General features: G+C 38.1%; 59 protein-coding genes and 1 pseudogene (1 of these 60 running past the window's edge). 47 read left to right on the top strand and 13 right to left on the bottom strand.

Translation table 11 applies throughout. The features are described 5' to 3' along the window. The 3 genes in view from LQ50_RS14845 to LQ50_RS14835 are tightly spaced (each overlapping or abutting the next) and all read left to right on the top strand, a layout consistent with a single transcriptional unit that may run on beyond the window. Positions 1–306, top strand: partial view of a spore germination protein gene (locus LQ50_RS14845; protein WP_084138841.1) — the final stretch only. The gene continues 1152 nt to the left of window position 1, outside the view; only the last 306 of its 1458 coding nucleotides appear in the window; its start codon lies beyond the left edge, outside the window; it ends in the stop codon at positions 304–306. Next, complete coding sequence (locus LQ50_RS14840) at positions 299–1411, top strand: GerAB/ArcD/ProY family transporter (RefSeq protein ID WP_161784687.1); 1113 nt, start codon at positions 299–301, stop codon at positions 1409–1411. The genes LQ50_RS14845 and LQ50_RS14840 overlap by 8 nt, the downstream gene beginning before the upstream one ends. Then, on the top strand, positions 1392–2516 hold the full coding sequence (locus LQ50_RS14835) for a Ger(x)C family spore germination protein (RefSeq protein ID WP_034630737.1): 1125 nt from the start codon (positions 1392–1394) through the stop codon (positions 2514–2516). The genes LQ50_RS14840 and LQ50_RS14835 overlap by 20 nt, the downstream gene beginning before the upstream one ends. 58 nt (positions 2517–2574) lie before the next feature. Here LQ50_RS14835 and LQ50_RS14830 read toward each other — a convergent pair whose 3' ends face one another. From LQ50_RS14830 to LQ50_RS14820, 3 genes are all read right to left on the bottom strand, one after another. Beyond that, positions 2575–3195, bottom strand: coding sequence for a cupin domain-containing protein (locus LQ50_RS14830; protein WP_034630736.1), 621 nt, complete (start codon positions 3193–3195; stop codon positions 2575–2577). 174 nt (positions 3196–3369) lie between these two features. Then, complete coding sequence (locus LQ50_RS14825) at positions 3370–4320, bottom strand: permease prefix domain 1-containing protein (RefSeq protein ID WP_034630733.1); 951 nt, start codon at positions 4318–4320, stop codon at positions 3370–3372. Then, positions 4321–4650, bottom strand: coding sequence for a PadR family transcriptional regulator (locus LQ50_RS14820; RefSeq protein ID WP_034630822.1), 330 nt, complete (start codon positions 4648–4650; stop codon positions 4321–4323). Between the two features lie 271 nt (positions 4651–4921). Here LQ50_RS14820 and LQ50_RS14815 point away from each other — a divergent pair, with 271 nt between their 5' ends. From LQ50_RS14815 to LQ50_RS14790, 6 genes are all read left to right on the top strand, one after another. Then, positions 4922–5872: an ABC transporter ATP-binding protein gene (locus tag LQ50_RS14815; RefSeq protein WP_034630730.1), complete on the top strand. Its 951-nt coding sequence runs from the start codon at positions 4922–4924 to the stop codon at positions 5870–5872. Continuing rightward, a complete protein-coding gene (locus tag LQ50_RS14810) occupies positions 5869–6603 on the top strand; it encodes an ABC transporter permease (RefSeq protein ID WP_034630728.1) in 735 nt (244 codons plus the stop codon). Before LQ50_RS14815 ends, LQ50_RS14810 begins: the two co-directional genes overlap by 4 nt. Further along, positions 6600–7286 carry an ABC transporter permease gene (locus LQ50_RS14805; RefSeq protein ID WP_034630725.1) on the top strand — a complete coding sequence of 229 codons (687 nt, stop codon included), beginning with the start codon at positions 6600–6602 and terminating at the stop codon, positions 7284–7286. The genes LQ50_RS14810 and LQ50_RS14805 overlap by 4 nt, the downstream gene beginning before the upstream one ends. Before the next feature lie 69 nt (positions 7287–7355). Next, positions 7356–8465, top strand: a complete 1110-nt coding sequence (locus tag LQ50_RS14800; RefSeq protein WP_034630723.1) for a sensor histidine kinase — start codon at positions 7356–7358, stop codon at positions 8463–8465. Positions 8466–8483: 18 nt separating this feature from the next. Then, complete coding sequence (locus LQ50_RS14795; RefSeq protein ID WP_034630720.1) at positions 8484–9110, top strand: response regulator; 627 nt, start codon at positions 8484–8486, stop codon at positions 9108–9110. Positions 9111–9292: 182 nt separating this feature from the next. Beyond that, positions 9293–11338 (top strand): sensor histidine kinase, encoded by a 2046-nt coding sequence (locus tag LQ50_RS14790; protein WP_034630717.1) that lies wholly within the window; start codon positions 9293–9295, stop codon positions 11336–11338. A 77-nt stretch (positions 11339–11415) separates the two neighbouring features. On the opposite strand, the gene LQ50_RS14785 is transcribed toward LQ50_RS14790, so the two are convergent. Continuing rightward, a complete protein-coding gene (locus LQ50_RS14785; RefSeq protein ID WP_052144784.1) occupies positions 11416–11856 on the bottom strand; it encodes a response regulator in 441 nt (146 codons plus the stop codon). A gap of 521 nt (positions 11857–12377) precedes the next feature. Here LQ50_RS14785 and LQ50_RS14780 point away from each other — a divergent pair. The 6 genes from LQ50_RS14780 (at position 12378) to LQ50_RS14755 (ending at position 16433) form a co-directional block, all read left to right on the top strand. Then, positions 12378–13253 carry a serine hydrolase gene (locus LQ50_RS14780; RefSeq protein ID WP_034630714.1) on the top strand — a complete coding sequence of 292 codons (876 nt, stop codon included), beginning with the start codon at positions 12378–12380 and terminating at the stop codon, positions 13251–13253. Between the two features lie 376 nt (positions 13254–13629). Continuing rightward, complete coding sequence (locus LQ50_RS14775; RefSeq protein WP_034630712.1) at positions 13630–13869, top strand: hypothetical protein; 240 nt, start codon at positions 13630–13632, stop codon at positions 13867–13869. A gap of 67 nt (positions 13870–13936) precedes the next feature. After that, positions 13937–14290: a cupin domain-containing protein gene (locus tag LQ50_RS14770; protein ID WP_034630709.1), complete on the top strand. Its 354-nt coding sequence runs from the start codon at positions 13937–13939 to the stop codon at positions 14288–14290. Between the two features lie 207 nt (positions 14291–14497). Next, positions 14498–15007, top strand: coding sequence for a hypothetical protein (locus tag LQ50_RS14765; protein ID WP_034630706.1), 510 nt, complete (start codon positions 14498–14500; stop codon positions 15005–15007). Between the two features lie 492 nt (positions 15008–15499). Continuing rightward, positions 15500–15964, top strand: coding sequence for a GNAT family N-acetyltransferase (locus LQ50_RS14760; protein WP_152608227.1), 465 nt, complete (start codon positions 15500–15502; stop codon positions 15962–15964). A gap of 40 nt (positions 15965–16004) precedes the next feature. Continuing rightward, positions 16005–16433 carry a DUF4181 domain-containing protein gene (locus LQ50_RS14755; protein ID WP_034630700.1) on the top strand — a complete coding sequence of 143 codons (429 nt, stop codon included), beginning with the start codon at positions 16005–16007 and terminating at the stop codon, positions 16431–16433. Between the two features lie 106 nt (positions 16434–16539). On the opposite strand, the gene LQ50_RS14750 is transcribed toward LQ50_RS14755, so the two are convergent. Then, a complete protein-coding gene (locus tag LQ50_RS14750; protein ID WP_052144783.1) occupies positions 16540–17469 on the bottom strand; it encodes a LysR substrate-binding domain-containing protein in 930 nt (309 codons plus the stop codon). Positions 17470–17650: 181 nt separating this feature from the next. On the opposite strand from LQ50_RS14750, the gene dppA reads away from it, so the two are divergent. The 11 genes from dppA (at position 17651) to katX (ending at position 30126) form a co-directional block, all read left to right on the top strand. Further along, positions 17651–18472, top strand: coding sequence for a D-aminopeptidase DppA (gene dppA, locus LQ50_RS14745; protein WP_034630698.1), 822 nt, complete (start codon positions 17651–17653; stop codon positions 18470–18472). Positions 18473–18491: 19 nt separating this feature from the next. Beyond that, positions 18492–19616, top strand: coding sequence for a dipeptide epimerase (locus tag LQ50_RS14740; protein ID WP_034630696.1), 1125 nt, complete (start codon positions 18492–18494; stop codon positions 19614–19616). Then, complete coding sequence (locus LQ50_RS14735) at positions 19594–20574, top strand: C40 family peptidase (protein WP_052144782.1); 981 nt, start codon at positions 19594–19596, stop codon at positions 20572–20574. The genes LQ50_RS14740 and LQ50_RS14735 overlap by 23 nt, the downstream gene beginning before the upstream one ends. Before the next feature lie 16 nt (positions 20575–20590). Then, on the top strand, positions 20591–21694 hold the full coding sequence (locus LQ50_RS14730) for a M42 family metallopeptidase (RefSeq protein ID WP_052144781.1): 1104 nt from the start codon (positions 20591–20593) through the stop codon (positions 21692–21694). Then, positions 21679–22614: an ABC transporter permease gene (locus LQ50_RS14725; protein WP_152608226.1), complete on the top strand. Its 936-nt coding sequence runs from the start codon at positions 21679–21681 to the stop codon at positions 22612–22614. Before LQ50_RS14730 ends, LQ50_RS14725 begins: the two co-directional genes overlap by 16 nt. A gap of 1 nt (position 22615) precedes the next feature. Continuing rightward, positions 22616–23569: an ABC transporter permease gene (locus tag LQ50_RS14720; protein ID WP_034630694.1), complete on the top strand. Its 954-nt coding sequence runs from the start codon at positions 22616–22618 to the stop codon at positions 23567–23569. A 3-nt stretch (positions 23570–23572) separates the two neighbouring features. Then, positions 23573–24610, top strand: a complete 1038-nt coding sequence (locus LQ50_RS14715) for an ABC transporter ATP-binding protein (protein WP_034630692.1) — start codon at positions 23573–23575, stop codon at positions 24608–24610. Between the two features lie 89 nt (positions 24611–24699). Further along, positions 24700–26367 carry a peptide ABC transporter substrate-binding protein gene (locus tag LQ50_RS14710; protein WP_034630689.1) on the top strand — a complete coding sequence of 556 codons (1668 nt, stop codon included), beginning with the start codon at positions 24700–24702 and terminating at the stop codon, positions 26365–26367. Positions 26368–26463: 96 nt separating this feature from the next. Beyond that, positions 26464–27426 (top strand): S66 peptidase family protein, encoded by a 963-nt coding sequence (locus LQ50_RS14705; RefSeq protein WP_237563720.1) that lies wholly within the window; start codon positions 26464–26466, stop codon positions 27424–27426. A 25-nt stretch (positions 27427–27451) separates the two neighbouring features. Next, positions 27452–28408, top strand: a complete 957-nt coding sequence (locus LQ50_RS14700) for an ABC transporter ATP-binding protein (protein WP_034630687.1) — start codon at positions 27452–27454, stop codon at positions 28406–28408. Between the two features lie 86 nt (positions 28409–28494). Further along, positions 28495–30126, top strand: a complete 1632-nt coding sequence (gene katX / locus LQ50_RS14695; RefSeq protein ID WP_373279208.1) for a catalase KatX — start codon at positions 28495–28497, stop codon at positions 30124–30126. A 54-nt stretch (positions 30127–30180) separates the two neighbouring features. Here the strand turns inward: katX and LQ50_RS14690 are convergent, their stop codons facing one another. From LQ50_RS14690 to LQ50_RS14680, 4 genes and pseudogenes are all read right to left on the bottom strand, one after another. Continuing rightward, positions 30181–31350: a tetracycline resistance MFS efflux pump gene (locus LQ50_RS14690; RefSeq protein ID WP_034630682.1), complete on the bottom strand. Its 1170-nt coding sequence runs from the start codon at positions 31348–31350 to the stop codon at positions 30181–30183. 361 nt (positions 31351–31711) lie between these two features. Then, positions 31712–32197, bottom strand: coding sequence for a cyclic pyranopterin monophosphate synthase MoaC (gene moaC / locus LQ50_RS26040; protein WP_034630808.1), 486 nt, complete (start codon positions 32195–32197; stop codon positions 31712–31714). Positions 32198–32311: 114 nt separating this feature from the next. Continuing rightward, positions 32312–32785, bottom strand: a pseudogene (locus LQ50_RS26035) (molybdenum cofactor guanylyltransferase); the annotation flags it as partial. Then, entirely contained in the window at positions 32782–33276 is a 495-nt protein-coding gene (locus tag LQ50_RS14680) for a MogA/MoaB family molybdenum cofactor biosynthesis protein (RefSeq protein ID WP_034630679.1), read from the bottom strand. The pseudogene LQ50_RS26035 and the gene LQ50_RS14680, both read right to left, overlap by 4 nt. Before the next feature lie 126 nt (positions 33277–33402). Here LQ50_RS14680 and moaA point away from each other — a divergent pair, with 126 nt between their 5' ends. From moaA to moaD, 5 genes are all read left to right on the top strand, one after another. Further along, positions 33403–34419: a GTP 3',8-cyclase MoaA gene (gene moaA, locus LQ50_RS14675; protein WP_272913725.1), complete on the top strand. Its 1017-nt coding sequence runs from the start codon at positions 33403–33405 to the stop codon at positions 34417–34419. A 92-nt stretch (positions 34420–34511) separates the two neighbouring features. Beyond that, the gene (locus LQ50_RS14670) at positions 34512–35792 is read left to right on the top strand and encodes a molybdopterin molybdotransferase MoeA (RefSeq protein ID WP_034630675.1); all 1281 of its coding nucleotides are present in this window, start codon (positions 34512–34514) and stop codon (positions 35790–35792) included. Beyond that, positions 35756–36289, top strand: a complete 534-nt coding sequence (gene mobB / locus LQ50_RS14665) for a molybdopterin-guanine dinucleotide biosynthesis protein B (protein ID WP_034630674.1) — start codon at positions 35756–35758, stop codon at positions 36287–36289. Before LQ50_RS14670 ends, mobB begins: the two co-directional genes overlap by 37 nt. After that, positions 36273–36746 carry a molybdenum cofactor biosynthesis protein MoaE gene (locus tag LQ50_RS14660; protein ID WP_034630673.1) on the top strand — a complete coding sequence of 158 codons (474 nt, stop codon included), beginning with the start codon at positions 36273–36275 and terminating at the stop codon, positions 36744–36746. The genes mobB and LQ50_RS14660 overlap by 17 nt, the downstream gene beginning before the upstream one ends. Further along, entirely contained in the window at positions 36739–36972 is a 234-nt protein-coding gene (moaD, locus tag LQ50_RS14655; RefSeq protein ID WP_034630672.1) for a molybdopterin converting factor subunit 1, read from the top strand. Before LQ50_RS14660 ends, moaD begins: the two co-directional genes overlap by 8 nt. A gap of 44 nt (positions 36973–37016) precedes the next feature. On the opposite strand, the gene LQ50_RS14650 is transcribed toward moaD, so the two are convergent. Both LQ50_RS14650 and fdhD read right to left on the bottom strand, forming a co-directional pair. Then, positions 37017–37247 (bottom strand): hypothetical protein, encoded by a 231-nt coding sequence (locus LQ50_RS14650; protein ID WP_034630671.1) that lies wholly within the window; start codon positions 37245–37247, stop codon positions 37017–37019. 16 nt (positions 37248–37263) lie between these two features. Continuing rightward, the gene (gene fdhD, locus LQ50_RS14645; protein WP_034630669.1) at positions 37264–38064 is read right to left on the bottom strand and encodes a formate dehydrogenase accessory sulfurtransferase FdhD; all 801 of its coding nucleotides are present in this window, start codon (positions 38062–38064) and stop codon (positions 37264–37266) included. A 373-nt stretch (positions 38065–38437) separates the two neighbouring features. Here fdhD and LQ50_RS14640 point away from each other — a divergent pair, with 373 nt between their 5' ends. The 3 genes from LQ50_RS14640 (at position 38438) to LQ50_RS14630 (ending at position 42616) form a co-directional block, all read left to right on the top strand. Further along, entirely contained in the window at positions 38438–39685 is a 1248-nt protein-coding gene (locus LQ50_RS14640) for an L-lactate MFS transporter (protein WP_034630805.1), read from the top strand. 66 nt (positions 39686–39751) lie between these two features. Further along, the gene (locus LQ50_RS14635) at positions 39752–40117 is read left to right on the top strand and encodes a Na-translocating system protein MpsC family protein (protein WP_034630668.1); all 366 of its coding nucleotides are present in this window, start codon (positions 39752–39754) and stop codon (positions 40115–40117) included. A 138-nt stretch (positions 40118–40255) separates the two neighbouring features. Beyond that, complete coding sequence (locus LQ50_RS14630; protein WP_034630666.1) at positions 40256–42616, top strand: FdhF/YdeP family oxidoreductase; 2361 nt, start codon at positions 40256–40258, stop codon at positions 42614–42616. Positions 42617–42758: 142 nt separating this feature from the next. On the opposite strand, the gene LQ50_RS24415 is transcribed toward LQ50_RS14630, so the two are convergent. Beyond that, positions 42759–44360, bottom strand: a complete 1602-nt coding sequence (locus LQ50_RS24415; protein WP_052144779.1) for a right-handed parallel beta-helix repeat-containing protein — start codon at positions 44358–44360, stop codon at positions 42759–42761. A 201-nt stretch (positions 44361–44561) separates the two neighbouring features. Here LQ50_RS24415 and LQ50_RS14620 point away from each other — a divergent pair, with 201 nt between their 5' ends. The 9 genes from LQ50_RS14620 to LQ50_RS26285 all read left to right on the top strand — a co-directional run bounded on the left by LQ50_RS14620 (position 44562) and on the right by LQ50_RS26285 (position 53295). After that, complete coding sequence (locus tag LQ50_RS14620) at positions 44562–45608, top strand: YheC/YheD family endospore coat-associated protein (RefSeq protein ID WP_052144778.1); 1047 nt, start codon at positions 44562–44564, stop codon at positions 45606–45608. A gap of 203 nt (positions 45609–45811) precedes the next feature. Continuing rightward, positions 45812–46369, top strand: a complete 558-nt coding sequence (locus tag LQ50_RS14615) for a glycerol-3-phosphate responsive antiterminator (protein ID WP_034630663.1) — start codon at positions 45812–45814, stop codon at positions 46367–46369. A gap of 260 nt (positions 46370–46629) precedes the next feature. Next, positions 46630–47460 (top strand): MIP/aquaporin family protein, encoded by an 831-nt coding sequence (locus LQ50_RS14610; protein ID WP_152608225.1) that lies wholly within the window; start codon positions 46630–46632, stop codon positions 47458–47460. 30 nt (positions 47461–47490) lie between these two features. Then, complete coding sequence (glpK, locus tag LQ50_RS14605) at positions 47491–48984, top strand: glycerol kinase GlpK (protein ID WP_034630661.1); 1494 nt, start codon at positions 47491–47493, stop codon at positions 48982–48984. A gap of 157 nt (positions 48985–49141) precedes the next feature. Then, a complete protein-coding gene (locus tag LQ50_RS14600) occupies positions 49142–50818 on the top strand; it encodes a glycerol-3-phosphate dehydrogenase/oxidase (RefSeq protein ID WP_034630659.1) in 1677 nt (558 codons plus the stop codon). 196 nt (positions 50819–51014) lie between these two features. Further along, positions 51015–51521, top strand: a complete 507-nt coding sequence (locus LQ50_RS14595) for a ferritin (RefSeq protein WP_034630798.1) — start codon at positions 51015–51017, stop codon at positions 51519–51521. 525 nt (positions 51522–52046) lie between these two features. Then, positions 52047–52196: a hypothetical protein gene (locus LQ50_RS25790; protein WP_034630658.1), complete on the top strand. Its 150-nt coding sequence runs from the start codon at positions 52047–52049 to the stop codon at positions 52194–52196. Between the two features lie 163 nt (positions 52197–52359). Continuing rightward, positions 52360–53115 (top strand): AAA family ATPase, encoded by a 756-nt coding sequence (locus LQ50_RS14585; protein WP_034630655.1) that lies wholly within the window; start codon positions 52360–52362, stop codon positions 53113–53115. 48 nt (positions 53116–53163) lie between these two features. Further along, a complete protein-coding gene (locus tag LQ50_RS26285; protein ID WP_272913724.1) occupies positions 53164–53295 on the top strand; it encodes a hypothetical protein in 132 nt (43 codons plus the stop codon). 334 nt (positions 53296–53629) lie between these two features. Here the strand turns inward: LQ50_RS26285 and LQ50_RS14580 are convergent, their stop codons facing one another. Beyond that, positions 53630–54190: a hypothetical protein gene (locus LQ50_RS14580; RefSeq protein WP_237563719.1), complete on the bottom strand. Its 561-nt coding sequence runs from the start codon at positions 54188–54190 to the stop codon at positions 53630–53632. A gap of 662 nt (positions 54191–54852) precedes the next feature. Here LQ50_RS14580 and LQ50_RS14570 point away from each other — a divergent pair. The 4 genes from LQ50_RS14570 (at position 54853) to LQ50_RS14560 (ending at position 56745) form a co-directional block, all read left to right on the top strand. Then, the gene (locus LQ50_RS14570; RefSeq protein WP_034630653.1) at positions 54853–55293 is read left to right on the top strand and encodes a hypothetical protein; all 441 of its coding nucleotides are present in this window, start codon (positions 54853–54855) and stop codon (positions 55291–55293) included. A gap of 199 nt (positions 55294–55492) precedes the next feature. Next, on the top strand, positions 55493–55777 hold the full coding sequence (locus LQ50_RS14565) for a hypothetical protein (RefSeq protein ID WP_152608224.1): 285 nt from the start codon (positions 55493–55495) through the stop codon (positions 55775–55777). A gap of 82 nt (positions 55778–55859) precedes the next feature. After that, entirely contained in the window at positions 55860–56021 is a 162-nt protein-coding gene (locus tag LQ50_RS25460; protein ID WP_161784686.1) for a hypothetical protein, read from the top strand. A gap of 139 nt (positions 56022–56160) precedes the next feature. Further along, the gene (locus tag LQ50_RS14560; RefSeq protein ID WP_034630650.1) at positions 56161–56745 is read left to right on the top strand and encodes a hypothetical protein; all 585 of its coding nucleotides are present in this window, start codon (positions 56161–56163) and stop codon (positions 56743–56745) included. The last annotated feature ends 926 nt before the right edge of the window (positions 56746–57671 follow it).

The following is a 57671-nucleotide window of genomic DNA, read 5'->3' as shown; positions in this document are numbered from 1 at the left end:
GTGGTTCCATCTTTTGAGATGAGCTCTACATTACGAGTGGTGCGCTTTCCTTTTATGTTTGCTGCGGCAAGCTTTGGTTATTTTGGAATCATGTTTTGCTTCACGCTTTTGTTGATCCATTTATGTAAACTAGAGTCGTTTGGTTCTCCTTATTTTGCTCCAGTTGCTCCGTTAACATGGCAAGATTTGAAGGATAGTTTCATTCGGGCGCCGCTAGAAAAGATGAATGAACGACCTAGAGCAACAAGGCCATTAAATAAATTCAGGCAGCGTGTTCGTAAAGGAAGGCGGAAAAATGGTGAATAATAGTCAGGATTCAATCAGTCCTTTACAGTTCATGTTCATTATTATTCAAACCCAAATAGGGGTGGGGATTCTTTCGTTGCCTTACACCATTTATGAGGGCGGTGCCAAAACAGACGCTTGGATAGCGATGATCATGGTAGGTGGAGTCGTCCAGCTTATTATTTTTCTTTATTGGTTTATATCGACACGGTTTAAAGCAACATCTTTTTACAATTTAATGTCTAAGCTATACGGAAAATATATAGGGAAAGTTCTTTCTGTTTTCTATACGATTTATTTTATTTTCGTTAGTAGTCTGACGTTAATTCTCTTTAATTTCATTATTGAAATATGGGCATTTCCACGTACACCCAATTGGGCATTTAACCTATTGATGTCCTTTCTAGCTTATTACTTGGTAGTTGAGAAACTAAAAGTGATTGGTCGGTTTCATACGTTGGTCTCGATTCTTCTCGTTACGATAGTCTTATTAACGTTGCCTGCTTACCCCCATATGGATATTCGATATATTATGCCTATTGGTGATAGTGGGTTATTAAATATGTTAAAAGGAGGTAAAGAGGCATTACTATCAGTGCTTGGTTTTGAGTTGATATTATTTCTAATGCCTTTTGTGGATGGGACAAAAAAGGCCAAGCTCGTTTCAGCTAGCTTGGCCAATGTGTTTGTAACGGGGTTATATACGTATTTGACGTTCATTTGTTTGCTTTTCTTTAGTCCTGAGGAAATCAAACTTGTCCCCGAACCTGTTCTATATTTGCTGAAAGCCTTTACGTTCCCAGTTTTAGAAAGGATTGATATTGTATTTCTAGCCATTTGGATTATTTCTGTTGTAACGACTTTAATCAGTTACGTTTATATCGCATCTGTTGGGTTAGCAGATGTTCTGTCTGTTGGCCATCATAAAAAAACCGCTCCATTTATCATTGCGAGTAGCTTCCTGATCGCTTTGATCCCTAGAAATACGCTATCGATTGGCAATTGGAGTGAGATAATTCCCCACGTTGGTTTGTTATTTGTCATTGTCATCCCAGCGATAACAGCCGTGTACATTATGATTTTTCGAAGAAATCAGGTGAATGAAGATGCTAAAAAGACTAGCTAAATGTGTGATTATTATTCTAACTTCTTTGGTTGTCACTGGTTGTTGGGATCAATTTCTTATTAAGGATGCGAACTTGATTTTTACAGCTGGAGTTGATCGAACAGAGGATGGTCAATTTTTTACTACGGTATCGATTCCAAAGCAAGAAACGAATAGGGAATCACCAACAGTCCGAATTGCGACAGGGACGGGGCATACACTTAGAGAATCGCGAAATAATATTGATAACACGGTAGATGGCATCTTAGACTCATCGAAGATTCGGGTGTTATTAGTAGAAAAAGTGTTAGCTGAAGAAGACCTCTATGCCATGCTCGATCTCTATTACCGAGACCCACGAGCTCCGTTAAATGCCAAAATTGCGATTACAGAAGGAAAGACATATGACGCACTAAATGTGGATATAGAAAGCCAACCTTTAATTAGTGATTATTACTCAAGGCTAATAGAAGGGGCTGAAAATCGCTCGATCATTCCAAAAATGAACATACAATATATTTGCCCAATGATGGTCGATCCAGGGCGAGATTTTGTGCTCCCGATCATTTCACTTACATCATCAAATAATATGGGGGTTGCATTGGTTAGTGGGGTTGCATTGTTCCATGGGAAAATAATGACGGGTCAAATGACGACAGAAGAGGGAGTGATGGCCAATCTCCTCAGTAATACCTTTTACCAAAGTGCTCAATTTACAGTGGATATCGAGGAAGAAGAACAAGTGATGCAAGCTCTAAATTATATTACCGTTCAAGTTGACAGCTTTGATCATCAGATGAATGTTGAAGTGAATGAGAATGATGAAGTCCGTGCGAATTTCCACTTGAATGTGTACTTTAACGTTGCAGAGTTTCCACCAGATAACATGGATGAACAACGAATTATTTACTTAAATAAAAAGATCACAGATAAATTAACAGCCTTAGCGGAAACGACCATTGAAAAAGTCCAAGCAGCAAATTGTGATTACTTTGGAATAGGCAGAGAAGTCATGGCCTATCACAATCATATCGTCGAAAAAAGCAATTGGAATGAACTATATCCAACAATACCGATCGACGTTACAATTCATGCAGAGATTGTCCAACATGGGATTATTAATTAATAAGCATCGGTGTTCTAAAAGGTTTAATAGATCTCTCTTTTAGAACACCGCTTTTCTGCTAGTACCGGTAATACGGTGAAATATAGGTGGGTTGGGGCTGCTGTTGGTAGTGGTGATTTACCTGTTGAGAGTGGCTAGCATCACCTTTAGCACAGCCTTTGTATGGCCCTATATATGCAGTAGGTTTTACTGGTGCGATGGCTTCGTTCCATTTATGTTCATCTAAGCAATAAGTATGGGCCATGATATGCGAAGGTGTAAATGATAGAATATCCGAACCTAAGATAACTTCTGGAGTAGGTGCATCAAAGATCGCTAATAGATGTGTGTTATCGACTGAAGCTACTTCGTAATGCCACCAACCTTGTGGGACATTCGCGACTTGACCTGGTGTAATTGGAAAATTGAGAATTTCTTTTGTGAACGGATTAAGCATCGATACAGTGGCCGCACCAGAAATACAATAGACAAGCTCCGCTGCATTTTGATGATAATGAGGTTCTACGACATTATTTGTGCTTAGGAAAATATCTAGCAGTGAGACATTTTCTAATGTGTTTAACTGATTAATACCAAGCACATTAATGTAGTTTTGAGCATCTTTTTGAAACAAGGGACTTTGATTGACGTCAAACCAATACTGAGTGGATGGGGATGTGTAATCCATATAGGGAACCAAATTTCTCACCTCTTGTAAGCTTTGTAGGCATATGGTATTCAAGACTCATTGGTTTGGTGCATTTGCCTAATTACAAACGGCATGTTTGTTGTAACATAAAGGGGCTATATCATAATCGCGCGTTTTTGATATAGCCCCTGTTTTAGTTTTATAGGTGTAGAAATTGTAAATCTATCAAGCTTTTTCCTTGATAATAGAGTACGCGCCACTGAACATGGCAAAGAGCAAACCAACGATCGGGAAAATGATCCAATTGATATGCCATTGGTTATACAAAAATCCACTAATAAGAAAGATACAAACAGTTAATGGCCATAGAATGACAGAAGCTACTCGTATGGCTTTATCCTCTTTCTTTTCATGGGGGAGGGAGATGTTTGGCTGATCCCCTTTTTTTAATAAGGTACGGTATGCTGCCTGTTGATTACCAGTAGAGACAAACAAATAAACAGCCAGTGCGACCATCAGAAGTAAGAATATGACTCCATATATCACGCTGTTTTCATTGATCGAAGTTAGAACAATCAGCACCACTGGTGATAAAATACATAGTACCACGCCAGTAACGATCGCTTTTGTAAAGGTCGGCTGAAACAATTCATACTCATGTTCAAGTGATATCTTAATGTCATCAGGAAGAGTAAAGCCATTAGACAAATACTTATGTTTTTCCATTAGTGTTCCAGCATAAATGAATAATCCAACAGCTGCTGCCACAAACAAAAAGAGTGCAGCAATGCCTATCATTCCGCCTGCGTTTCCTAATTGTAATAAAAGCAGTAAGAATACAACACCTATCTGACATATACCGACACCAAATCCGATCAGTTTGCCAGCTTTTTTCGTTTCATCTAAATAATCTTCCACTTGCTCATCTGTTAGATATGGATGCTCTTTGTCTATTGAATCCTTTACGTCAATATTTAACTCGCTTACTAGTTCGTCGATATTGCCGAATTCGGAAATGACGATTCCGATTGCTTCATTCTCTGATTTGCCGTTTTGTTTTAACTCTTCGTATTTATCCTCCATATTAGCCAACAAGTCTTCTTTTAATCTATTCATGTCACTCGTTTTGGGTAGCGTTGCAAACATATTATTGAGATAAGTCATAATGGTATCCACCTAAAGATCCTCCTTAATAAATTGATTGATCACTTCTTTTGTTAACGCCCACTCTTTGCATTTTTCCTTGTAATACATCCTGCCAGCATTCGTTATTTTATAATACGTACGTCTTTTTCCGAATGTTTGCTCCTTGTGGAAGGAAGTAATATACCCGTTTTTCATTAGCCTGTTAAAGGCCGAATAAAGAGTCGTTTCTTTGATGATGTACTTCTCACCGGACAAATCCTTAATCTTTTTGGAGATTTCATAGCCGTATGAATCATTTTCCAATAATAAATAAAGAATAATCGTATCATTGTACCCTCGAATAACATCACTGCTTATCAACATAATTCGCCTACCTATCCCTTATTTATTCGTTAGAGAAGGATGGATGTTTGATTTTGTTTCGTAATCATTACTGCATCTATCGTACTTCATCTGTCGTAGTAATTATAACTTACCATAATTACTACGACAGGTAAAGTAGTTTTGGTGATTTTGGTTAAAATAACCATAAAACGGAAAACACAAAAAGCATTCATTACATTTGTAACTACTGCATCGAACTTGAACGAATTATGATGATAACTAATCAGAGATTGAAGGAGGAAATAAGATGGCTATTGTCCATATGAAAGATATAGTGAAAAGATACGGCTCTCACTTGAGCTTAGATCATGTAGATTTAACGATTGGTGAAGGTGAGATATTAGGGTTGTTAGGACCAAATGGTGCGGGGAAAACGACTTTGATTCACGCACTAGCAGGGATTATCGGTTTTGACTCAGGAGAAATTGAAATCTTTCAAAAAACACAACAGAAACACCTCAAGGAAATCAAGAAACAAATTGGTCTTGTCACACAGGATATTACGGTGTTTACAGATTTAACAGCAAAAGAAAACCTTGAGTTCTTCGGAGGGATTTATGGTCTAAAAGGGACGGAACTAAAAAATAGAGTAGAGCAAACACTTGAATTTGTTGGCCTAAGAGAACATGCTAATAAGCTTCCAACGAAGTTCTCAGGAGGGATGCAAAGACGTTTAAACATCGCTTGTGCTCTTATCCATAGACCGAAATTTCTTATTATGGATGAACCGACGGTAGGGATAGATCCTCAATCTCGTAATCATATTTTAGAAACGATTCGAAAGTTGAACAAGCAAGGAACGACAATTCTATACACGACTCATTATATGGAGGAAGTCCAACATCTTGCTTCTCGTGTCGTTATTATGGATCAAGGACATGTCATTGCTGAGGGAACAATTGATGAGCTCGTGAAAAAGATTCAGCATGAGGAAAAGATTGAACTGGAGGTAGCAGAACCAACGGAGCTTCTTTTAGAAAAGCTTCGCAAGCTAGAGGGAGTAAAACAAGTAACTCAAAACAACAAGGCTATTCATATTATTTCTCAAGTAGGAGCTGGAAACCTCGATCGTGCTCTTTCTATTGCTAAAGACTTTGGAGGAATTCATTCGGTCCAAGCGGAGAAGCCAACCTTGGAAGATGTCTTTTTAACCCTTACTGGAAAAAGTCTGCGTGATGGAGGAGAGGAAGACAAATGATTTTAAAGTCAAGTTATTTTATGCTTCGCCGAATGTTTAGAAATTACGTGGGCATGGCTATCTTAATGTTAACTCCTATTGCACTTATTACGGTGCTAGGCTTAATTGCCGATAACGCAGTAAATGAAGAGAGTGGCATCCTGATGAAGGATGAAGTGGCAGTTACGATGATGTTTGCATTTCTGATGTTTGGTGGGTTTTATACAATGGAGTATATTAAAGGAGATCTTATGTCTTCAATGAAATGGAGAATGTACTCTCTGCCATTTCATGCTCACACTCATGCTTATTCTATTATATTAACGAGCGCTTTATTTAATGTGTTCCAAAGCTTTGTCATTGTGATCTATACACTGATTTTTTACAATGTGCAATGGGGAAATTTGGGTTTCGTTTTACTTGCCCTTATAGCAGTGTCTGTTGTTATTCAATTGGTGTATGTCAACTTCGTATTAGCGATGAAAAATTATAAAACGGCCGAACGACTCGGAACAGGTTTCGGTATCGCATGCTTGATGCTAGCAGAGGTCTGGTTTCCACTGCCTAATAGCGCCCCATTTTGGTTCGTATCGACTTATGGCAACCCTGTTTCTCTTGGACAAAATATGATTTATGCCATCATGACAGGAGAAAATATAGAGAAAGCGATCATCAGCTTTGTGATATTAATCGCTTTATCGATTGCGTTAGCATGTTTGGCTGCCTATTATGGAAGGCGGAAGCTTGTATGACGATCTTTATCTTTGTGTTTAAACGTTTCTTTCAAAAAAAATCAAATTTCTTGTTTTTAATGTTCTTTCCTGTAGCGGCAGTCTTTCTTCCACAAGGAGATTGGCCTCCGATGCCGTTAGGATTTCACTACTATGGCATCTTATTGATGTTCATTGCAGCTAGGCTAGGGGGAATTATTTTAGAAGATCGAACGAATAAAACATTATTGCGGCTAAGTGTAGCGCCGATCACCCATTTTCAATATTTATGGCAAAATTTATTGGCGTATTCTTTGATTTTGACGGTTGTAAATCTTGTGTTTGTCCTTTTAGGCGTTCTTGTTCATGGAGAAAGTCTTCCGTCGCCGATCCTTCTGTTTATGATATATACGATATATTCGATGACGGCTTTAGGTTTTTCCTTAGCGTGGTATTCCTTATTTCGGAATAAGGAGGCGGCCTTTAGTGTTCTAGGCGGGCTCATCATGGTCATGGCTATGCTAGGAGGGATGATGTGGCCAGTTGAGGTCATGCCAGAATCAATTCAGCGAGTGGTCATGTTATTGCCAACCTATTGGGTGGCAGAAGGAACGCTGCTTGTAGCGTATCAAGCCCCTCTAGCTGATCTTGTCACATCTTTAGTGATCATGTTCCTCTTTTGTATCGCTTTCCTTTTAATAGGGAGCCGAAGAAGGTTCACATAAGGCCCGGTTCTAACGTTCACTCATTAATCTGATATGATAAGGAAAGTACCAATAAGGATGTGTGCACGAATGAGAAATAAAAGAGAAAATTGGTCTTCTGAAACGGCAACAATCCTTTGGCGCTTCGTTGGATTACTTCTACTTTGTCTATTGTGGCTGCAAAGCGATGGTGGCAAAGCAGGGGTAATCCTTCTGCTGTTTATCGCTATTATGACACTAGCTCGTTGGCGCTTTCAGCTGACAGGTTGGACGGTTTTTCTCGATCAGGCAGTATGTTTCATGTTTATTATGTATAGTCCATTGGCTTCTTTCGCATTGGCCATGCCGCTATTTGAGGGCATGTACAAAAGAAAGATTTGGTTAGCTCTTCCTATATTAATTTTTGTTTTGCTTTATTCGGAAACATCGCTTCTTCTAGTGGCTGTACTAATACAAGCTGGATTGTCTGGAGCGATTCTGGGAGGCTGGGCGAACGAAAGGAAGCTATATCAACAAGAAGCTGATCATCAGAGAAGAGATCGTTATGAATTGGAAAATCTGAAAGAGGAACTTCTATTAGCTAATGTTCAAGGGGCGCGTTTGGCTGAGTTAGCGGAAAGAAACCGTATCGCTCAACAATTGCACGATGACGTTGGACATGAGCTCACTGCTTCTGTGTTAGCGCTTCAAGCGTTTGAACAATTATGGGAGGAAGACGATCCATTAGCCAAAGAGATGTTCTCTCAAGCACAGCAGCGTCTATCCAATAGTGCCGTCTACTTAAGAGAAACCGTCCATAATTTAAAGCCTGTAAAAGAATTAGGAATAGAGGGCATGCAAGAAATAAGCGATCAATTTACACTCTGTCCGATCAGTTTCCAAGTTTTTGGAGACACATCCAAAGTGGACGCCCACTTATGGAGCATTCTCTATCCTTGTTTAAAGGAAAGTCTAACCAATATTATCCGGCATGCTAACCCAACAAAAGTATTGATTTCATTAGATATTGGTCCACACATTTTACGGTTATCTGTCCATAATGACGGAGCACCTAGTATGGGTGGTAGCCGACAAGAAGTTGGAATGGGCCTCAGGAATTTGCGCTACCGAGCAAAGGCTGTTGGAGGAAGTATATCTACTGACACATCGAATGGATTTTTGTTGATTTGTGTGCTGCCACTCGAGAAAAATCATGTTTAGAAAAAGGAGAGCTGACCGATGAAAATCCTGATTGTTGATGATGATCCGTTAGTATGTCAAAGTCTTAAAGTGCTCCTGTCTAGGGAGTGTGACATGGAGGTTATTGGTACCGCTAATAATGGAGCCGAAGCAATTACTTCCTGCCGCGAACTTGTGCCGAACGTCCTTTTGATGGACATTCAAATGCCAGTTATGGACGGAATTCAGGCGACTCGCCAAATTAAACAACAATGGCCTAATATTCAGGTGATGATGCTTTCAACATTCAAGGATGAAAAAAACATACGATTAGCGATATTAGCTGGGGCGGAGGGCTATTTAATTAAATCGACGAAGGTATCTAGCATGGCGCAGCAGTTGCGAGCGCTCGTTTCAGGCTCGACGGTGCTTGATGCTACGGTCCTGAAGCAATTAACTCAGCCTGCCGAAAGAGAAGAGCTAGAACAATTAACACCTCGGGAAAAAGATATTGCAGCACTTGTAGCTCAGGGACTATCCAATCGTGAAATTTCTGAACAGTTATATATTACAGAAGGCACTGTCCGCAATACACTGTCCATTATCTTAGAGAAACTCGAGCTTCGTGATCGAACTCAGCTAGCTATTCACTATTGGAAAAAATACAATTCCACCATGGATCGTTGAAGTGGAGAAAATAAAAAATAGCTTTGTATATTTATAGATCAAATTATACAATATTGGTAGAAACAAGGAGAAAGTAAGATGGAAATGAAGGAATAGCTCTGGTAAGTAAAGAAGTTAACAAGACGTTAAACAGATTGTGGAGTCTATTCGTGCCATCCCCCAATTTACAGAGGAGAATGTAAATGAAGTCCAAGGTGAGATTGATGGTTTTGCTGTTGCTTACGTTTTTCTTGCTTTTTTTGGCCTTGATTTTTAAACATAATGAAGCTATAGAAGATGTAGTGGTTCGACAAGGGGTTGCTCAGCTTGATGCGATTCAAAAGGATCAAATTTATAACGTAACAGGAGACTGGGAGTTTCATTGGAAGGAGCTCTTGGAACCAGATGATTTCCTGATGACTGCTCTTAATCCGATTTATTTGAAAACGCCTCGTTCTTGGGTGGATACGATCAAAGAACATGAGAATAATAGCATTGGATATGGTACATATCGATTGCAACTTGTTTATCCAGAGGATCTGATGGGTGAGAAACAAGCTTTCTATTTAGGGTATATTGGTGTTGCTTATAAGGTTTGGGTGGATGGAGTGTTACTAGATGAGGTTGGAGAGGTTTCGAGCAATAAAGAAGGAGAAATCCCTTTATTAAAAAGCAACTTTATTTATTTTGAACCAGATCAAGAACAGGTAGAAGTCATTATACAAGTATCCAATCATGAGTTTCGAGAAGGCGGCATTTTCGGGGACGTACTAACAGGCAGTCGGACAGCCATTACCAATTACATAGTGAAAAACTTGGCCATCGATCTTTTGCTAATAGGTGGCTTCTTATTTATAGGAATTTATCATTTAGTGATGTTTGGGGTTAGTAAAAATGACATCACGTTTTTCTATATTGGGATGATTGGTCTATTAGCTGCGCTACGAAATATGCTTCTTTGTGAATATCTATTTTATTTATTGTTTCCAACGGTGCCATGGACACTGATGACGAGAGTTGAGTATTTATGTGAAGTTGTAGGGTTATTTTTTCTAGTAAGTTTAATGTATAAAATGTATCCAAAAGAAGTAAATAAACACGTACTAAATTTAGCCTATGCAATGATTGGTATTCTAGTGTTGTATTATCTTTTTGCTCCGATGTATATATATACGAGCACGTTAACCGTATCTATGATACCACTTGGTTTGATTTTGTTTTATTTTATATTTGTCGTTGGATTAAAAGCATTAGCGGAAGGTAGAGAAGGAGCCAAATTAAATGTATTTGGAATCATACTTCTAACATTTGCGAGTATAAACGATATTTTGTCTTATACGCAAAGCTTACAAACGATTCCGATGTTAGGCTATAGCACTCTGTTTTTCTTGATGTTACAAGGGATCATCAAGTCTGACCGTTATACGAAGTTGTATGAAGAAAACCGAGAACTCACTCAAACATTAGTGAAATCAAATGCTACATTAGAAAGTAAAGTCATTGAACGGACAGAAAAGCTCGGTCAAACGAATAAGAGATTAGAAGAACTGAATAATAGCCGAGCAGAGATGCTTGCTTTCATTGCACATGATTTAGGGTCGCCTATCATTGCGATCAAAACACAGCTTTCTCTTATGAAAGAAGGGTATGTTGCTCCAAATGAACAGCTCTATGAGCAAATGATTCAGAAATCCGATTACATGAAGCGTCTCGTTCAGGACTTATTTGAGCTATCCAAGTTGGAATCGAAGGAATATGTCATGTTGAAGAAAAACGTTAATGTTAAGAAATTTATGGAAGACGTCTGGAAGGTTTTCTCTCATGAACTTAACAACCAACAGTTCATGTTGTCTTTTACAAATATGGTAGGGGCGCAGTATGATAGCATCTATATTGAGGCTGACCAACAGCGGTTGATGCAAGTTCTTAGTAACTTTATCTTTAATGCAGTGAAATATAGTAAGAACGTTAATAAAGTAGAACTGAGAGTAATGACGAAATATAAAGGAAGTAAGGGTTATGTGCAAGTAGAGGTGGAAGATTATGGGGTTGGTATAGAGGCAGAGAATATCCCATTCGTGTTTAATCGATTTTACCGGGAACAACCTCACCAAAAGGACGGGACAGGACTTGGACTGACGATCGCAAAAGAAATTATCCATAAACACGGTGGTGTAGTTGGTGTGACCAGTATAAAGGGAAAAGGAAGCACGTTTTACTTTACGCTGCCTATGAAGGAAGAGAAATGACTACAGAGAGGTAGTGCCCAAAGGAGGGGCATCACCTCTTCATCTAGTATGATGGGATTGATGGTTGGCCTATGATTTTATTTCTTATTATGTTTCGATAAATAGTGGGTCAGTTTTTCTGTTGCTTCTGTTGGTAAGACAGAACGACCTTCTTTTGTGTCGCGAATGGATTGAGCGAGTTCTTTATAATTTTCCCCTTTTAAAAGATACCCACTTGCCCCGTAGGCTAGGCCTTCAACTATGTACTTTTCTTCATTAAAGGTCGTTAAAATAAGAACGATTAGCTGTGGAAACCTTTCTTTTACTTCTTTGATCAATTGTATTCCGTTCATTAAGGGCATTTGGATATCTGTCAATACCACATCTGGCAGACATTCAGACATTTGTTCAAGTGCTTCGAGCCCATTAGAGGCACTGCCGATGACTTCCATATCTTCCTCAAGATTAAGGATGGTGGTTAATGCATCGGCGAATAGGATTTCGTCGTCAACGATAAAAATTTTACAATGCTTATCCATCATGTACCTCACTAGTTTGATCGTTGTTATTTAGTGGATCGAAATAACTTATTTCCTATTTTAACAAACTTTGGTAAAAAGTCACGAATAATCACCCGATTGGAATGGTGGGAATGTTGTATTTTATTAAAAACCGAAGTGAAAAATGGCAATATTTACAGAAAGAGGTTGATGCTTTGCGCTTTCATTTCATTTGTTTCCGTTTTCTTGCTTCTATTTGAGTTTTGATGAAATTTCAATAAATTGGCATAATGAACGTACATTTAAACATGAAAGAAGGAATTTAAATGAAATTCTTATCTAATTTGTTGGATACTCTTGTTAAATCTCAAGAAAGACATGCCAAGAAAATTCTAAAATCTGGTTTATATTATTAAGGATACATGCCTCTTACGGTTAAATACGTAAGAGGTATTTTTTGTTTAGGGAAGTAGCACGGTGAAGGGAAATAAAGGTCTTTCCTATCTACATAACGAAAGAAATAGGAAAAGCAGGAGACAACGCGGAAATGGAGTGATCAAATGAGCTTACAAGGTTGCATTGATGAAATCATTCATAAGTCGACAGCGACATATGGTGTTTCTATTAAACATTTGGAGACATCTGAGGTAGCCATTGTAAATGGAGACAAAATATTTCAACAGGCTAGTGTGTTTAAGATTCCGATCTTAGTGACTTTGTTAAAACAAGTAGAATCAAATCATCTTAGATTAGATACAAGGGTGAAGATTAAGAAGGGTGATTATGTCCCCGGATCAGGGATTTTACAAGAGCTTGATTACGGAGCGGATGTCTCAGTTAAAGATTTGGCCCTTTTGATGATTATTGTGAGTGATAATCTCGCTACAGATAAATTATTACAGATGGTCGGATTAGACAACGTTCAACAGCATATGGAAATGCTTGGACTAAAGCATACAACAATTAAGCATTCTTGTTATGATTTACTGCGTTTAAGTGTCGGATTAGACGAACGCTCTCACTATGATGAAGTGCTTACTAATTTAAAAAACGGCGAGTTTGATCGGAAAAGTGTTGTCTTTGAACGAACAAAGAAGTGTAGTGTATCTACAGCAAATGAAATGAACCTCCTTTTAGAGAAGCTTTTAAACTATGATCTTTTGAATGAGACGAATACGAATATGATGCTAGATATATTATTGAAGCAAAGAATTCAAAATCGGCTTCCATTGCTGCTGCCTGAAGGTACGAAGATTGCTCATAAGACTGGGTCTCTTGATCACTATCTGAACGATTGCGGGATTGTTTTTTTACCGAATGATAAAGGAACGTACATCATTTCAGTTTTTTCATCGGATCATCATTCTACTGAAGGTGGAGACCAAGAAATAGGTGAGATTTCAAAAGCTGCATATGATTATTTTATGGGGAGTTAGGGCGATTTTTAATGGGGTGGAGTTTGGGTAGAGAAATCAGCATATAACAAAGGGATCTGAGGGTTGGAAGAGTGTGTGGGCGGAACAGGGATCCGTTATGTGTGACCAAAACCCCCATCTTGCGCATGAAGCGGAACAGGGATCCCTTATTTGAGCAAAAGCGCAATAATACAATACCTAATTAGCAAAATAACGGAACAGAGATCCGTCTCCTTCGAGAAAAAGATCGATTATAGAGAAATAAGGGATCAGAGGACCGGAAGAGTGTCGGAGCGGAACAGAGGTCTCTTTTGTGTGACCAAACGCCCCAGCTTGTGCATAAGTAGGGAGGATATTAAATGAAAAATACATTGCTAATGATATAGGAGATTATTAAATGAAATTAAAATCTACAGTATTTATCTTACTAGTTCTTTCGGTAATGATGAATGGTTGTAATATACAACAAAAAACATATAACGCAATATGGGTTGATTCATCAACAAGTTCTCAAGAAACCATTGATTCAGCGATACAAAGATTATCAAATGCCAAAATTGATTTTATTATTGATGATAGTGGTAATGTTTTAATTAAAGAGAATGATTTGAATCAAGCAGTGATGTGCTGTTCTTAAACAAGCATGGGTGCGTTCTAGGATGCTTAAATAACCATCTTTATTATCATTGTACAGGAGGGAAAAGATGGAGATTTATCAATTTAATAAAGAAACGGGTAAGAAGATTTCAAAATTCAATTCAAATTTTATAATGTCCCGTATTATACAAACAGAGAATCCAACCCACATAGGTTGTATGTACTTAGAAGAGAACGGAATTATCGGTTATCATCAGGCAGTAGTGCCTCAACTTCTTTTCATTCTTAATGGAGAAGGTTTTGTTTGTGGTGACAAAAAAGAATACGTCAAAGTTCAATTTGGAGACGCTGTATTTTGGAAAAAAGATGAATGGCATGAAACTAAAACTGATACAGGGTTGACTGCTATTGTTATTGAGAGTGAAGAATTAAATCCATTATCATTTATGTCAGCCAGGTAATAGCTTTTGTTCAAAGGCTTTAAGAAATAAGGAGATATGGAAATATCAGGACGGTTCGCATGCTTCGTATTAAATTCTTTATAAATAGGAAGCGACAGATCCGTCCCTTCTGCTTCTAATTAACGAGCTAGCAGAAAAGGGCAACTGCTTCTTCAATAAGCACGTTGGCTTCTAATGATTAACTATATAAACAATGGAGGAGTTTCATTGAGTAAAAAAAGAGAATTCTTTTTCCGAATTTCAATAGTGTTAAATATATTACTCTTGGTAATTGTAGCTTGGGGAATTATAAAGATGAACTTCGTAAAGGAGCAAGTTCTTGTTACAGAAGTCCAAAGTAATTTAGTAGAATTGGAAGGCTTGATTGCTAACCAGATGGATGATAATTGGTCTGAACCTAACTTGGTTACAACTGAATTAGGCGATGTCTTAAACGGGATTTGGCTTGGAATGACTACTGGAAAGCAGTTAGGAATGCTTTCTAAAAGGGACAAGGAAATTCTTGAACAATTATATTTCAAATTAAATCAATATCCAAATGATGAATTATATAGCTTTGCTGTTTTAACTGAAGAGGATAAGCAGAACTTTGAAGACTTAAGGAAGACACTTCGTGAAGTTGGATTAGGAATAAATATTACTATAAGTACCAATATGGATTCATTTATGAGACAAGCTATGGCATTAAATGAAAAGATTGAACATCCATTAAATTAACATATAATGGATATAACTAAATGAAGAGGAAACTTGGCAAATTGAAATAAAAGGTTGAGATGTCAATGATTTTAAATAGCCTAGAAGTTTTATCTGAATAAAGGAAGAAGTAGATGAATAAAAACAAAGACTTAGTTTTAGATATAGCTGGAGATAGGGGGTATATATGAATACCTTCAAAAGAATCAATAAATATGTAATGATTTTTATATTCGGATTGATAATTGGAATGTTATTGCTAACATTTTGGGGATTAGTTGATTATATTGCATTAATAAATTAAGGATTGAGGTGAGGAAAATAACTTTAATTATCCTAGCAATAATTCTCTTATTTCTATATTTTAATATAAAAAATAAAAATGAGTTAAGAATACCGAGTTTAATTGTTTTCATTCCTCTTTCAATTTATTTCGTTTTGGGTGTTCTTTCATCGATTTATTACTTGCTTTTTTAATATGATTGCTATTAAAAAATGAGTGAGTTTTACTGAATAAAGAACGTCTTAAGATCTATAAATTGCAAAATTCGTAGAGCTGAACTTAGCGATTTATCTTCTTTATCAGAGCTTTTTGTAGAGCTGACTGAGCATAAAACAAATCAGTATTCTATGAAGGAACAATTTGAAATTATCTCAAATAACCCCAATTATTTTGTGGTTGTTGCAGTAGAAAATGAAGCTGTTGTTGGGACTGCTATGGGGATTTTATGTAACGACTTAGTAGGTAACTGTAATACATTTTTATTAGTTGAAAATGTAGTAGTTGCACCTTCTTGTAGAGGTAAAGGCATTGGACAAATGCTCATGAGGTCCCTTGAGGAATTTGGAAATAGAAACAAATGCAACTATGTAATTCTCGTCTCTAATCAGAATAGAGATGATGCACATAGCTTTTATGAAAAGTTTGGATACCAAAAACAGTTAGGCTTTAAAAAAAGGCTGAATACTCAAGTGTAAATGGTTTATGGGCCATGTGGAATCACGGGAGGATTGATCTATGTTTGATGACGAACCTACTTTCTGGCTAAATATTATATGGTTATTAGCTATTATATTACTTTTGTTGTACTTGTTTAATTCCATCATGAGGAAATGGCTAAAAGTTGAGAAAAAGAAGTTTCTTTCATATAACCATGTTAACGAGCAACATAAAAAAATTGATTGGATAATTAGGGTTTTGACAATAGTTGTGATCTTGTTAGGGTATGTTATTACCCTCATGAGAGGACCTACGGAAATGATTTGGTTTTTACAGCCGTGGTTTATCTTATTTGTTTTTATTGTTGTTTCAGAAATGGTAAGAGCAGTTATGGAGCGAAAGTATGCAGAAAATCCTAATGCTTATAAATTTACAATTAGTCAATTAATCTTTTTGCTTATATTGTTCTTTACATTATACAAGACGGGTTTTTTTGGATTAGTTTAAAAATTTTAAGGGAAAACGGACTGATTTTCAAATTGAAATCTGTCCGTTTTTGTATGCTATTTGTGGTGTTAACTTAAATAGGGTTGGTACGTTAAATTCATTGGACTTACCTTTTTGCTGCTTTTATAAATTTAAATTCTTTCGGTTCGGATTTATGGAAATGATTTAATAAGTACGTTAAGTACATTTGGCTTAATCCATCAGGCTGCTTTCCTTTTAAGAACAAAAGATCAAGGTTTCGGCCGACATGTAACGATTCTTGAATGTTGATGGAATAAAGCGATTCATTACGAATTTCTTCTTCGAGTGTAAATCGGGATAATAATGTTATGCCGAGCTTTTGTTTCACCATCTGTTTCATGGCCTCGATATTATCAATCTCTAAAACAATATTTGGTTCTAAATGGTATTTTTGAAAGGCGCTTTGAATAAGAGACCAATCAACTGTACCGCGGTTAAAGGAAATGATAGGTTCGCTCGCAATTTTAGATAAGCTAACTTTTTTTAAAGAGCAAAAGGGGTGTCCAGGATAGACAGCTACCACTAGCTCATCTTCAATAAGGGGAATATTTTCAACTTTTGGGTGTGTCACACTTCGGGCAATTCCAAACGGAACTTCATGGGAAAGGACCATATCTAATACTTCAGGTGAACTGGTCGTGTGAATCCCGAGTTTAATTTTAGGATATTGTTTGTAAAATTTTTGAGTAATTTGAGGTAGTAAATAATTTGATGCAATGTTAACGGTTGCAAATTCAATCTCACCAGATACTGAATTTCTAGTACTATGAACAGATAATTTTCCTTCTTGATAGTTTCGAATCACTTCTTCAGCGAATGGAAGAAATGTGCGACCAGCTTGGTTAAGGACGATGGCTTTATTAGACCGTTCAAATAAGTGATAGCCAATTTCGTTTTCAAGGGTTTTTATTCTAGCACTAATGGAAGGTTGAGTAAGGTATAAATATTCGGCTGCTTTACTAAAGCTCCCAGTATTCGCTACTTGAATAAACGCTTCTATATGCTTTATATCCACTTTATTAAATAACCTCCCATAAAAAATTCATATAACTTGCTATAGAAAAGATCTATTAGACTTTGGACTAATTATAAATTAACATTATAGACAATTCAATAATTGTTGCAAGTTTCAGGCAATTTCGACTGTTTTTTTCTGTAAAGAGGAAGTCTTTTTGAGAGTTCAAAAGGAGGTATATATGAAACTATTTGTCTCAGCCGATATGGAAGGAATTACAGGATTAGTTGATGAGACGTTTGTCGATTCAAGTAAGCACAATTATAAACGCGGACAAGAAATCATGACATCTGAAGTTAACAGTGTCATTAACATTTTACATAAAAAAGGTTGTAAGGAAATCATTGTTAATGATAGTCACTCTAAAATGAACAATATTCTTATTGAGAGGTTGCATCCAGAAGCACAACTAATCTCTGGGGATGTGAAGCCCCTTTCGATGGTAGAAGGTTTAGATGATTCATTTTCAGGTGCCATATTTGTTGGGTATCATGCAAGGGCTTCTATGAAAGGGGTCTTAAGTCATTCCATGACATTTGGTGCTAGAAATATGTTTATCAATGAAACGATAATTGGGGAACTGGGATTTAATGCATATGTAGCAGGCCATTATGATGTCCCTGTCATTATGGTGGCAGGAGATGATCAAGCCTCCTTTGAAGCAAAAAGCTTAATTCCAGGGGTGACGACAGCGACAGTGAAAAAAGCGATATCGCGTACCGCCGCCCTTTGTCTCCCACCTGAAAAAAGTAGAAAATTGCTAGAAGAAAAGACAGAAGAGGCTTTAGCGAATATTCATCATGTAAAGCCACTCAAAGCACCGAAACATCCAGTTTTAAGAATTGAATTTGCCAATTATGGTCAAGCTGAATGGGCCAATTTAATGCCAGGTACGGAGATTGAATCAGGAACAACCGTACGTTTTCAAGCAAAAGATATGATAGAGGCATATCAAGCAATGATCGTTATGACTGAGTTGGCGTCTAGAACTAAATTTTGCTAGATATATAGGGAGTGACAACATGTTCATTACGGATATTTCGACAAAGCACCAAACTATTCTTTTAAAGAAACCATTTAAAACGGCTTTGCGAACGACTGACCACGCCGAATCGGTCATTGTGCAGTTATATGTGAGTAACGGATTGGTTGGGGTAGGAGAAGCAGTCCCAACGATGATGATTACAGGGGAAGGTATTGAGAGCATTGAGGCAACGATTCTCCAAGTAATCAAGCCTGCACTGCTTGGTAAAAACATATTAAATTATGAATCTGTGTTTCAAATCTTACATAAAACATGTGTACGAAATACGAGTGCTAAGGCTGCGGTAGATATGGCCATTTTCGATGTATTAGCACAATATCAAAATCTCCCACTTTATCAATTTCTCGGAGGAGAGGCACCTGATGGTGAGTTTTTAGAATTGGAGACGGATTATACCGTTAGTGTGAATTCACCAGAAGAGATGAGTGAGGACGCTCTTGAATATGTAAGCGAAGGATTTCGTATTTTAAAAGTCAAAGTCGGTAAAGACGATATCGATAAAGACATATTGAGAATAAAAGGGATCAGAGAGAAAATAGGTTCAAACATTCGAATAAGAGTGGATGCCAACCAAGGCTGGAAGGCCAAAGAAGCGATTCGTGCCATTATGAAGATGGAAGATATGGGACTAGATTTGGATATCATCGAACAACCCGTTATCGCCCATGACATCGAAGGATTAAAAAAAGTGACCGATAGTGTGTTAACACCAATTATGGCCGATGAATCCGTATTTTCCACTTTGGATGCGCTTGAAGTGTTAAAGCTAAGGGCGGCGGACTTTATCAATATTAAATTAATGAAATCGGGTGGAATTTTTAAGGCATCTATTATTAACCAAGTTGCCCAGGAGTGTGGGGTTGAATGTATGGTTGGTAGCATGATCGAATCTCATTTAGCTGTGACTGCGGCCGCTCACTTTGCTGCAAGCAAGCAAAATATTACCCGGTACGATTTTGATGCGCCACTGATGTTAGTAGAAAAGATGGTCGATGGCGGAATAACCTATGATTCGAACTTGATTAAGATTCCTAATCATCCTGGGCTAGGAATTCGTTCCCTGAAAGAAGAAAGGAGGGATGTTCGTGAAGCCAGCAGTTAAAGAAAAGACATTAAAGAAAATGATGGTTTGTGTATCCGTAGCAACGGTATGGACAAAGCCTACATCGCCTCGTTATATTGATCAGTTAGCGCTAAATAACCCTGTGGATATGGAGGGGTGGATTAAAAGTACGACCTATGAAGAGCAATTAGCTCTTTGTAAGAATAATTTAGTACAAACGCAACTTCTTTACGGGACAGAAGTATTTATTCTTGAAGAAAAAGAACAATGGGCTCATGTACTCATTCCTACTCAACCAAGTCGAAAAGATGAACGAGGCTATCCTGGCTGGGTCCCTATGAGACAACTATCAACACCAACATCTATTTTTGCTAATAGCAAAATGGCTCAAGTGATCTCTCCTATTGTGACAATCTCTAGTACAGTGCAAGGGTTGAAGAAAAAGAGTGATGACAATGGACTAGTTATAAGTTTTTTAACGCGATTGCCAGTCGTCAAGCATACAACGGATTTCGTTGAAGTGGCTACGCCTCATGGGAATGGTTTTCTAAAGGCTAGTGATGTCCGAATTGTTGATCAAGAAGAAGAATTAGTCAAGAAAAGGGACAAGCCCATCCTTGATGTAGCAAAAACGTTTGTTGGACTTCCTTATTTATGGGGAGGGATGTCGGCCTTTGGGTTTGATTGTTCTGGCTTTGTATATTCCGTTTATCGTTATTTTGGTATAACGCTTCCTCGTGATGCAAGTGATCAAGCAAATAGGGGGGAAGTGATCGAACGCGAGAATTTACAAGTTGGCGACTTGTTGTTTTTTGCTTATGAGAAAGGAAAGGGAGCTGTTCATCATGTAGGTATGTATGCAGGAGATGATCATATGATTCATTCTCCTAAAACAGGCAAATCGATCGAAATCATTCCCTTGTCTGGCAGTTCGTATGAAGAAGAATTAATCGGTGGAAGACGTTATGCTAATGAACTAAATAGCGTGTCTTGTTAGAAGGGGTTGAGGCTATATGCAGAACTCAATTAACGTAGAATCGCTGAAACAAAATGTACTCGATCATCTTTTTGAGTGGTGTGATCTCCATGGGGTTTCTGGGTATGAGATGGACGTTATACAACGAGTGAAAGAATCGATAACGCCTTATACGACAAGTGTTTCCATTGATCAGCTGGGAAATGTGATTGGATTTAAAAAAGGAACAGGAAAGCACAAATTAATGATTGCTGCTCATATGGATGAAATTGGACTTATGATCCGTCATATCGATGAAAGAGGCTTTCTTTATTTTGAGAATATTGGAGGGGTGAGGCCGCAAAATCTCTTTGCCCGTACCTGCCTTATCAAAACAGATCAAGGGCTCGTAGAGGGTTTGATAAATACCATTCATCCAGGTCGCCCTAAAACAATAGTAGAGATCCCGCCTCTAAGAGAATTCTTTATTGATATTGGTGTGACGAGTAGACAAGAAGCTAAGGATCTAGGAATCGAAGTAGGAAATACAGTTGCTTTAGACTATGAGTGTAAACGTCTAGGTCGTAATAGGATAATAGGGAAAGCGTTGGATAACCGTCTTCTTGTCTTGATCTTATTAGAAGTGATGAAGTTGTGTGATGAAATGGACGTAGAGACACCAGATCTGTATGCGGTGTTTACTGTTCAAGAAGAGGTTGGTTCACGCGGGGCAAAGGCAGCAGCTTATCAAATCAATCCAGATCGTGCGATTGCTCTAGATGTGACAGTGGCCAATGATACACCACAGATACCTAGCCATGAGTACATCTCTCAACTAGATATGGGGCCAGGGATTAAAGTAATGGACAAGATTGCAACAGGGTTAGGCATGATCTCCTCGCCTGAAATAGTTAGACATTTAAAAAAGGTGGCAAGGGCGCAAGGAATTCCATATCAACTGGAGGTTTTTCCTAGTGGAACGACAGATGCTTCGACGATTCATCTAGAGCGTGGAGGAATTCCTTCAGGAGGGATTGTTGTCCCAACAAGATATGTTCATGCACATGAAATGGCCTCTATAGATGATATCGTTCAAACCATTTTACTGTTATTTCACTATATTACATCATTAGAGGGGGGAAGCCAGTGGGAGTCTTTATAATCAAACGATTTGTGGCAATGATTGTAACGTTATTAATCATCATCACGTTAACTTTTTTCCTTATGCACGCAGCGCCTGGTGACCCATTTGATTTTGATGCTGAAGGTGGTATTTCGGAACAAGCACGACAAAATCTGTTGATTCACTATGGGTTGGATCAACCAACACACATTCAATATTTTAACTATATTAAAAACTTGGCGACCCTTGATTTTGGCCCATCGATGGTATCGAGATCTCGGACCGTTGATAGCATGATCGCAAATGGATTTCCTGCTTCACTTGTTCTTGGGTTTACAACGCTCATTTTTAGTGTGATATCAGGAATTATCTTAGGAGTCATTGCGGCATTAAGGCATAACAGAATGGTTGACTATGTAACAATGATTATTGCTGTACTCGGGATATCGATACCAAACTTTATTTTGGCAATGATTTTTATTAAGTATATCGGTTTACAATTTGACTTTTTTCCAGTTGCTCGCTGGGGAACATGGAGGCATGTGATTTTGCCAGCATTGGCCCTGTCATCAGGTCCGATTGCTATCATTGCGCGTTTGACTCGTTCCAATATGCTTGAAGTGCTAAATCAAGATTACATTCGAACAGCGAAGGCAAAAGGAATATCTCCTACTAGAATTGTGATGAAGCATGCGCTGCGTAATGCCTTATTACCAGTTGTGACGATTATGGGAGCATTAACAGCGTCGGTTTTAACCGGAAGTTTTGTTATTGAACGGATTTTTGCTGTACCAGGGGTAGGTCGGTACTTTGTTGAAAGTATCTCCAACCGTGATTATCCCATGATCATGGCAACAACCGTTGTGTATAGCACTATATTGGTTGTGATGATGTTTATCGTAGATTTAGTGTACGGTCTTATTGATCCGAGAATTAAGTTGCACAAAAAGGAGGGGTAAAATGGATCATTCAGCAAGAGCGTCTAAGAAAGAAGATAAAAGGATACCTGATGACCTTTTTACCCCTGTGAAAAAAGGTGGAGGCAACGAAGCTGAATTTATGCGTCCGAGCGTCGGATTTTGGCAAGATGCTTGGTATCGACTAATGAAGAATAAAGTGGCTGTCCTTGGACTCGTTTTAATTGTCATTATGATCATCATGGCCATTATTGGACCTTGGCTCACTCCTTACGATTATCGCGAAGGTGTCCTCTCTAACCAAAATCAAGCACCTTCATCGACCCATTGGTTTGGGACAGATGAATTAGGAAGAGATATGTTCACGAGGGTTTGGTACGGGGCACGTGTTTCATTATTTATTGGTTTTGCTGCTGCTTTGATTGAGTTTGTGATTGGTGTTTCTTACGGTGGATTGTCGGGTTATAAAGGGGGAAGAGTGGACAACATCATGATGAGAATCGTCGATGTTCTTTATGGCCTACCGTATTTACTTGTTGTTATTTTGCTTATGGTTGTGATGGACCCAGGTGTTTTCACTATCATTGTGGCGCTCTCTTTGACTGGATGGATTGGCATGGCCAGGATTGTGAGGGGACAAGTGCTGCAATTGAAGTCAAATGAATATGTCCTGGCTTCGAAAGTACTTGGTGGAAGTACATCAAGAATTGTTCGCAAACATTTATTGCCTAATTCGATGGGACCGATCATCGTTTCGATGACATTAACGGTTCCCGGAGCAATATTTGCAGAGGCGTTTCTAAGCTTTTTAGGCTTAGGTGTACAAGCCCCAATTGCGAGTTGGGGGACGATGGCCAATGATGCGCTTGGTGTATTAAATACGGGGTACTGGTGGCGCTTAGTATTTCCCGCAGTGATGATTTCACTAACGATGTTCGCCTTTAACGTATTCGGTGATGGCTTGCGTGATGCATTAGATCCGAAGATGAGGAGGTAAAAGATGAAAGAAAAAAAGAGTGAGCCAATATTAGATGTAGCGGATTTATATGTGTCTTTTCAAACCCGCAATGGCGAGGTTCAAGCTGTAAGAGGGGTGAACTTCACCTTAAACAAAGGAGAAACGTTAGCCATTGTCGGGGAGTCTGGCTGTGGAAAGAGTGTGACAGCCCAAAGCATAATGAGGCTGATTCCAGAGCCTCCCGGCAAGATCAAACAAGGAAGCATTAAGTTAAAAGGAAACGATTTAACGACGTACACAGAGAAGCAAATGCGAAAAGTTCGTGGAAGTGATATCGGGATGATCTTCCAAGATCCTATGACGTCGTTAAATCCTGTTCTCACAATCGGTGAACAAATTTCTGAAAGTCTACTAAAGAATCCAAATCTCACCAAGAGTGAAGTTGAAGAAAAAGTCATTAAGATCTTAAAGTTAGTAGGAATTGCTAACCCAAAAGAGCGCTTAAAGCAGTATCCTCATCAATTTAGTGGGGGGATGAGGCAAAGGATTATGATTGCGATGGCTTTAGTCAATGAGCCACAGGTTTTAATAGCCGATGAGCCTACAACAGCCCTTGATGTGACCATTCAAGCGCAAATCATTGATCTTTTTAAGGATATTCAAAAACGAACGGGAATCGCCATTATTTTAATTACGCATGATCTTGGCCTTGTTGCTCAAATAGCTGATCGCATTAACGTAATGTATGCTGGTCGAGTGATTGAATCAGGGCAAGTGAAAGAAATCTTTTATCACCCACAACACCCATATACAAAAGGATTGCTTAAATCGGTTCCTAGATTAAATGATGATCGCAATCAACCACTGATTCCGATTCATGGTACACCACCAGATTTGCTATCTCCGCCAAAGGGCTGTCCATTTGCCAAAAGATGTGATTATGCGATGGATGTTTGCATTCAGTATGATCCAGAGTCTACCCAAGTAACCAAAAATCATAGTGTCCGTTGCTGGCTTCAAGATGAACGCGCAAAAAAAATTCAATTTCCAAGTGACGGTCCAAAAATCAAACTATTATAAAACAAGTTTACTAAAGTAAGGGGGGATGAAGACGAGTTACACAGAAATGGGAGAAGGAGAACAATTGAGATCAAAGGGGGAAATACAAGATGAGCAAGAAATTACTAATGTTGTTGTTCGTTGGTTTGTTAAGTAGTGTATTACTTCTAGCTGCATGTTCAAGTGATGAAACTGCACAAGAATCAAGTGATGGGACAGATGAAGAAACGGAAAGTCCTGAAGCTCCAGCCGGTGACGGTCGTACGTTACATTTGAATAATGGACAAGAACCTACGTCCCTAGATCCACCTATTGGTAACGATGAATATTCGTACAATATATTAAACAACGTAATGGAAGGATTAACTCGTCTTGCTAAAGACGCACCAGTTCCGGAACCAGCCATGGCAGAAAGCTGGGACGTTTCTGACGATGGATTGGTGTACACATTCCATATTCGTGAGGATGCCGAGTGGACAAATGGCGAGCCTGTTACTGCTTACGATTTTGAATATTCATTTAAGAGATTAGCAGATCCTGAAACAGCTTCACCAGCAGCCTCACATTCTTATTGGATCGCTGGAGCAGAAGCGTATAACAGTGGAGAAGGTTCAGAGGAAGATATGCTAGTCGAAGCATTAGATGAGGGTACATTAGAAGTTACGTTAACGTATCCGATTGATTTCTTCTTATCGATTGTCGCGATGCCGCAAATGTTCCCGGTTCATCAAGAGACAGTTGAAGCGGATGCTAACTGGGCAGGGAGTGTTGATACGCTAGTAACAAATGGACCATTCACAATTACAGAGTGGGCTCATGATGACTATTTAGTAGTAGAAAAAAATGAAACATATTGGGACGCTAATACAGTTGAAGTCGAAAGAATTGAATATGTAATGGTTGATGATGAAAATACAGCATTTTCATTATATCAAGCTGGTGACTTACATGTATCATCGGTTCCGGCTGACTTAGGAGAAGAGTATTTAGATCACCCTGAAATGTATATGGCTCCACGTTCTGGAATTGAGTATCAATTTTTTCACACTCAAACAGAACCATTCCAAAACAAAAACATTCGTAAAGCATTTATGTATGCGATCAACCGAGAAGATATTGTAGAGTTTGTTAATAAATCTGGTGAACCTGCAGCTTATGGTTGGGTACACCCTGATTTTGAGCACCCAGCTGGTGGTACGTGGGGAGACAATGTTGGGCACTATTTTGAGTATGATCCAGAAAAGGCACGTGAATTATTAGCATTAGGGATGGAAGAAGAAGGGTATGACGAATTACCAACGGTCACTCTTTCCTATAATACAAGTGATTTACACAGCACAAGATCACAAGCTCTTCAAGAAATGATTCGTGAGAGTTTAGATATTGAAGTGGAGTTATTTAACCAAGAGTGGGAAGTATTTAGAGATCGTTCAAACGAAGGGGAATTCCATTACTTCCGTGGTAGTTATCTTGGTGGCTACAACGACCCGATCAACTATTTGGACAACTTCTTACCGGGTTCTGGATTTAACCGTGGGGACTGGGAAGGTGAGGTTCACCAACAATATGTTGATATCGTCAATGCTAGCTACGAAGAAGCCGATCCAGAAAAACGTTTTGAGCTTCTAATGGAAGCAGAAGAACTTTTAATGGAGGAAGCTATCGTGAACCCAATTTATTTCTATAACCGAAGCTATCTTGTTAATCCAGAAGTGGAAAATGTGATTACTCACTTCGTTGGATTTACTGAATTAAAATGGGCTAGATTTGTAGATTAATAAGAATACGCAAATGAAAAGGGTGAGGATGACCAATTTAAATAGCTGTTTGCGTCATCCTCTCTTTCAGTTTTGTATGTTTAGGGGGGACAATATTTGAAGTCGGTAGAGGAGCATACTGTAAAGAAGCCGTTGATCAAACCGGCGAAGTTAGAGCGTGGAGATCAGGTAGCCGTTATTGCACCAGCCAGCAGCCCGAATATAGAAGCAGCAAATCGAGCTATTCCATTTTTGGAACAATTGGGTCTAGTTGTTCAAGTAGGTAGCTCACTTTCAAGAGAACATGGCTATTTGGCCGGTACCGATCAACAACGAGTGGAGGAATTACATGCAGCATTCACCGACAAACAAATAAAGGCGATCTTCTGTGTTTGTGGAGGATACGGAACAGCAAGAATCGCTTCCATGATTGATTATGAATTGATCGAAGCAAACCCGAAAATTTTTTGGGGTTATAGTGATATAACGTTTTTATTACATGCCATCCATCAACAAACAGGGCTCGTTACGTTTCATGGACCGATGTTAAGCTCTGACTTAAGTGAAAATGTTCATCATTTGACCCGAGAAACATTTAACCAATTGTTTGAACCGATCTCCTTGTGCTACTCTGATTCGATTCGTCCACTAGATACATTAGTAGAAGGCTATGCAAAAGGTCCACTTGTTGGGGGCAATCTAACTCTTTTAACTAGTTCACTTGGAACTGAATATGAGATTGATTGTTTAAATAAGGTCTTATTTATAGAGGAAGTAGATGAGGAGCCTTATCGGCTAGATCGGATGCTTAATCAACTGCGGTTAGCAGGCAAATTTGCAGATGCAAAAGCCATTGTTCTTTGTGACTTTCATAATTGTGTCCCTATGAAACGAATGCAATCATTAAGCATCAACCAACTTTTTTATGATCATATTGTTCCATTTCAAAAGCCAACTTTAAGTGGGCTTTCCATTGGCCATTGTTCGCCTAATTTAGCTGTACCAATCGGGATTGAAGCGCATGTAGATGCGACTAAAAAAACAGTAACAATAATAGATTCAGGAATAGAAACGTGGTAAGTGCAGATCAGCTTGGAGGTGTCTTATGGGTACAAAACTAGTAGAGGTGAAAGGGTTAAAGAAGCATTTTGAGGTAGAAAACAAACAAATTTTAAAAGCAGTGGATGGTTTATCTTTTGACATCTATGAAGGAGAAACGCTTGGCCTTGTAGGTGAATCAGGCTGTGGTAAATCCACAACGGGACGCACATTAATAAATCTATATCATTGTACGGAAGGGCAAGTTTTATTTAATGGTCAAGATGTACATAAGATGAATAGCAAACAGAAGAAAGCATTTAATCGACATGTGCAAATGATCTTCCAGGATCCTTATGCATCGTTGAATCCTCGGATGACAGTAACCGATATTATCGCAGAAGGAATGGATATTCACGGTCTGTTTAGTAAGAAAAAACGGCTAGAGAGAGTATATGAATTATTAGAAACCGTTGGATTAAATCGGGAGCATGCTAGTCGTTTTCCACATGAATTTAGTGGGGGACAGAGGCAAAGAATTGGCATTGCACGTGCCTTAGCTGTAGACCCTTCTTTTATCATTGCAGATGAGCCCATTTCAGCATTAGACGTGTCTGTACAGGCGCAAGTTGTAAATTTAATGAAGAAATTACAAAAAGAAAAGCAATTGACGTATTTATTTATTGCGCATGACTTAGCGATGGTGAAACATATAAGTGATCGAATCGGTGTGATGTATTTAGGACAAATGATGGAACTTACAACAAGCGACCAATTGTATGACCATCCATTGCATCCATATACGAAGTCATTGCTCTCAGCGATTCCGATACCTGACCCAAATATTGAAGAACAAAGAAAGCGTGACATTCTAGAAGGCGAAGTTCCTAGTCAAATTAATCCACCGAGTGGGTGTGTTTTCCGGACACGATGTCCTGTTGCGACAGATGTTTGTGCAAGCAGCAAACCAGATTGGACAGAAGTCGAGCCGAACCACTTTGTAGCCTGTCATCTTTATTCATAAGCTTAGCTCTCTACCTGAGGACGGTAGAGAGTTTTTTTATGTAAATCATTACCTTTTTTGTTTTGAATGATTTTTAGTTGGACATATTGGTAACTGAACATAAAAAAGGAGGGAATGCAGTGAAAGACGAAAATGAAGTAACAGGATCCAATGAAACAGAAGACACGTTAACGAATAGGCAGGGCCATCCCGTTACAAACAATCAAAATGTCCGTACGGTAGGAAATCGTGGTCCAACAACATTAGAAAATTATGATTTTCTTGAAAAAATAAGTCATTTTGATCGTGAGCGTATTCCTGAGCGTGTTGTTCATGCTCGTGGTGCGGGGGCGCACGGATATTTTGAAGCTTATGGTACTGTTGGAGATGAGCCGGTATCAAAATATACGCGAGCAAAGGTATTCCAAGAGAAAGGGAAGCAAACGCCTGTATTTGTCCGTTTTTCTTCTGTTATTCATGGGGGGCATTCTCCTGAAACATTACGTGATCCAAGAGGCTTTGCCGTGAAGTTTTACACAGAGGATGGCAATTGGGATTTGGTTGGGAATAATTTGAAGATTTTCTTTATTCGAGATCCATTAAAGTTTCCTGATTTAGTACATGCCTTTAAGCCAGATCCCGTTACAAATATTCAGGATGGTGAACGAATTTTCGACTTTGTTTCCAATTCTCCTGAAGCGACTCATATGGTTACCTTCTTATTTTCACCTTGGGGTATTCCAGCGAACTACCGGATGATGCAAGGTTCTGGAGTGAATACATATAAATGGGTGAACAAAGAAGGAAAAGGGTTCCTTGTGAAGTACCACTTTGAGCCGAAACAAGGCATTAAAAACTTAACGCAGGAAGAAGCAGAAGAGATTCAATCGAAGAATTTCAACCATGCAACACAAGACTTGTACGAAGCGATTGAAAATGGCGACTATCCTGAATGGGAGCTCTTTGTCCAAATCTTAAGTGATGATGACCATCCTGAGTTGGATTACGATCCACTAGATCCAACGAAGCTTTGGTACAAAGATGATGTTCCTTGGCTACCAGTAGGGAAAATGGTTCTAAATAAAAATCCAGAAAACTATTTCGCTGAAGTAGAGCAAGCGGCATTTGGGACAGGGGTTCTTGTTGATGGCCTTGATTTCTCTGATGATAAGCTGTTACAAGGAAGAACGTTCTCCTATTCAGATACTCAACGCTATCGTGTAGGTGCTAATTATTTGCAACTGCCGATCAACTCACCGAAGAAGCATGTGGCAACAAATCAACGTGATGGACAAATGGAGTATAAGGTTGATCAAGGGAAAAACCAAAATCCTCACGTAAATTATGAGCCTTCAACCATTGGTGGGTTAAAAGAAGCAAAAAATCCAGGCAAAGAGCATACCCCTTATGTGGAAGGAGAGCTGAAACGAGAGTCCATTGACCGGACAAACAACTTCGGTCAAGCTGGTGAAACCTACCGGAGATTCTCCGATTTTGAACGTGATGAGCTAATTAAAAACTTAGTGAACACGCTAGCTCCATGTAGAAAGGAAATTCAAGATCAGATGATTGAGAATTTCACTCAAGCCGATGCAGAGTATGGAAAAAGAGTAGCTGATGGAATTGCAGCGAAGATGAAAGAGATGGAATCAGGTGAATCAGGTCCGATAGGTACAACCCAAACGGAGCAAGCCGTTCAAGACGCGCAAGATCAAAGCCATCCATCAGATCCGTATTAAAAAAATTAGGGCCAGCCCCCTATTAGTTAACTAATAGGGGGCTGGCCCTTTTTCTTACGTTCCTGGAACTGGGGTGTGCGCTTTTGCTTTGTACACTCGATATAATATCAAGGCGAAAATCGATAAGGCAATCCCTAGCATATAAGGTAGGCCAATTGTCACGGTAAAGAGCCAGCCCCCAAGTGGTGGACCGATAATGCGGCCAAGTGAGTCAAATGATGATAAAAGCCCTGTCGTTCGTCCGTAGCCGGTTGGAGAGGCTTTGGTCAGTAATGAGGATACGCTTGGACGTATCAAGCCATTCCCAACACCAAACACGGTTAAAAATATGGCAGCTGTCACAAAACTATCAATGAATAAAATGAGCCCGAAGCCAATGGCGGAAATGATGATCCCTAATTGAATAACCGATCCTTCTCCGTATTTCTTCGTAAGCCTTCCAACTAAGCCGCCTTGAACAAGGGCACCGGCTAACCCCATAATCATAAAGATGTAGCCTAACTCAACAGCACTTAATTGAGCTCTTTCATAAGCAAAATAAGCAAATGTTGCTTCAAGACTAGCTAGCGATAACGAAACAAACCACTGCAAAATAAATAAAATCGAAACGGGGCCTTTAAAGGCTGCCCGTAATGGTGTTCGTTCTCGTAATTGCTTGTTCCGTTGTTCGGGTGTTAACGATTCTTTTAAAACGATGAATACGAATAAACATGTAACCACGGATAAAGCACCAGCTAAATAAAAGGGCAAACTTAAATTCGTTTGTGAGAAGATGCCACCAATGGCCGGTCCGAAAATAAAACCTAGACCGATTGAAGCACCTATGATCCCCATCCCTTTGCCGCGATCTTCCTCTGAGGTAATATCAGCGACATAAGCCATCACTGTCGGCATATTAGCCGAAGAGAAGAATCCCCCAATAATTCTCGCTGCAAAAAGCATCCAGAGAGTAGAAGAGACAGCTAACAAGAAAAAGGAAAGAGCTAGTCCAAATATCCCGATCATAATAACAGGTTTTCGTCCAATTTGGTCTGAGACCCGTCCCCACATCGGAGCAAATAGAAGTTGCATAAAGGAATAGACGGCCATTAATAGACCTAATTGTGTCGGAGTTGCTCCAATTTCTTCTGCATAGAAGGGCATAACAGGTATAATAATTCCAAACCCAACCATAACAAGAAACATAACTGCAAATAATACAGGTAACGCTTTCTTATTTTCCAAAATGTATGTTCACTCCAGTTTCAAGCAAGTTTTAATATTTGAGTATGTAAAGGCATTCCAATAGTTCATTATACACTGATTGCTATACTATTTTCTAGTCGAACGATTGTTAACCACGGGGACGAACGTATAGAAGGTCTACTTCTGAAATAAATAGTGACCAGTATCACAGTGTTTGTGCTTTTGAAATGATACGTTAGCTTTGCAAAATAAAGGGGGTAAAAAGACGAAGGTACTGAAAAAGACTTTTAGAGGATTCAAGAAAGCAGCAATGGTTCCGCTCATTGCTTAAAGGCTGCTGAAAAAGGTGAAAATCGTCCCTTTTTCAGCAGCCTCAAAAAACGCCTATTTCAGTGCTCTCTTATCTCCCGGAAGTGTAGTCGCCATTTTTTCCGCCTGTTTTGCTTAGGAGGAAGGTGTCTTTGATGATCATGCTCTTATCTACGGCTTTACACATATCATAGAACGTTAATGCAGCAGCTGATACAGCTGTTAATGCTTCCATTTCGACACCTGTATTTCCTTTGCAGGAGACTTCCGCTTGCATGATGAGTTCATATCCATCGGACGCTTCCTTGTATTCAAAGTGAAAATCGACTCCTGTAATTTGAATAGGATGGCACATCGGGATCAAGTCAGGTGTTTTTTTCGCTGCCATAATCCCTGCAATTTGGGCCACTTGAAGGGGATCGCCTTTTTTGATTTGGGCATTTTGAATGGCATCATATAATTCTTTTTTTAAGACAATCGTACTTTGGGCAACAGCGGTTCGTTTTGTTTGATCTTTTTGAGAAATATCAACCATCTTGGGACGGCCTTTTTCATTCCAATGTGAAAATTCACTCATGTTTTCGCTCTCCTTAGTTGTTTCGTTATTCCATTCACTTTCATAGTTAATATTCGTAAATTCACGTTGATTACTAGGATAGTGTAGATAGTTTACCTGAGCTTTTTGCAACAATGGTCGCATGCTTCTTCGATTGTTTTCAACTAGCTCTTCTGCTAATGGCAAACATCGACGATGATACATAGCCACTAATGGCTGCTCCTTTTCTCCTGTGACCGGAACGATCGCGTCATAAGAGGAGTCCATTGCCTCTATTAGTAACGAGTTGATGATGTTTGAAGAAATAAACGGGATGTCAGCAGCTAGCACAACATACCAATCAACGTCTTGAATTGTTTGCATAGCAAAAGTCAGCGCAAATAACGGACCATGGTGCGGTTTCTTCTCAATTAGTAAAGGTGCATCGTTTGGGTTAAACTGCGATGCAAGTGATGCATTCGTAATGATATACACCGAATCAATCCCACTAGCATGAAGAGCATTCGTGCTGTGTTCATAAAAAGGAAGACCATGATGATATTCAAACATTTTCGGTTGTCCGTAGCGTGAAGATTGTCCACCAGCTAAAACGATACCTGCTACGTTCATTTCTTTACCAGCTCGTCAGTAAAGTGAGAGATAGTTGGTAATATTAATTTTTCCATAGCGAGTTTCACCGCGTTTGTGGAGCCTGGTAAGGCATAAATAGCTGTTGCTTGTTTACTTCCAGCTACAGCTCGACTAAATAAGGCTTTTGGACCGATTTCTTCATAACTTAACATACGAAATAATTCGCCAAAGCCGTCCATCTGTTTATCTAAAACTTGAGAGACGGCCTCATATGTAACATCACGTGGAGAAAACCCAGTTCCGCCATTAAGGATAATGGCTTGAATGTCGTTGTTATCTGTCCATGTTGCGATAACTTCTTGAATCAAAAGAAGTTCATCCTTTACAATCTGATAATCAACAATAGAATGATCCTTTGCTTGTAAAAGAGCTTGGATTGCCTGCCCGCTACGATCATCTTCTTGATTTCGCGTATCTGAAATCGTTAAGATAGCAACGTTTACACTTTTGGAAGTATTTATATTATGCATAGAAGTCCTTCACCTTCCTTTTTTTATGTTAGAATGATTTATTATATCTGAATTAATAGTAACAGCTTTTTACGAATCAACCAATATTCGCCGATCTTGAGAGAGGAAAGAAAAGGAGGAATGGACTTGGAAATCAATCACGTTAGAGATAAATACTTGCGACCATTACAAGATTTGCGTATATCAATCATGGACAAGTGTAATTTCCGCTGTTCCTACTGTATGCCGCAAGAAGTGTTCGGCGAGGATTATGTATTTATGAGAGAAGAAGAACTGCTCTCTTTTGATGAAATTGAACGATTGGTTCGGCAATTTACCACATTAGGAGTGAAGAAACTTCGCTTAACAGGTGGAGAACCACTTCTTCGAAAAAATGTACCAGAATTAATTAAGCGACTATCGGTTATTAAGGGAATTGAAGATATCGCTTTGACGACAAATGGCGTTCATTTAGTAAAACAGGCAAAGCTACTTAAAGAAGCGGGCTTAATGCGTGTGAATGTTAGCTTAGATGCGCTTACAACGGAAATTTTCCAACAAATGAATGGAAGAAAAGTGACCTCAGCAGTCGTCTTAAAAGGCATAGATGCCGCATTAGAAGCGGGACTTGAAGTTAAAATTAATATGGTTGTAAAAAAAGGCGTAAATGAAGGGGAAGTTGTAAAGTTAGCTCGTTACTGTAAAGAAAGAGACATTCAGTTACGTTTTATTGAATTTATGGATGTTGGTCAAACAAATGGCTGGGACTTCTCTCAAGTTGTAACCAAAAAAGAACTTCTAGAACAAGTTTCAACGATTGCACCGATTGAAGAAGTGGAAAGAGACTATTTGGGGGAAGTGGCCACACGCTATCGATATAGTGGGACAAACACAGAGATTGGCATTATTTCATCTGTCTCAGATACCTTTTGTGGAAATTGCACACGTGCTCGGATTTCAGCGGATGGAAAGTTATATACTTGTTTATTTGCCGAGTCAGGCTATGATTTACGCTCGCTCATTCGTGCAAATACTTCTGATCAAGAAATCGTTTCAAAGATTACAGAGATTTGGAGTGCACGTACAGATAAGTACTCAGAAGAACGGACAGAAGAAACGGTCAAAAACCGCAAGAAAATTGAAATGTCCTATATTGGTGGGTAGAATAATGCAAGGGGATTCCCCTTGCATTATTTACTAATGTTTGGAATGATAAAAACAGGATTTTTCGAAATATTTAAATTGGAGTGAGTGCTGTGGTAGAAAAGCGAAAGCCGATCCAAGTTGAAGAAGCAGTAAAAAGAGTTATGGAACAAGAGGTTCATCCACAATCTGAAACGGTGAATATAGAGGACAGTTACGGAAGGTTTTTGGCAGAAGATTTAGTAGCGTCTCACGATGTGCCAGCGTTTGATCGTTCTCCTTATGATGGTTTTGCGATTCGGGCTGAAGATACGAATGAAGCGAATTCGAACAATCCCATTGAATTTGATGTCGTAGGCGAAATTGGTGCAGGGTATGTCTTTGAAGGTGAAGTCAAACCATTTCAGGCTGTAAGAATTATGACGGGAGCCCCTATTCCAAAAGGATGCGACGCTGTTGTGATGCTTGAGTTAACAAAAGAAGTTAGCGATAAAAAGATACTAATCAAACGTTTGTTTAAAAAAGGCAACAACATTTCCTATCAAGGCGAGGACACTCAAAAAGGTACCATATTAGTAAAGAAGGGCACGCAAATTAATCCGGGGATCGTGGCATTGCTCGCAACCTTTGGGTATCACAAAGTTACGGTTGCTAAAAAGCCAGTCATTGGTGTAATTGCAACAGGAAGTGAATTACTAAACATTGATGAACCACTTGCACCAGGTAAAATTAGAAATTCAAATGCCTACATGATTATGGCCCAAATCGAAAGAGCGGGTGGACAAGCCGTTTATTTCGGGAAATTAAACGATGATCTGGACGCTTGTTTTGCTGCAACAAAAGAAGCTCTATCGAAAGTCGATATGTTAATCACAACTGGTGGTGTATCGGTAGGAGATTATGATTTTGTACCAGCAATCTTAAAACAAGTAGGAGCGACCGTGCTCTTTAATAAAGTAGCCATGCGACCAGGAAGTGTAACAACTGTGGCAACAGTAGACGGGAAGATGATCTACGGGTTATCTGGAAATCCATCTGCTTGTTATGTTGGCTTTGAGTTATTTGTTCACCCGATGTTACGAAGAGCGTTATATAATACATACCCGCATTTGCAAAAAGTGAAAGCAACATTAGGAACGGATTTTCCAAAACCGAATCCTTTTATGAGGCTAGTTCGGGCAAAAATAGATTTTATCGAAGGCAGATTAATCGCCTCTCCTTCTGGGGTTGATAAATCAGGAATCGTCAGCTCTTTAGGTGGAGCGGATTGCTTGCTCCTCTTACCTGGGGGAACAAGAGGGTATGAAAAAGAGATGACCGTTGATGTCTTGTTATTAGAGGATCATCAAGGAAGTGAATGGCCTTGGAACAATATTGTCCCATCTTACAGGTAGTCGGCTATCAAAATAGTGGAAAGACGACTTTAATGGAAGCGCTCATTAAACGATGTAGCGAATCGGGTTTACAGGTAGCAACCATTAAGCATCATGGTCACACAAGCCCCCAAAGAAATGAGAGCAAACTTAAGGATAGTGAGCGTCACATGGAGGCTGGAGCTGACATGACTGCTGTTGAAGGGGGAGGCTCCTTGCAGCTTCATATTAAGAATCAAACATGGTCTCTAGAGAAAATGGTGAAACTATATGAAACCTTTTCACCCGACATCTTATTGGTTGAAGGATTTAAAAAAGAGCCCTATCCAAAAGTGGTTATTCTTCGTAGTGAAAAGGATGTTGATTTGTTACGTGCAAGCAATATCGTTTGTGCGATTACATGGAAATCCCTACCCGATGATCAACAAGACTTTCCAATCTTTCACGTAAATGATACGCCAAAATCGATAGAATATATTTTACAGAAATTGAGTGATGAACATGAGTCAACTATTTGACATTCAAGATACACCGTTATCGATGGAAGAAGTTGTCGCTAAGGTGACAAGACGAGAATGTGGCGCTATTGCTACATTTATTGGTACTGTCAGAGAGCTAACGCACGGGAAGCGAACGCTTAAATTAGAATATCAAGCGTATAAACCAATGGCCATTAAAATGCTAGAGCAAATCGGCCAAGAAGTTCGTGATAAGTGGCCAGGATCAACGATTGCAATTACACACCGTGTAGGAACATTAGATATATCTGAAATTGCTGTGATTATTGCTGTATCGACTCCGCATCGTAAAGCCGCTTATGAAGCAAATGAATATGCGATGGAGCGTATTAAGCAGATTGTGCCCATATGGAAGAAAGAATTTTGGGAAGATGGGACGAAGTGGGTCGGTGATCAATTAGAACAGACTGCGTATCCTGAAGGGAAACCGAAAATTAAGGGGGGAGAACATGATTAAAATCTTATTGTTTGCTGAACTTCAAGAAGAAGCAGGGACAGATCAAGTCGAGGTTGACAAAGCAGGTGAAACGGTCGATGACATCAAGTCTTGGTTACAACAACAGTATCATTTCACGTCACTTGAACAAACGATGGTTGCGATAAATGAAAGCTATGCCGATGAAAATGAAGTTGTAAAAGATGGAGATGTGATTGCGTTTATTCCTCCTGTAAGTGGAGGGTGACCAATGGAGAAACCCCTGATTCATAAAGGATCAGGGGTTTTCTTCTAAGCGTTTATTAATCTTGCAATTGCTTCGTTGCGGCTATGCTGTTCTTCTTCAGAAGCTAGATCGTATTTCTTTAACAGGTGAAATAATTCGTTTAACTCAAGTTGGGATGGTTCTTCTGCTAAAAACTGCTGGCAACCTTCAAAAAGCTCAGCAGGTAGAAATGATTTTTGTGAATCTAACTTCGAATAGACATCTTCTAATGGGTGGTCTAATTTACACGAGCTCATATAATCCCTCCTTATTTTAGTTTCCCTCTGAATCAAGGATGATGCGTTTGGGGTGTGAATAAATATTAAAAGAAGATCCTCTAATGAATCCGACCGCTGTGATATTTAAGTCTTCTGCAAGTTGGATTGCTAAATCGGTAGGAGCTGACTTTGATAATACAATACCGACTCCAATTTTAGCAGCTTTCGTTAAAATTTCGGATGAAATACGGCCACTAAATACGAGAATTTTATCTTTAACCGTGATGCCATTTAAGAGGGAATATCCGTATAGCTTGTCAAGTGCGTTATGCCTGCCTATATCGGAGCGGGAAACGATCAGCTCATCGGCAGTACAAAGAGCCGCATTATGAACCCCACCTGTATTTTTAAACACAACACTAGCATCTTGCATTTTTTTCATTAAATCCATACATTGTCGAGCTGTAATGGTTGTAGATGTCATCGATGTTTTGGCTGTGCGCACGTCATTTTGAAAATAAAACTGTCTACTCTTGCCGCAGCAGGAACCGATGAAGCGCTTGGAAAAATACTGCTGATTTTGCACTTCTGCATGTAGATGAACGTAAGCAAACCCACGATCTTGATCAATCGTCATGTCTTTAATTTCTTTTCTGAAGCGAATAACTCCTTCCGATGCTAAAAAACCAATGACCATTTCCTCAAAATCTCTTGGGCTGCAAACCATTGTAGCAAATTCTTCGTTATTTATATAAATAGTCAAAGGGAACTCGATTACAATATCATCTTCTAATTTAGAGAAATGATGATGGCCATACTTAATAATAGATCTAGTTGAACTTAGTGAATCAGTCAAACAAACTCCCCCTTTGTATAAAAATAGGAACGTATCAAATATAAACACATTCTCTTTTAACTGACAAGACTTCTAATAGAAAATCAAGCATAAAAGCTTTAGATTTACAATATAATTATATTGAATTTTTTTTGAAAACAGGTTATGATTTATTTGCATTCATAAATCTGTAACATTTAAGAATCGAGATAGCGACCCTGTCTTCGGTATTAAATGAGCAGCTGTTGTAAGCGATTACTATTGGTACGAAAGTAGCGAAACCTGCTTGAGACTAATCGTCGTGCTTTTTTAGGGAATTCTATTTTTCCCTTAAGAGAGTTACGTCGATTTTTTTGTGTTTTTTGAGAGAAGAGGAGTGTGGAAAATGGGAGAAATGAAGGGGAAATTAAAGAACCGTTGGTTGATTGCATTAGCTGCCGTTGGAATTCATATTTCTATCGGTTCTGTGTATGCTTGGAGTGTTTTCACTAACCCGATTAGGGATCAGCTTGGTTGGGATTTGAGTGCGGTTTCTTTAACATTTAGTATTGCGATCGTGTTTTTAGGATTATCGGCAGCCTTTATGGGACATTTTGTTGAAAAGTATGGCCCGCGAAAGTCAGGGTTAGTGGCAGCAACCTTTTTTGGGATTGGCTTAGTCGGTGCAGGCTTTGCTATCAACATAGAGTCGATTGGGCTTCTCTATTTCACATACGGAGCACTTGGTGGGATCGGTCTTGGTGTTGGTTACATTACGCCAGTATCCACTCTAGTAAAATGGTTCCCAGATCGTCGTGGATTAGCAACAGGGCTTGCTATAATGGGATTTGGGTTTTCAGCCATGATTGCTAGTCCGATTATGGCCAATTTGATTGATTCAGTTGGTATTGCGAATACATTTTTTACGTTAGGTATTATTTATTTTATCATTATGTTAGCATCAGCTCTTTACATTGAACGGCCGCCTGCTGGCTACATGGCAGATGTACAAGGTGACGGCAAGAAAGTGAAGTCAGATCTTTCTCAATTAACGGCAAATGAAGCGGTGAAAACAAGAAGGTTCTGGTACTTATGGGTCATGTTATTTATCAATGTAACTTGCGGGATTGCGATTTTGTCTGTTGCCTCACCGATGGCGCAAGAAATTGCTGGTCTATCAGCAGCTGCTGCCGCAACGATGGTTGGTGTGATGGGGGTATTTAATGGCTTAGGTCGAATTGGCTGGGCATCTGTTTCTGATTATATAGGTCGAGCAAATGTGTATACAGCATTCTTTGTTATTCAAATTGTCACGTTCTTTGCTCTTCCTAGTATTACTCATGCGATATTATTCCAAGCCGTATTGTTCTTGATCCTTACCTGTTATGGTGGAGGGTTTGCGGCGATTCCAGCCTATATTGGTGATTTGTTTGGGACGAAGCAGTTAGGGGCCATTCATGGTTATATTTTAACGGCTTGGGCATTAGCGGGCTTAGTTGGGCCAATCCTAGCATCATGGATTCGCGAAACAACTGATAGCTATGCAGGTACTCTTTATATCTTTGGATTTATGTTTATCGCTGCATTAATTGTTTCCCTTGTAATTCGAATAGATATTAAGCAATTAAAAGCGAAGAACGATGTGAAAAATTTAGCTAGTTAACTATTTGACATTTGAAGGAACTCGAACTACTCTTTTAGTAAGTAAAAGAAAATGAGGGTACAGAAAATGAACAAATACGAGGCAGAATTTAGTAACTTAGTACGTTCCTTCAGAAAGAAGCATATGGGCAAAGGTCCAAGTAAAATAAGCACAACCTTTTGCAAAAATTGGGTGATATGTGAGATGGAAGGGAACCTTTCTCCTGTTGAGAAGTTTATTGCTACAGCCGATGAGGGAAAGCAGATGCTAAGAGCGGCCAGAACAGAGATGGTTAAAGATATGTATCGGAAAAATCATCCTATTGAGATGGAAGATTTTTTGCAATGCAAGTTTCTAGACCTCTATGTTGATATAGATATAGAGAAAGATTATGGAATTTCCATTTTTGTATTCGATGAAAATTTAGAAGACAAATTTTCGAAAAAACTATAGATTTGGTTTGGTACTTAGTAGCGATCCTGCAAAAGACTTAACCACCGTCCATACCACAAAAAAATTGGGGTAGTACGGTGGTTTTTTTATTGAAATAACCATAGAGATAAGTAATAAGTATTTGGGGAGTGAGTCATTATGGGAAAAACTAAACATCAAGGACCGATCAAAGCAACAAAAGCTCTTCAACCGAAGCATTGGGTTAGTCCTATTCCATTTGGTCTTGGAAAAGTGAAGCCAAAACATATCCGAGATTCGATGAAAATTGCTTGGGATAACAAAGATAATCTTGGATATGCAACACGAATTTTAACTAAAGGGGTTTGTGATGGTTGTGCTTTAGGTGTATCAGGAATGTATGATCAGACATTAAAAGGGCCTCATATGTGTACAACAAGATTGAATGTTCTTAGATTGAACACAGCTCCTGCTATTAAAGAAGAAATCTTGCATGCTGATATTGATGAATTAAGAAAGTATGATAGTACGGAACTAAGAAAATTAGGTCGGATTCCTTATCCTCTTATTCGTCGCAAAGGAGAGAGAAAATTCTCTCGATTAACGTGGGATGAGGCAATGGATCTGATTGCGGATAAAATGAAGCAATTGAATCCAAGACAATATGCATTTTATTTAACATCAAGAGGTATTACAAATGAATCGTATTATGTTGCGGCAAAAGTAGCGCGTTACTTAGGTGCAAATAACATCGATAATGCCAGTCGTATTTGCCACTCCCCGAGTAAAACGGCATTAAAGCGTTCAATTGGGGTTGGTGCATCAACCTGTAACTATCAAGATTGGTTTGGTGCAGATGTTCTTTTATTCTGGGGAAGCGTTGCATCAAATGCATCGCCTGTTTCAACGAAATATATGCTTGAGGCGAAAAAACGTGGAGCAAAAATCATTGTTATTAACCCTTATAAAGAGCCTGCCATGGATAAATACTGGGTTCCTTCGAATGCGGAATCTGCGTTATTTGGAACCAAGATTGCTGATGATTTCTATCAAGTGAACATTGGTGGAGATATCGCCTTTATGCACGGGATTATGAAGCATTGGTTTGAGATGGAAGAGCAGGCTCATGGTTCAGCTATTAATCATGAATTTGTACAGGAACATGTGAATGATTATGAGGAATTAAAAGCGCATGTTATGACTCAATCATGGGATGCCATTATTAAGTCAGCTGGAATTACGAAAGAGAGAATCATTGAGTTATCAGAACTACTAGCAAACAGCAAAAATGCGGTGTATGCGTGGGCATTAGGATTAACGATGCATGCTTTTGCATCAGATAATATTTCTCAAGTAGCCAATCTTGCTCTTCTTCGTGGACACTTAGGACGCAAAAATAATGGTTTAATGCCATTCCGTGGACATTCGTCTGTTCAAGGATCAGGTGAAATGGGGGCGGACCCATTTGTATTGCCAGGTGGAGATTTTGTTGAAGACAACATCCAGCGCATGGAAAAAATCTGGGGATTTGATATTCCTAGATGGCAAGGAGATGTTGTGGGGATTACATTAGAAAACATCGTTCTTCCACAAGACCATGAACGTAAAGTGAAGCTATACTATATGTCAGGTGGGAACTTCTTAGAGACAATGCCTGATCCTACGTTTATCGAAAAAGCATTAGCAGAATTAGAGGTTCGTGTACACCAAGATATTATCTTAAACACATCCACTCTAGTCGATGCAAAAGAAGCTGTTATCGTTCTTCCAGCGAAAACTCGTTATGAGCAAGATGGCGGCGGTACGTCAACATCAACTGAGAGAATGGTCTATTTCTCACCTGAAATCGAAGGAAACAAAAATCATATCGAAGAAGCTCGTTCAGAATGGAAGATCTATGTCGACCTCGCTAAGCGAGTGAAGCCAGAAGCGGCTCATTTAGTTGATTTCAAAACAGGACAAGAAATCCGTAATGAAATAGCGATTGCCAACCCAAATTACGAAGGTGTTCAACACTTAAAGGAACAAGGAGATGTGTTCCAATGGGGCGGGGCATGGCTTTGTGAAGATGGCATCTGCCCTACTTCAGATGGCAAAGGAAGCCTCCTTGCTGTTGATATTCCTGATATGGGCAAAAAGGAAGGGCAATTTGTTCTTACGACACGCCGCGGAAAACAGTTTAACTCAATGGTCTACAAGGAAACGGATCCGTTTAACAATGCGGAGCGTTACGATGTCCTCATTAATGCAGAGGATGCTCATGAATTAAGCATCGCTGAAGGGGAAGGAATTGTTATTCATAATGGATTTGGTGTTTTCCAAGGAAAAGCGAAATACGCAGAGATTTCAAAAGGAAATCTTGGCGTTCATTTTCCAGAAGGTAACTTCTTGCTACCAAAAGGAAGATATGAAAAACTAGCAAAAATTCCTGATTACAATGTCACTGTCAAAGTAGAAAAAGCAGACCGCTATAATGCAAGAAAAGACACAAAATATGTCGAAAGAAGAATAGAAGACTTAGAAATGTCTGCTCCAGGTTAAAAAATAGAAAGGTTACCTTTTAGAGTGATTTTTAAGGGTAACCTTTTTTATTAGCTTTTTCTTATTAGATGGAAGAAAGAGTCTGTCTAAAAAAGTCTAATGGCCGGAAATGGAAGTCACAAATCATTAATGGAATTTTGAATTATATGTTAACATTCCCTTGTAAATCAAATTTATCAAGAGTCATTCCTATCGGGATTGCATTGTTGTTATAACCTACTGGGAATTGTGGATCAACTGTGTCCGTTGCGGGGTTACCATAACCATTTGGAAAGTTAAAATTATTTGAATACACTTGAATTTGATTGTCATTTGGTACGAAATTTCCATCACCAGATCTTGAAAAGTATACCGCTAAACGTGTTGCGTGAGGATTAACAATGGAATTATTCTGAATTAATATTTGGTTCATTAACGAATAGTTCACTCGAGAGAAAAAGATAACGGAATTTCCGGACCGATCTTGATGATTGATACTGTTATTTTCAATGACTAAGCTTGTATTTCCTGCAAGATGAGGGAAAAAGTTAACAAACTGGGTAAATCTAGTCATTGTGTTTCCAGAAACATTGATTGTACCAGAAGTTTGCCAGGGGGCTATATTTGGTTCAAATACAACAGCTCCGAGACTTGTACTGCTACCCTGGAACGTATTATTAAGAACATTTGTCATTCCCCTTACCAATTGAAATCTCAGACTTTGAGTAATGATTACGGGGTTATGAATAAATTCATTATCCTCAACGGTGATATTTTGGCACCAAATATAACCACTACGCGTTGTTCCTTCTATGATACAGGAACGAACGGTAATATTATTATAAAGTGTAATTGGTGACGTTGACCTTAACGGGATTCTAAAAATGGCATTTTCACCTGTTACAGCCCTATTTGCAATCAAATGCAGGTTTTCAATTGTAACATCATTTGATTGAATAACGAGTCCATCAACATTTGTATCGGGGCTAAATATGACTTGCGGGAGAGGATTTGTTGGATGACCCAATAAAGTCATTGGTTTGGTGATAATAAGTTGTGTATCAATATTGTATGTGCCTTCTAGAATATGAACGGTTCCCCCTTCTGCGACAGCATTCATACCTTCCTCAATAGTTCCAAATGGGTGTTCTAGAGTTCCATTCCCGCTTTCCGCACCTGCTTGCACATAAATGTTAAATGGGTCAGATGTGATTTGGGCAACAGTATTTAATCCTCGATTTGTTACCTGTAACGTTGTTATATTAACTGCTGTTGTAGCTGTGATTTCAATTCGATAATTATGAGTTCCAGGGGGTGGGGTATCTACCCAGCTAAGGTTAGGATAAAAGGTTTCATTTGTTGCTACTGAAGTACCAAATTGTCTCGATAAATTTAATGGTGCACTCGTAAGTATTGTAGGATCTGTACCGTCCCTTATCAACACATAAGTAATTGCTAAACTATGGTTAGCTGCATTCGCAGTTTCAAGAAGAACCCTAAAAGTAGAATCGAGTTTTATGCTTTCACCTTCAAGCGTGCTTAAAGGTGGAAGTTCAAGAGATATTACCGTACCTGTAGGTAATAGTGAAACAGTATCATTAGCTTGGTCAGTAAATAAACTTGCTCCTAGCCCAGGTGGTCCCTGCTCGCCTTGCGGTCCAGATGGTCCTTGTTCACCCTGCGGTCCGGGTGGTCCCTGCTCGCCTTGCGGTCCAGGTGGTCCAGGTGGTCCAGGTGGTCCCGGGATACCATTATTTCTCCCCATTCATCTCACTCCTCTTATATAAATATTTTCATATTTATCATATTAATTACTAATAAAAAATGGAACGTATAGCTTTGAAAATAGTTATCTATATCAATGCATAAGTTGAATTTATAACATGTTAGGTTATGGTCCTTTGCACCTTGTCCTAGGTTGCATAAATTAAAATAAGTGAATGAAAAAGTATAGGGGCTGATAAATTTGAGAGAGTGTCCACTAATTGGAATTTTAGTAACAAGGAAACAAAGTAGAAAAAAGGTTTTAAAACTTTATCAACATTATAATAATAAAAGATGTAAACTTTACTCATTTACCCCGACAGATATCTTGTGGAAAGAGAAACGAATTATTGGACTTCACTTAGTAGGAAACAAATGGAAAGAAAGTACATTTCCCTTTCCGATGGTTGTTTATAATCGATGTTATAACAAAAAAGTTGAAGCTATTAAAAGTCTAGAGAGTACAATAGGTAAGAGCAAGTGTTTCAATCATATCAACCACTTTAATAAATGGCACCTTTATAATATATTAAAAAATTCAAACCTCGATTCCAATATACCTGCTACGTTTTTATCTAACGAAGTAAATATCCGTGAACTATTAGAAAAATATAGATTGCTATATTGTAAGCCAAGTTATGGTCATAAGGGTAAAGGTGTTTACCGGTTAGAATTACAGAAAAATGGGGATATTCACATCTCCTTGTATAGCATTCTTCCAGCATATATTTGTAGAAATATCGAAGAGATTCAACCCGTAATTGATAAACTCCTCGGAAATAGTGAATATATCATCCAAAGAGGAATTCAATTAAATAAGCTTAATAGTCAATATTTTGATATCAGAGTTCTGGTTCAGAAAGATATCAAGGGACAATGGGCGGTTACAAATATGGTGAGTAGGATCGCTTATGATCTCTACTATAATACAAGCATGTATGAAACAATCTATGAGGCTTCGGAAGTTTTACAAAAACTGTACTCACTTGATGAAAAAAATGGTATCCTTGAGTCCCTTTGTGAACTAAGTATAGAAATTGCTACAACAATCGAACTTCAAACTGGTTTATTAGGGGAACTAGGCATAGACTTTGGATTAGACGAAGAAAAAAAACTATGGATCATTGAAATAAACGGAAAACCACAAAAAAATATATATCAAGACCTAAAGGGTTATCGACATAAACAACTCATATATAGTCGACCGGTGGAATATGCATATTATCTCGCGCAAAAAAGCAGGGGATGAAATGTCAGTCTATTTATTTAATTTAAACAACACCAATTTCAAATTTGAACTTATATGCAGGGCTTTCAAGATATAAAACTGTGATGTGTATTTTGGTGTTCAGCCCTCTCGCATGGTAAACGCGGCCCTTTGGGGACCCCCCTTTTGACAATACACCTCTTAATTGGTTTAATAGGCAAATATGCTAATAGGAGTTGGTGCAAGTGTCTTCACAACATTTTATTGATCAAAAAATATTCCCTGCTGCAAGGACGATAAAGGAATTTGAAAAGTTACTAAAGAGCAAATTTGAAGTGATTATCTTATTGAATAGTCATATTGGACAGTTGAAAAGTTTGATTCAATTAGCCAATAAAGCAGGTAAAAAGGTATTTATGCATGTTGATTTAGTTCAAGGATTAAAAACCGATGAATATGCGACTCAATTTATTTGTCAGGATATCAAACCTGCTGGCATTATCTCAACAAGGAAAAATGTCGTATTAACGGCAAAAAAGCATTCGATTATCGCTGTTCAACGTTTATTCTTATTGGACTCGATTGCGTTAGAGACAAGCTATAAATTGTTAGAAACAACAAAGCCTGACTATATCGAAGTCCTTCCAGGAGTCATGCCCCATATTATAGAAGAAGTGTATGAAAGAACGGGAATTCCTATTATAGCTGGCGGGCTGATTCGTGAAAAAGAAGACGTTGCAAGAGCATTAGAGGCTGGAGCAATAGGGGTAACCACTTCTAGACAAGAGTTATGGAATTTTTAAAAAATAAAAGAGGAAACAGAAATATATTTATAAAAAACATTGACAGCGTTTTCCTGATTTGTTTTAATAGGTAATAAGTTAATAGATTGTGACGGAGATTTGGAGACGAGCAAATGACCTATTCATTAAGTTGATAGGTCCCTTTGCTCGTCTTTTTTTCTTTTAGCAAGGAAATGGAAACGTTCTTTTAAACTCGTAGAAGGAGGAAGTAGGATGTTCACAAATCTTCGTCGCGTCTAAAGATAGGGGGAAATAGGGTCGTGCTACCATTTATGGGAGAATTAATTGGAACGATGATTTTAATTATTTTTGGAGGAGGGGTCGTAGCAGGAAGTGTGTTAAAGAGGACGAGCTCTGAACAAGGTGGATGGATTGTTATTACATTTGGCTGGGGGTTAGGGCTAGCAGCGGCAATTTATGCAGTTGGTAATATAAGCGGTGCACATTTAAACCCAGCGGTAACGGTCGGGTTTGCGTTAATTGGCCAATTTTCATGGGAGAATGTCTTGCCATACATTGTTGCTCAACTTATAGGTGCCTTTATAGGTGCTGTGCTCGTGTGGCTGCATTATTATCCACACTGGAAGCAAACACATGATAAAGATGCGAAATTAGCTGTTTTTTCTACTTCACCATCCATCAACCATAAGCCTGCTAATTTTTTTAGTGAAGTATTTGGAACTTTTATGCTTGTAATGGGGCTATTAGCGATTGGGGCAAATGAATTCACAGAAGGGCTGAATCCATTAATTGTTGGATTGTTTATCGTTGTAATTGGAATGTCACTAGGTGGGACAACAGGGTATGCGATTAATCCGGCAAGAGATTTAGGACCAAGATTAGCTCATTTTCTTTTGCCGATCGCCGGAAAAGGCAGCTCAGGTTGGTCTTATGCTTGGATCCCGGTTGCAGGTCCTTTAATAGGCGGAGCGCTTGGTGCCCTCAGTTATGCAGCCCTTTTTGAAGGAATGGTTTATTCTACTATTTGGGTTGTACTCATACTCTTTTTGGTAACATTATATATATGTATGAAACAAGAAAGTAAGAGAATAGAAGTGCATCAACAAACCGAAAGCACGATTGCGCAATAAGAGAAAATGAACATAATTGGGGGAATTAAAATGGAGAAAAAATATATTTTAGCTTTGGATCAAGGAACAACGAGTTCAAGAGCGATTTTATTTGATAAGTTGGGCTCGATTGTCGCTATCGAACAAAAAGAAATTGAACAAATCTATCCGCAACCAGGATGGGTTGAACATAATGCAAATGAAATATGGGCTTCGGTTTTAGCTGTGATGTCTGGTGTAATGCTAAAAGCTAATATTGATAAAGAAGAAATTGCCGGTATTGGTATCACAAACCAGAGGGAGACCGCTGTTGTTTGGGATAAGCACACAGGGACACCGATTTATCATGCAGTTGTTTGGCAATCAAGGCAAACAGCAGAAATCTGTGATCAATTAAAAGAACAAGGCTATGAAAAGACCGTTCGAGAAAAGACAGGATTGCTGATCGATGCTTATTTTTCAGGAACGAAAGTGAAATGGATCTTGGATCATGTAGAAGGGGCACGAGAACGAGCTGAAAAAGGGGATCTATTATTTGGAACAATAGATACGTGGCTGATTTGGAAGTTGTCAGGTGGAGAGGCTCATGTAACGGATTATTCAAATGCATCTAGAACGATGATGTATAATATTCACGACTTAAAATGGGATGATGAACTTCTTTCGATGTTAGATATTCCAAAAGCCATGCTTCCAGAGGTGAAGCCGTCCTCTCACATATACGGGACAACGGTTGATTATCATTTCTTTGGTGCAAAGGTTCCGATTGCAGGAGCCGCTGGTGACCAACAGGCAGCGTTATTTGGGCAAGCTTGTTTTGAAGAAGGTATGGTCAAAAATACGTATGGGACAGGTTGTTTTATGTTGATGAATACGGGGGACCATGCGGTGAAATCTGAACATGGGCTTTTGACGACGCTTGCATGGGGAGTAGATGGAAAAGTTGAATACGCACTTGAAGGCAGTATTTTCGTTGCGGGTTCAGCTGTCCAGTGGTTACGAGATGGACTACGAATGGTTAAGTCGGCAAAAGATACAGAACAATACGCAGAGAGAGTTACCTCCACAGAGGGCGTGTATGTCGTCCCAGCTTTTGTCGGGCTTGGTACACCGTATTGGGATAGTGACGTAAGAGGAGCTGTGTTTGGTTTGACCCGTGGGACGGAGAAAGAACATTTTATTCGGGCTACATTAGAAGCATTGGCTTATCAAACAAAAGACGTTGTTACGGCTATGGAAGCTGATGCCAATATTAAAGTAAAGACGTTGCGAGTGGATGGTGGAGCTGTAGCGAATAACTTCCTTATGCAGTTTCAAAGTGATCTGTTAGGGGTACGAGTTGAAAGACCAAAAGTTCAAGAAACAACCGCCTTAGGAGCCGCTTATTTAGCTGGTTTGGCCGTTGGATTTTGGGAAAATAAAGAGCAAATCAAAAATCAAGCAGAAATCGACCGTCGTTTTGAAGTGACGATGTCAGAGGATGAACAGCAATCCCTTTATCAAGGGTGGAAAAAGGCTGTAGCGGCTGCCCAAATGTTCAAATAAGTCTTGAAATCTTTTAAAAGTAGAGTATAATTTTAGATAAGTTAATATTGGTCGGAGATGAGGAGAAGACCACAACACTCTAATTAGCTAGTAGCGGTTAGAGATGTTGTGGTCTTCTTTTTTTTCTCTTTTATAAGCTGATAAGGGGGAGTTTTACATGTCATCATTTTCAAGCAAAGAGCGTCAAACCATTTTAGAAGATATGAGTAAAAAGCAATTGGACTTATTAGTGATCGGAGGAGGGATCACAGGTGCGGGGATTGCATTAGATGCACAAGTAAGAGGATTAGAAACGGGCTTAATTGAAATGCAAGATTTTGCTGCTGGTACATCCAGCAGATCGACGAAACTCGTGCACGGAGGGCTTCGTTATTTAAAGCAATTTGAAGTGAAACTAGTCGCAGAGGTTGGGAAAGAGCGTGCGATTGTATACGAAAATGCTCCGCATGTTACGACACCAGAATGGATGCTTCTACCAATGATTAAAGGCGGAACGTTTGGAAAGTTCACAACGTCGATTGGCCTTAAAGTTTATGATTTTTTAGCAGGGGTTAGAAAGCATGAGCGCCGCAAAATGTTAAATAAAAAAGCGGTTTTACAAAAAGAGCCGCTTGTACGTAAAGATCGTTTAAAAGGTGGCGGAATCTATGTTGAGTATCGAACAGATGACGCCCGCTTAACGCTAGAAGTCATGAAAGAAGCAGTAAGAAGAGGAACAAAAGCAACGAACTATACGAAAGCAGAAGGCTTTATTTACAAAGATGGAAAAGTAGTGGCTGTAAAAGTACGCGATCTGTTAACAGGGAAAAAATACGACATCTATGCAAAGAAAATCGTCAATGCAGCAGGACCTTGGGTGGATACTCTTCGGGAAGAAGATGGCTCGAAAAGAGGAAAGTACTTGCATCTAACAAAAGGCGTTCATCTAGTGATCGACCAAAGCCGCTTTCCGTTAAAACAGGCTGTATACTTTGATACAGAAAAGGATGGCAGGATGGTCTTTGCGATTCCTAGGGACGGGAAAACGTATGTTGGAACGACCGATACGTTCTATAATGAGGATATCGTGCATCCTCGAATGACAGAGGAAGATCGACGTTATATCATTAATGCGGTAAATTATATGTTCCCTTCAGTCAATTTAACGGTTCATGATGTTGAATCAAGTTGGGCTGGGTTACGTCCGCTCATTCATGAGGAAGGAAAAAGCGCATCAGAAATTTCTCGTAAAGATGAGATTTTCATTTCAGATACGGGATTAATCTCCATTGCAGGTGGAAAGCTGACGGGTTACCGAAAAATGGCTGAACGCATTGTCGATTTAGTTGCAGAAGAACTAGGAAATCAAAAGCCTTGTACAACGGCTACAATCAAATTATCGGGTGGAGATGTTGGGGGTTCTGCGAAGTTTGAATCATTCATTAAGCGCAAAATTGTTGAAGGAATGGAACTTGGCTTAACCAAATCAGAAGCGAATCGTGTTGCTCATTTATACGGTTCCAATGTTGATAAAGTTTTTTCTAACTTAAAAAACAATGAAGAAGAAGCGAAGACATTTCAGCTACCTCGACTATTGTTAGCTCAACTTCAATATGGGATAGAGGAAGAAATGGTTTCCACGCCAATTGATTTCTTTAATCGTCGCACAAGTGCATTGTTTTTTAACATTAGCTGGGTAGAGAAATGGCAAGGGCTCGTAACTGACTATATGGCCCAAACGTTTCAGTGGTCGAAAGAAGAGAAAGCAAGACATGTAGCTTATCTTGCTTCTGAATTGCATTATGCTAAACATCCAATGGAAGACCCAACAAAACACCAAAGCAAAGTTAGTTGAAATAAAAGGGGAGAGAAACGGTAGCGATACATCCGTTCCTCTCTTTTTTGTGTTTGAAAATGATATTGCTCTAGATACAGCAAATTGCAAAAAATGAAGGGTTACTTCTTTATTAATAAAACAAGTTTGGATAGGTTTCAAGACATTCATAGAAGGGGAATGCTATAATATGGATATAGAAAGGTGGGGTTCACAAATGTTAAACGATAAACTGAAAAAAGCATTAAATGATCAAATGAATTTTGAATTTTATGCCGCTCATTCCTACTTAGCGATGGCCGCTTATTGTTCCGACGAAAGCTTAGATGGGTTTGCTAATTTCTTTCTTGTGCAAGCGGAGGAAGAACGATTTCATGCAATGAAGTTTTACAATTTCATTAATTCATTAGGGGAAAGAGCAACGATTCAATCATTACCAGAACCTAATAACTCATTTACCTCTGTCTTAGACGCCTTTGAAAAAGCGCTGGAACAAGAAAAGGAAGTAACGAAGAAAATTTATCATTTGTCTGACCTAGCTTTAGATGATCGTGAACATGCAACCATGACGTTTTTAAAATGGTTTATTGAAGAACAAGTCGAAGAAGAAGATATGTTTGATAGCGTGATCCAAAAGCTCAAGCGAATTGATGACGATAGCAATGCATTCTTTATGTTAGACGACGAATTCGCCAAGCGTAGCTTCACGCCTGAAGCAGAATAGAATACTCCCTGATAATAACGGATTCCGTTATTATCGCAATCGTTAAAAATGTAACGTAAAATGACTACTAAATTGTATATCAATTTGTAGTCATTTTTTTATTGCTATATCTACATTTCGTTAGTATCTATTTGAATTTGTGTAGGAGATCTGTTGCAGAAATTATCGGAGCACGATGGTTTTTGAGTAGTGGCATTCTAACTTATATTTTTTGTGTTAGACGATATACAGAAATGCATTATTATTTTAGGGAATATTAACAGAAGTGCTTGTTTTTACAAAGTATTATGTATATTTATGGTAAAATATAAAGATAAAGGCCTGTCGAGGCATTTTATATTGTTTATAGCAATGAAATGAATACCAATTGGCGATGAATTATTTTACTAAGTTTTTATTGTTTTTACTGATAGATGTTAAGTTAGCCGTCCACTAATAAAGTATTAAGGTTTACTTCAGGAAAATAAGGTATATTATATTTGTTGAATAGATTCTCTTTAAAGATATGAAAAGTAGGTGAACAAAGTGGGAAAATATCAATTGGATGCCAAAGGTAAGGTAGCTGTGACAAAATTTCATGAAAAACAGACGCCTGCCAAATTTGATAAAAAGCAACAACTTGAAAAAATACGTGCGGATTATTTGAAAAAAAAGCAAAAACAAACAGATAACTAATATGAATGAAAACATAGGAAGACTAATCTCCCTATGTTTTTCTTATTCGAAGTTTTTTTCAATTAATGAAATAATTTTTAGAACGACCGGTGAGCAAATGTGCAAGTGAAGTGGCTGAAAGAAAACACAAATATAATAAATATGAAAGTAAGGAATGAAGCATATGATACTAAACGATCATAGCCAATTTATTAGAGAGATTTATTTAAAAAGGGATCAAATAAAGAGCGATAATTCTTTTCCTTTTTCACTTCCGGTCTTCAGGACATTAAGAGATTTAAAAATGCATCCTAATGTCACCTATATTATTGGTGAAAATGGAATGGGGAAATCAACTTTGCTGGAAGGGATTGCAATAGCTTTAGGATTTAACCCTGAAGGCGGTACATTAAACTTCAACTTTTCAAGTTATGATTCTCATTCAGAGCTAGGTCAATATCTTCGCGTGGTGAAAGGGGTAAATAAAGCAAAGGATCATTTCTTTTTTAGGGCTGAAACTTTTTATAATGTTGCAACGAACATTGAAGAATTAGATAAAGAACCATTAGGTGGAGGTAAAGTGATCGATGGCTTTGGAGGAAAGTCTCTGCACGAACAATCCCATGGTGAATCTTTTTTTGCTGCATTTACGGAGCGTTTTAAAGGTCATGGGTTATATATTTTAGATGAACCAGAAGCGGCTTTATCACCTTTAAGGCAGTTATCATTATTAGCGAGAATCAATGATTTAGTTAATGAATCCTCCCAATTTATTATATCTACGCATTCACCCATTCTTATGGCATATCCTAATTCGAAGATTATTGAACTTACTGAGGATGGGTTACATGAAGTGAGGCTTGAAGATACTCAACACTACTCGATTATGAAACAATTTTTTGATGATCGAACACGCTTATTACACCATCTTTTTGAGTAGAGAACGTGGCAGTTCAGTGAAATTTTCAAAATTATAGGAGGGGTCGATTTGGGAACTTTTGAACTCTTAGCTTTTTCAATTGCAGCATTTTCGTTTTCGATAGCTGTATTTTCAATGGGAAAAGTTGAGAAACTACAAAAGAGAATAAAAGAGTTAGAAGATAAAATAAATAAGAATTAAGATATTTTATCTTCAACTATGGGGAGCATTACCACAATAAGTATATGTAATTCGTTTGATGTTTAATGGATATGATATATTATAAGAAAAAAGGATAACAACTTTGGTGATAAAATAGTATGAGGAAAATTCAATCTTCAGAAAGAGCTTATGAAATATATTGAGAATATGAATTCACTCTATTGAAACTTCAGCTTTAGTGAAACCATTGAATCCAAAATAAGCTTATTAGAGCGTATTGAAGATAATATTCTTATAATTGCTAGAAGTATAAGAGCAGATAAAACCTGGATGGAAAGGCAATCAGTGCGTTCCTTGTTAAAGAAACGCACCCTTAAATTAACAAGTCTAACGCTATATCAGAAAGTCTATGTCTTATTACTAGTTGTACTTTTCTCGACTTTTCATCCAGTCCAATTAAATCTACCGTTTGTTCGCCCCAGGTTAACTTCGTCTCTTCTTCTAATTTCTTCACTTGCTCTTCTACCAACGTTGAATGCTCTTCATATAATTTAATGGCAACTGTCTCAGCCCTAAGTTCCTCTGGTAAACTATAATTTAAACTAGAAAACCATTCTTGAAACTTTCGCTCGCCATATCCACTTAATCTACTATCCAAAACAATCTTTATTTCTTCTATCCAACTCTTGTTAAAACCAATCTCATACATCTTTGTTTTTATATTTTTCAAGGTAATACTTGATAAATTGGGCTTTTTAGTTAATTCTAAGAACCAATAACTGAAAATAATAAATCCAGTTAAATAGACCCAATTAAAATGCAACTCCCCAATATCGAGCCATGACCTATAGGCAAGATATATAAATGTGCTTAAATAGACGACTGAAAGTACCCCAAAGAACCAAAGCCAAAACTTATTTGCCTTATAAAACATATTAAGTTACTCCTTAAAATAATTGAAAACTCGCTTGAAGTGATTGCTCTTGCTGTGCTCATCCGCCTGTAAGTTGAATATCTTTCCTCTATTAATTTTAGCATAAATTACCAGATAGTATCTCCGTAAAACACTGAACACTATTAATGCAAGTGAGTAACGGGCTGGTTTTCCAACAAAATATTGAGGACGGTAACATGAAAAAGACCGTAATTTATTTATAAATTTTCGCAAAAGAAATAAACGAGCTGTCGTTGCTTCATAGAAAAAATTTCAAGGGTTGTCTACTGTGTACAATACTTGGAAAAAAATGTTATGATTTTTAAAGTGTTGAATAAATAGATTGTGTTGAAAGAATCGCAGAAATGAGGATTTAAGTTGGGGATTTTTTTCAAAAAGGTGTCTAAAAAGGAAACTAAGAATTGGGAAAAAGGGTGTATTTTTGGCTTTTATTCTTTCATAATGGCTTTTTTTATAAACCAAATCTATGTCTACTTTTTTAGTAGTTACTTGTTTTCGAACTTTGCTATTTTGGGGATTGGGTTGTTATCTGCTTTTGCCTGGTCTTTCTTTAAAAATGTAAGATCCTAGAATAATGTGAAATCTACGGTTTTATTAATAAAAGTGAAAGTGAAATAATAGTTTCTGAAAGAGGTGGCGAATTGAAAGTTATTGAAACGATGATCTCAGCTTTAATTTGTACGATAATTATATCGTTGGGGTTGTCTCTAGTAATTTATATTCCTATCCAACAAGTAGAAGGTTTTACATTTTTATCTTTATTTTTTTCTTATGTTATTTACTCATTGCCTATTTTTTTATTGGGTGGAATTGGGGCTTCGCTAGTTGTCGAGAAAATATTTAAACACCTACAACTTAAAAAGGATATAGCATATTATCCTTTAGCCCTAATTTTATATGCGTTTGTTGGAATCCTTTTTAATTACTACTTTTATTTTTCCGTTATTAACAAGGAATGGGGGAATAGCATTTTTTATATGTTTGTTGGTATTTTAGGATCTTGTTTATTCTTTCATATTTTACTTCTTACTAGAAAATCGTTACATAGAATTTCAACTTATCATAATGGTGTTCTTGAATAAGAAAGTAAAACTCTTCTTATTATAAGGGAACGATGCTTTAAAAAGTTATCCGTTTGCTTGGTTCCGCTAACGGGGGCGTTCCTGCAATAAGGCAGGGGCGCTTTTTCTATCCCAATAAAAAGGAAATTAATGTTAAACTAAAGGGCAGAATAGTTGAGGAGTAAATTGTATATTTATGGTTAAATAAAGTGGTGCGGAGGTGGAAGAAGTGGAAACTAAAATAGAAATGAGAAAGGCTTTTTCTATTATTAAGATTGTCATTGCTATGATTGCTATTTTTTTAGTTGTTGCAGGAGTATATAACAACAGTCTAAATATCAATATTTTATTCTTATTAGCCTTCTTTACCTTTTTCCTAACGCTAATTGAAACCTATTTTTTTAAAAGGGAAAGATGGAAATTTCATTGTAGATACGATGCTTGCAATTGGATTTTTATTAGCATTTTTCCTATTCTAACTTTAGAAGAAGTTCTTAGTCGGTAAAGGCTCTTATTGCTCTAACGGACAGGTTAATTTAACAGAAAACTTAAATAATCAGCATTGGTGAGTAGAGGAGGGATAGACAATGTTAGAATTTATTAGTCAAAATATCTTTTTCCTATTAACATTAATAGTAATAGGACTATTTATTATTCTAAGACTAAAAAAGAATACTTCTGAAAGGTCCGTATCAAAAGACATTGAATTATTAAAAAGACGTGTGGAAGAATTAGAACGAAATAAATAGTTAGTTTTAAATAAAGCTTTAACACTTTGTGACTAAAGCGATAGCTGAATAATGGTTATCGTTTCTTTCTTATTGAAGTAACGGAGGCAATTGTTGAAGAAATTAAGATTGAATAGTTTTAGAATTGAGGGAATTTTTTATGATAAATTTATCAAAAAAACAGTATTATTTTTTAGTTTTTCTATTATTTATTGCCGTCATTTATGGTTATAAGAAACATCAAGAAGTAAGTAATCAACATAACTATTTAAATCCACTATTAATGGAAAAGGTCCATGCCATTCAGAATGAAATTCATACCGCCTCAAGTATATTAACGACTGTAATGGATGAAAATCAAATTCCTTATGCACAATGGATACAATTAAAAAGTGCTTACAAGACGATTGAACATGCTAGTTATGAAATTGAAGAAATGGCTAGAGCGATATACCCTAATCGTGCTAAAGGTTTAGAGAATGCGACTAAGACAACTTCGTATTTAATGGCAAGTGATTTAGTTTATATAGAAGATAATTTTATAGAAGCTAACTTGGAAAGATTAGATATGATAACCTTTTCAGCGGAAGAACGTGAAGTATTAGAACCTCTATATAACACTACTTTAGCTTGGAGGAAAATATCTAGTCAATATTATGTAGTGACTTCTATTATTACTCGTAAGTATTGGGTGGATATGATGAAAGAAATACAGGAAGAATCTATCTTGTACCAAAAAGATTAATAAAAATAGTAACCTAAGATTTTGAACTAACGGAGTGCGTTTCTGTAAAAAGCGGAGACGCTATTTACATTTCCATCCCAATAAAAGGGAATTAGTGTTAGCATTAAAATAGAGTATAAAAGCTATTGAAGAATTTGGGAAGAAGAGTTGAAAAGTATGTTCGGAGGGGGTGCATAATGTACGATATATCTTCTCATTAATTATATAGAAAAAATAAAGTTAGTTCCAAGTTGTTGTCACTTATCATCTTCAAGTAAAGGGAGCATGTTTTAACAAGGCATCGCTTGCCTTGACCGCTAACGAGCAGAAAGCTTGAAGAAAAAATTGAATAAGGGAGAGGTCGGTCTTTGAAAAGGTTAAACATGAAACATATTAGTTGGAGTCTACTATTCTGTATTTTCATCCCGTTCTTCATCCCAAGTGAATTTCTTAGTGAAGGTATGGGAAGATATAGTTATGGGCTTCCGTTTGACTATATAACATTTTATCAACAATACCCTAATACCGGATGGTTTTTCAATAATTTTTTTAATGGAAATGCTGGTCTTGCTATAAATCCCGCTACTTTTATAGTAAATGTTTTTATTATATATATAATGGTTAGATTCGTAGCAAACAAAATGAAGAAGAAAAAGAACTTAGATTCAAATATCTAATAACAATCACATATTAAACTACCGGGTGCGAATGCTGAACAAGGTTAATCGTTTAGATATTGGAGGTGAAATCACATTTTAGAAAATCGGTTTTATGGTCAAGTAGGAAAATCAACTAAAGGATTTTTTACTTTCGCTATTATCATTATTCTATTTTTTTCTGGAATCTCACTTACGTTCGTGATTCCTGGATTGAAAGGGTTTGACCTTTTTTTTACGATTTTAACGCTATTGATGTACTTTATGGTAGCGAACATATTTGTGGGTCTA

The organism is Halalkalibacter okhensis, assembly GCF_000787375.1.
GTDB classification, from domain to species: Bacteria; Bacillota; Bacilli; order Bacillales; family Bacillaceae_D; genus Halalkalibacter; species Halalkalibacter okhensis.
This window is presented reverse-complemented; position numbering and strand designations above follow the sequence as displayed.

Bases quoted from the DNA above. Each gene is read 5' to 3' on its own strand.
- LQ50_RS14835 (WP_034630737.1), top strand. From the start codon at position 1,392: ATGCTAAAAAGACTAGCTAAATGTGTGATTATTATTCTAACTTCTTTG.
- LQ50_RS14815 (WP_034630730.1), top strand. From the start codon at position 4,922: ATGGCTATTGTCCATATGAAAGATATAGTGAAAAGATACGGCTCTCAC.
- LQ50_RS14810 (WP_034630728.1), top strand. From the start codon at position 5,869: ATGATTTTAAAGTCAAGTTATTTTATGCTTCGCCGAATGTTTAGAAAT.
- LQ50_RS14805 (WP_034630725.1), top strand. From the start codon at position 6,600: ATGACGATCTTTATCTTTGTGTTTAAACGTTTCTTTCAAAAAAAATCA.
- LQ50_RS14800 (WP_034630723.1), top strand. From the start codon at position 7,356: ATGAGAAATAAAAGAGAAAATTGGTCTTCTGAAACGGCAACAATCCTT.
- LQ50_RS14795 (WP_034630720.1), top strand. From the start codon at position 8,484: ATGAAAATCCTGATTGTTGATGATGATCCGTTAGTATGTCAAAGTCTT.
- LQ50_RS14790 (WP_034630717.1), top strand. From the start codon at position 9,293: ATGAAGTCCAAGGTGAGATTGATGGTTTTGCTGTTGCTTACGTTTTTC.
- LQ50_RS14785 (WP_052144784.1), bottom strand. From the start codon at position 11,856: ATGGATAAGCATTGTAAAATTTTTATCGTTGACGACGAAATCCTATTC.
- LQ50_RS14780 (WP_034630714.1), top strand. From the start codon at position 12,378: ATGAGCTTACAAGGTTGCATTGATGAAATCATTCATAAGTCGACAGCG.
- LQ50_RS14775 (WP_034630712.1), top strand. From the start codon at position 13,630: ATGAAATTAAAATCTACAGTATTTATCTTACTAGTTCTTTCGGTAATG.
- LQ50_RS14770 (WP_034630709.1), top strand. From the start codon at position 13,937: ATGGAGATTTATCAATTTAATAAAGAAACGGGTAAGAAGATTTCAAAA.
- LQ50_RS14755 (WP_034630700.1), top strand. From the start codon at position 16,005: ATGTTTGATGACGAACCTACTTTCTGGCTAAATATTATATGGTTATTA.
- dppA (WP_034630698.1), top strand. From the start codon at position 17,651: ATGAAACTATTTGTCTCAGCCGATATGGAAGGAATTACAGGATTAGTT.
- LQ50_RS14740 (WP_034630696.1), top strand. From the start codon at position 18,492: ATGTTCATTACGGATATTTCGACAAAGCACCAAACTATTCTTTTAAAG.
- LQ50_RS14735 (WP_052144782.1), top strand. From the start codon at position 19,594: ATGTTCGTGAAGCCAGCAGTTAAAGAAAAGACATTAAAGAAAATGATG.
- LQ50_RS14730 (WP_052144781.1), top strand. From the start codon at position 20,591: ATGCAGAACTCAATTAACGTAGAATCGCTGAAACAAAATGTACTCGAT.
- LQ50_RS14720 (WP_034630694.1), top strand. From the start codon at position 22,616: ATGGATCATTCAGCAAGAGCGTCTAAGAAAGAAGATAAAAGGATACCT.
- LQ50_RS14715 (WP_034630692.1), top strand. From the start codon at position 23,573: ATGAAAGAAAAAAAGAGTGAGCCAATATTAGATGTAGCGGATTTATAT.
- LQ50_RS14710 (WP_034630689.1), top strand. From the start codon at position 24,700: ATGAGCAAGAAATTACTAATGTTGTTGTTCGTTGGTTTGTTAAGTAGT.
- LQ50_RS14700 (WP_034630687.1), top strand. From the start codon at position 27,452: ATGGGTACAAAACTAGTAGAGGTGAAAGGGTTAAAGAAGCATTTTGAG.
- moaC (WP_034630808.1), bottom strand. From the start codon at position 32,197: ATGAGTGAATTTTCACATTGGAATGAAAAAGGCCGTCCCAAGATGGTT.
- LQ50_RS14680 (WP_034630679.1), bottom strand. From the start codon at position 33,276: ATGCATAATATAAATACTTCCAAAAGTGTAAACGTTGCTATCTTAACG.
- mobB (WP_034630674.1), top strand. From the start codon at position 35,756: ATGGCCTTGGAACAATATTGTCCCATCTTACAGGTAGTCGGCTATCAA.
- LQ50_RS14660 (WP_034630673.1), top strand. From the start codon at position 36,273: ATGAGTCAACTATTTGACATTCAAGATACACCGTTATCGATGGAAGAA.
- moaD (WP_034630672.1), top strand. From the start codon at position 36,739: ATGATTAAAATCTTATTGTTTGCTGAACTTCAAGAAGAAGCAGGGACA.
- LQ50_RS14650 (WP_034630671.1), bottom strand. From the start codon at position 37,247: ATGAGCTCGTGTAAATTAGACCACCCATTAGAAGATGTCTATTCGAAG.
- LQ50_RS14640 (WP_034630805.1), top strand. From the start codon at position 38,438: ATGAAGGGGAAATTAAAGAACCGTTGGTTGATTGCATTAGCTGCCGTT.
- LQ50_RS14635 (WP_034630668.1), top strand. From the start codon at position 39,752: ATGAACAAATACGAGGCAGAATTTAGTAACTTAGTACGTTCCTTCAGA.
- LQ50_RS14630 (WP_034630666.1), top strand. From the start codon at position 40,256: ATGGGAAAAACTAAACATCAAGGACCGATCAAAGCAACAAAAGCTCTT.
- LQ50_RS24415 (WP_052144779.1), bottom strand. From the start codon at position 44,360: ATGGGGAGAAATAATGGTATCCCGGGACCACCTGGACCACCTGGACCA.
- glpK (WP_034630661.1), top strand. From the start codon at position 47,491: ATGGAGAAAAAATATATTTTAGCTTTGGATCAAGGAACAACGAGTTCA.
- LQ50_RS14600 (WP_034630659.1), top strand. From the start codon at position 49,142: ATGTCATCATTTTCAAGCAAAGAGCGTCAAACCATTTTAGAAGATATG.
- LQ50_RS14595 (WP_034630798.1), top strand. From the start codon at position 51,015: ATGTTAAACGATAAACTGAAAAAAGCATTAAATGATCAAATGAATTTT.
- LQ50_RS14585 (WP_034630655.1), top strand. From the start codon at position 52,360: ATGATACTAAACGATCATAGCCAATTTATTAGAGAGATTTATTTAAAA.
- LQ50_RS14580 (WP_237563719.1), bottom strand. From the start codon at position 54,190: ATGTTTTATAAGGCAAATAAGTTTTGGCTTTGGTTCTTTGGGGTACTT.
- LQ50_RS25460 (WP_161784686.1), top strand. From the start codon at position 55,860: ATGTTAGAATTTATTAGTCAAAATATCTTTTTCCTATTAACATTAATA.
- LQ50_RS14560 (WP_034630650.1), top strand. From the start codon at position 56,161: ATGATAAATTTATCAAAAAAACAGTATTATTTTTTAGTTTTTCTATTA.